This window comes from Nocardioides panacisoli (genome assembly GCF_019448235.1).
In the GTDB taxonomy this organism is placed as follows: domain Bacteria; phylum Actinomycetota; class Actinomycetes; order Propionibacteriales; family Nocardioidaceae; genus Nocardioides; species Nocardioides panacisoli_A.
This window is the reverse complement of sequence record NZ_CP080409.1, coordinates 115,343-171,363: the sequence shown is the minus strand read 5'-3', so window position 1 is coordinate 171,363 and position 56,021 is coordinate 115,343. Positions and strand designations below refer to the sequence as shown.

At 70.1% G+C, this 56,021-nt stretch carries 56 protein-coding genes and 1 other RNA gene (2 of these 57 running past the window's edge); 22 read left to right on the top strand and 35 right to left on the bottom strand.

Features of this window, described 5'->3' with window-relative positions; all coding sequences use genetic code 11:
* The 4 genes in view from KUV85_RS00860 to KUV85_RS00845 are tightly spaced (at most 23 nt apart) and all read right to left on the bottom strand, a layout consistent with a single transcriptional unit that may run on beyond the window.
* Nucleotides 1–982, bottom strand: partial view of a DEAD/DEAH box helicase gene (locus tag KUV85_RS00860; protein WP_219961337.1) — the 5' portion only. The gene continues 815 nt to the left of window position 1, outside the view; 982 of the gene's 1,797 nt are visible here — the first part of the coding sequence; its start codon is at nt 980–982; its stop codon lies off the left edge, out of view.
* Nucleotides 979–1,251: a DUF3039 domain-containing protein gene (locus KUV85_RS00855; protein WP_219961336.1), complete on the bottom strand. Its 273-nt coding sequence runs from the start codon at nt 1,249–1,251 to the stop codon at nt 979–981. Before KUV85_RS00855 ends, KUV85_RS00860 begins: the two co-directional genes overlap by 4 nt.
* A 23-nt stretch (nt 1,252–1,274) precedes the next feature.
* Nucleotides 1,275–1,922 carry a YqgE/AlgH family protein gene (locus KUV85_RS00850; protein ID WP_219961335.1) on the bottom strand — a complete coding sequence of 216 codons (648 nt, stop codon included), beginning with the start codon at nt 1,920–1,922 and terminating at the stop codon, nt 1,275–1,277.
* Between the two features lie 7 nt (nt 1,923–1,929).
* Nucleotides 1,930–2,475 (bottom strand): hypothetical protein, encoded by a 546-nt coding sequence (locus KUV85_RS00845; protein ID WP_219961334.1) that lies wholly within the window; start codon nt 2,473–2,475, stop codon nt 1,930–1,932.
* A 172-nt stretch (nt 2,476–2,647) separates the two neighbouring features.
* On the opposite strand from KUV85_RS00845, the gene KUV85_RS00840 reads away from it, so the two are divergent.
* Nucleotides 2,648–3,328, top strand: coding sequence for a TetR/AcrR family transcriptional regulator (locus KUV85_RS00840; RefSeq protein WP_219961333.1), 681 nt, complete (start codon nt 2,648–2,650; stop codon nt 3,326–3,328).
* A 12-nt stretch (nt 3,329–3,340) separates the two neighbouring features.
* On the opposite strand, the gene KUV85_RS00835 is transcribed toward KUV85_RS00840, so the two are convergent.
* The 5 genes from KUV85_RS00835 to KUV85_RS00815 form a co-directional block, all read right to left on the bottom strand.
* A complete protein-coding gene (locus KUV85_RS00835; RefSeq protein WP_219961332.1) occupies nt 3,341–4,363 on the bottom strand; it encodes a DUF3048 domain-containing protein in 1,023 nt (340 codons plus the stop codon).
* Between the two features lie 3 nt (nt 4,364–4,366).
* A complete protein-coding gene (locus KUV85_RS00830; protein ID WP_219961331.1) occupies nt 4,367–5,143 on the bottom strand; it encodes an SDR family NAD(P)-dependent oxidoreductase in 777 nt (258 codons plus the stop codon).
* Nucleotides 5,144–5,230: 87 nt separating this feature from the next.
* Nucleotides 5,231–6,499 carry a cation:proton antiporter gene (locus KUV85_RS00825; protein ID WP_219961330.1) on the bottom strand — a complete coding sequence of 423 codons (1,269 nt, stop codon included), beginning with the start codon at nt 6,497–6,499 and terminating at the stop codon, nt 5,231–5,233.
* A complete protein-coding gene (locus tag KUV85_RS00820) occupies nt 6,496–6,921 on the bottom strand; it encodes an HIT family protein (RefSeq protein ID WP_219961329.1) in 426 nt (141 codons plus the stop codon). The genes KUV85_RS00825 and KUV85_RS00820 overlap by 4 nt, the downstream gene beginning before the upstream one ends.
* Before the next feature lie 71 nt (nt 6,922–6,992).
* A complete protein-coding gene (locus tag KUV85_RS00815) occupies nt 6,993–8,156 on the bottom strand; it encodes a glycerophosphodiester phosphodiesterase (protein ID WP_219961328.1) in 1,164 nt (387 codons plus the stop codon).
* 347 nt (nt 8,157–8,503) lie between these two features.
* On the opposite strand from KUV85_RS00815, the gene KUV85_RS00810 reads away from it, so the two are divergent.
* Entirely contained in the window at nt 8,504–9,157 is a 654-nt protein-coding gene (locus tag KUV85_RS00810) for an NAD(P)H-binding protein (RefSeq protein WP_219961327.1), read from the top strand.
* Nucleotides 9,154–9,822 carry an SDR family NAD(P)-dependent oxidoreductase gene (locus KUV85_RS00805; protein WP_219961326.1) on the top strand — a complete coding sequence of 223 codons (669 nt, stop codon included), beginning with the start codon at nt 9,154–9,156 and terminating at the stop codon, nt 9,820–9,822. The genes KUV85_RS00810 and KUV85_RS00805 overlap by 4 nt, the downstream gene beginning before the upstream one ends.
* An 80-nt stretch (nt 9,823–9,902) precedes the next feature.
* Here KUV85_RS00805 and ssrA read toward each other — a convergent pair.
* The 5 genes from ssrA to ftsE all read right to left on the bottom strand — a co-directional run bounded on the left by ssrA (nt 9,903) and on the right by ftsE (nt 13,887).
* Nucleotides 9,903–10,277, bottom strand: a transfer-messenger RNA (tmRNA) gene (ssrA, locus tag KUV85_RS00800).
* 69 nt (nt 10,278–10,346) lie between these two features.
* Nucleotides 10,347–10,856, bottom strand: coding sequence for an SsrA-binding protein SmpB (gene smpB, locus KUV85_RS00795; RefSeq protein WP_219961325.1), 510 nt, complete (start codon nt 10,854–10,856; stop codon nt 10,347–10,349).
* 23 nt (nt 10,857–10,879) lie between these two features.
* The gene (locus KUV85_RS00790) at nt 10,880–12,091 is read right to left on the bottom strand and encodes a peptidoglycan DD-metalloendopeptidase family protein (protein WP_219961324.1); all 1,212 of its coding nucleotides are present in this window, start codon (nt 12,089–12,091) and stop codon (nt 10,880–10,882) included.
* A 146-nt stretch (nt 12,092–12,237) separates the two neighbouring features.
* Complete coding sequence (gene ftsX, locus KUV85_RS00785) at nt 12,238–13,173, bottom strand: permease-like cell division protein FtsX (protein ID WP_219961323.1); 936 nt, start codon at nt 13,171–13,173, stop codon at nt 12,238–12,240.
* A 30-nt stretch (nt 13,174–13,203) separates the two neighbouring features.
* Complete coding sequence (gene ftsE, locus KUV85_RS00780) at nt 13,204–13,887, bottom strand: cell division ATP-binding protein FtsE (protein WP_237690171.1); 684 nt, start codon at nt 13,885–13,887, stop codon at nt 13,204–13,206.
* An 80-nt stretch (nt 13,888–13,967) separates the two neighbouring features.
* On the opposite strand from ftsE, the gene KUV85_RS00775 reads away from it, so the two are divergent.
* Nucleotides 13,968–14,579 (top strand): hypothetical protein, encoded by a 612-nt coding sequence (locus KUV85_RS00775; RefSeq protein WP_219961321.1) that lies wholly within the window; start codon nt 13,968–13,970, stop codon nt 14,577–14,579.
* Nucleotides 14,580–14,592: 13 nt separating this feature from the next.
* Here KUV85_RS00775 and prfB read toward each other — a convergent pair whose 3' ends face one another.
* From prfB to KUV85_RS00735, 8 genes are all read right to left on the bottom strand, one after another.
* Nucleotides 14,593–15,708: a peptide chain release factor 2 gene (gene prfB, locus KUV85_RS00770; protein WP_219961320.1), complete on the bottom strand. Its 1,116-nt coding sequence runs from the start codon at nt 15,706–15,708 to the stop codon at nt 14,593–14,595.
* A gap of 61 nt (nt 15,709–15,769) precedes the next feature.
* The gene (locus KUV85_RS00765; RefSeq protein WP_219961319.1) at nt 15,770–16,213 is read right to left on the bottom strand and encodes a pilus assembly protein TadG-related protein; all 444 of its coding nucleotides are present in this window, start codon (nt 16,211–16,213) and stop codon (nt 15,770–15,772) included.
* A gap of 8 nt (nt 16,214–16,221) precedes the next feature.
* Nucleotides 16,222–16,662, bottom strand: coding sequence for a hypothetical protein (locus KUV85_RS00760; RefSeq protein WP_219961318.1), 441 nt, complete (start codon nt 16,660–16,662; stop codon nt 16,222–16,224).
* Complete coding sequence (locus KUV85_RS00755) at nt 16,659–17,057, bottom strand: TadE family protein (protein WP_219961317.1); 399 nt, start codon at nt 17,055–17,057, stop codon at nt 16,659–16,661. The genes KUV85_RS00760 and KUV85_RS00755 overlap by 4 nt, the downstream gene beginning before the upstream one ends.
* Nucleotides 17,054–17,248, bottom strand: coding sequence for a hypothetical protein (locus KUV85_RS00750; RefSeq protein ID WP_219961316.1), 195 nt, complete (start codon nt 17,246–17,248; stop codon nt 17,054–17,056). The genes KUV85_RS00755 and KUV85_RS00750 overlap by 4 nt, the downstream gene beginning before the upstream one ends.
* A 12-nt stretch (nt 17,249–17,260) precedes the next feature.
* Nucleotides 17,261–18,190, bottom strand: a complete 930-nt coding sequence (locus tag KUV85_RS00745; protein ID WP_219961315.1) for a type II secretion system F family protein — start codon at nt 18,188–18,190, stop codon at nt 17,261–17,263.
* Nucleotides 18,187–19,053 (bottom strand): type II secretion system F family protein, encoded by an 867-nt coding sequence (locus KUV85_RS00740; protein ID WP_219961314.1) that lies wholly within the window; start codon nt 19,051–19,053, stop codon nt 18,187–18,189. Before KUV85_RS00740 ends, KUV85_RS00745 begins: the two co-directional genes overlap by 4 nt.
* A gap of 3 nt (nt 19,054–19,056) precedes the next feature.
* Nucleotides 19,057–20,007 (bottom strand): CpaF family protein, encoded by a 951-nt coding sequence (locus KUV85_RS00735; RefSeq protein WP_219961313.1) that lies wholly within the window; start codon nt 20,005–20,007, stop codon nt 19,057–19,059.
* 38 nt (nt 20,008–20,045) lie between these two features.
* On the opposite strand from KUV85_RS00735, the gene KUV85_RS00730 reads away from it, so the two are divergent.
* Complete coding sequence (locus KUV85_RS00730) at nt 20,046–21,503, top strand: recombinase family protein (RefSeq protein WP_219961312.1); 1,458 nt, start codon at nt 20,046–20,048, stop codon at nt 21,501–21,503.
* A 1,258-nt stretch (nt 21,504–22,761) separates the two neighbouring features.
* Here KUV85_RS00730 and KUV85_RS00725 read toward each other — a convergent pair.
* A complete protein-coding gene (locus KUV85_RS00725) occupies nt 22,762–22,968 on the bottom strand; it encodes a hypothetical protein (RefSeq protein WP_219961311.1) in 207 nt (68 codons plus the stop codon).
* Nucleotides 22,969–24,441: 1,473 nt separating this feature from the next.
* Between KUV85_RS00725 and KUV85_RS00720 the strand changes: the two genes are divergently transcribed.
* The 3 genes from KUV85_RS00720 to KUV85_RS00710 all read left to right on the top strand — a co-directional run bounded on the left by KUV85_RS00720 (nt 24,442) and on the right by KUV85_RS00710 (nt 27,809).
* Nucleotides 24,442–25,371 carry a hypothetical protein gene (locus tag KUV85_RS00720; RefSeq protein WP_219961310.1) on the top strand — a complete coding sequence of 310 codons (930 nt, stop codon included), beginning with the start codon at nt 24,442–24,444 and terminating at the stop codon, nt 25,369–25,371.
* Nucleotides 25,372–25,483: 112 nt separating this feature from the next.
* Entirely contained in the window at nt 25,484–25,930 is a 447-nt protein-coding gene (locus tag KUV85_RS00715) for a hypothetical protein (protein ID WP_219961309.1), read from the top strand.
* A 1,666-nt stretch (nt 25,931–27,596) separates the two neighbouring features.
* On the top strand, nt 27,597–27,809 hold the full coding sequence (locus KUV85_RS00710) for a hypothetical protein (protein ID WP_219961308.1): 213 nt from the start codon (nt 27,597–27,599) through the stop codon (nt 27,807–27,809).
* Here KUV85_RS00710 and KUV85_RS17675 read toward each other — a convergent pair.
* Both KUV85_RS17675 and KUV85_RS00705 read right to left on the bottom strand, forming a co-directional pair.
* Nucleotides 27,773–28,108 (bottom strand): DUF6907 domain-containing protein, encoded by a 336-nt coding sequence (locus KUV85_RS17675; protein ID WP_425299375.1) that lies wholly within the window; start codon nt 28,106–28,108, stop codon nt 27,773–27,775. The genes KUV85_RS00710 and KUV85_RS17675 overlap by 37 nt on opposite strands.
* Before the next feature lie 32 nt (nt 28,109–28,140).
* Complete coding sequence (locus KUV85_RS00705; RefSeq protein WP_219961307.1) at nt 28,141–29,391, bottom strand: tyrosine-type recombinase/integrase; 1,251 nt, start codon at nt 29,389–29,391, stop codon at nt 28,141–28,143.
* Nucleotides 29,392–29,815: 424 nt separating this feature from the next.
* Between KUV85_RS00705 and KUV85_RS00700 the strand changes: the two genes are divergently transcribed.
* The 6 genes from KUV85_RS00700 to KUV85_RS00675 all read left to right on the top strand — a co-directional run bounded on the left by KUV85_RS00700 (nt 29,816) and on the right by KUV85_RS00675 (nt 34,825).
* A complete protein-coding gene (locus KUV85_RS00700) occupies nt 29,816–31,375 on the top strand; it encodes a recombinase family protein (protein WP_219961306.1) in 1,560 nt (519 codons plus the stop codon).
* 309 nt (nt 31,376–31,684) lie between these two features.
* Nucleotides 31,685–31,963, top strand: coding sequence for a hypothetical protein (locus KUV85_RS00695; RefSeq protein ID WP_219961305.1), 279 nt, complete (start codon nt 31,685–31,687; stop codon nt 31,961–31,963).
* Nucleotides 31,964–32,091: 128 nt separating this feature from the next.
* Entirely contained in the window at nt 32,092–33,027 is a 936-nt protein-coding gene (locus KUV85_RS00690; protein ID WP_219961304.1) for a hypothetical protein, read from the top strand.
* 368 nt (nt 33,028–33,395) lie between these two features.
* Nucleotides 33,396–33,923 (top strand): hypothetical protein, encoded by a 528-nt coding sequence (locus KUV85_RS00685; protein WP_219961303.1) that lies wholly within the window; start codon nt 33,396–33,398, stop codon nt 33,921–33,923.
* A gap of 45 nt (nt 33,924–33,968) precedes the next feature.
* Entirely contained in the window at nt 33,969–34,676 is a 708-nt protein-coding gene (locus KUV85_RS00680) for a hypothetical protein (protein ID WP_219961302.1), read from the top strand.
* Nucleotides 34,673–34,825 (top strand): hypothetical protein, encoded by a 153-nt coding sequence (locus KUV85_RS00675; RefSeq protein WP_219961301.1) that lies wholly within the window; start codon nt 34,673–34,675, stop codon nt 34,823–34,825. Before KUV85_RS00680 ends, KUV85_RS00675 begins: the two co-directional genes overlap by 4 nt.
* A 561-nt stretch (nt 34,826–35,386) precedes the next feature.
* Here KUV85_RS00675 and KUV85_RS00670 read toward each other — a convergent pair.
* The gene (locus KUV85_RS00670; protein WP_219961300.1) at nt 35,387–36,421 is read right to left on the bottom strand and encodes a DUF3883 domain-containing protein; all 1,035 of its coding nucleotides are present in this window, start codon (nt 36,419–36,421) and stop codon (nt 35,387–35,389) included.
* A 205-nt stretch (nt 36,422–36,626) separates the two neighbouring features.
* Here KUV85_RS00670 and KUV85_RS00665 point away from each other — a divergent pair, with 205 nt between their 5' ends.
* From KUV85_RS00665 to KUV85_RS00645, 5 genes are all read left to right on the top strand, one after another.
* Nucleotides 36,627–37,001 (top strand): hypothetical protein, encoded by a 375-nt coding sequence (locus tag KUV85_RS00665; RefSeq protein WP_219961299.1) that lies wholly within the window; start codon nt 36,627–36,629, stop codon nt 36,999–37,001.
* 59 nt (nt 37,002–37,060) lie between these two features.
* Nucleotides 37,061–37,279 (top strand): hypothetical protein, encoded by a 219-nt coding sequence (locus KUV85_RS00660; RefSeq protein ID WP_219961298.1) that lies wholly within the window; start codon nt 37,061–37,063, stop codon nt 37,277–37,279.
* A gap of 135 nt (nt 37,280–37,414) precedes the next feature.
* Nucleotides 37,415–38,017: a hypothetical protein gene (locus KUV85_RS00655; RefSeq protein WP_219961297.1), complete on the top strand. Its 603-nt coding sequence runs from the start codon at nt 37,415–37,417 to the stop codon at nt 38,015–38,017.
* Nucleotides 38,018–38,020: 3 nt separating this feature from the next.
* Nucleotides 38,021–39,523, top strand: a complete 1,503-nt coding sequence (locus tag KUV85_RS00650; RefSeq protein WP_219961296.1) for a hypothetical protein — start codon at nt 38,021–38,023, stop codon at nt 39,521–39,523.
* On the top strand, nt 39,520–40,143 hold the full coding sequence (locus KUV85_RS00645) for a hypothetical protein (RefSeq protein ID WP_219961295.1): 624 nt from the start codon (nt 39,520–39,522) through the stop codon (nt 40,141–40,143). Before KUV85_RS00650 ends, KUV85_RS00645 begins: the two co-directional genes overlap by 4 nt.
* An 89-nt stretch (nt 40,144–40,232) precedes the next feature.
* Here KUV85_RS00645 and KUV85_RS00640 read toward each other — a convergent pair whose 3' ends face one another.
* Both KUV85_RS00640 and KUV85_RS00635 read right to left on the bottom strand, forming a co-directional pair.
* Complete coding sequence (locus KUV85_RS00640; protein ID WP_219961294.1) at nt 40,233–40,880, bottom strand: HNH endonuclease; 648 nt, start codon at nt 40,878–40,880, stop codon at nt 40,233–40,235.
* A 13-nt stretch (nt 40,881–40,893) separates the two neighbouring features.
* Nucleotides 40,894–41,265, bottom strand: a complete 372-nt coding sequence (locus KUV85_RS00635; protein WP_219961293.1) for a hypothetical protein — start codon at nt 41,263–41,265, stop codon at nt 40,894–40,896.
* Nucleotides 41,266–41,462: 197 nt separating this feature from the next.
* On the opposite strand from KUV85_RS00635, the gene KUV85_RS00630 reads away from it, so the two are divergent.
* The gene (locus KUV85_RS00630) at nt 41,463–42,890 is read left to right on the top strand and encodes a hypothetical protein (RefSeq protein ID WP_219961292.1); all 1,428 of its coding nucleotides are present in this window, start codon (nt 41,463–41,465) and stop codon (nt 42,888–42,890) included.
* On the opposite strand, the gene KUV85_RS00625 is transcribed toward KUV85_RS00630, so the two are convergent.
* Genes KUV85_RS00625 through KUV85_RS00615 form a run of 3 tightly spaced genes read right to left on the bottom strand, consistent with a single transcriptional unit; the run spans nt 42,839 to nt 48,712 of the window.
* Nucleotides 42,839–43,588 carry a helix-turn-helix transcriptional regulator gene (locus KUV85_RS00625; protein ID WP_219961291.1) on the bottom strand — a complete coding sequence of 250 codons (750 nt, stop codon included), beginning with the start codon at nt 43,586–43,588 and terminating at the stop codon, nt 42,839–42,841. The genes KUV85_RS00630 and KUV85_RS00625 overlap by 52 nt on opposite strands.
* A 23-nt stretch (nt 43,589–43,611) precedes the next feature.
* Nucleotides 43,612–44,424 (bottom strand): hypothetical protein, encoded by an 813-nt coding sequence (locus tag KUV85_RS00620; RefSeq protein ID WP_219961290.1) that lies wholly within the window; start codon nt 44,422–44,424, stop codon nt 43,612–43,614.
* A 13-nt stretch (nt 44,425–44,437) separates the two neighbouring features.
* A complete protein-coding gene (locus tag KUV85_RS00615) occupies nt 44,438–48,712 on the bottom strand; it encodes a PKD domain-containing protein (protein ID WP_219961289.1) in 4,275 nt (1,424 codons plus the stop codon).
* Between the two features lie 147 nt (nt 48,713–48,859).
* On the opposite strand from KUV85_RS00615, the gene KUV85_RS00610 reads away from it, so the two are divergent.
* Both KUV85_RS00610 and KUV85_RS00605 read left to right on the top strand, forming a co-directional pair.
* Nucleotides 48,860–50,986, top strand: coding sequence for a hypothetical protein (locus KUV85_RS00610; protein ID WP_219961288.1), 2,127 nt, complete (start codon nt 48,860–48,862; stop codon nt 50,984–50,986).
* A 78-nt stretch (nt 50,987–51,064) separates the two neighbouring features.
* The gene (locus tag KUV85_RS00605; protein ID WP_219961287.1) at nt 51,065–52,078 is read left to right on the top strand and encodes a hypothetical protein; all 1,014 of its coding nucleotides are present in this window, start codon (nt 51,065–51,067) and stop codon (nt 52,076–52,078) included.
* On the opposite strand, the gene KUV85_RS00600 is transcribed toward KUV85_RS00605, so the two are convergent.
* The 4 genes in view from KUV85_RS00600 to KUV85_RS00585 are tightly spaced (at most 2 nt apart) and all read right to left on the bottom strand, a layout consistent with a single transcriptional unit that may run on beyond the window.
* Complete coding sequence (locus KUV85_RS00600) at nt 52,064–53,266, bottom strand: phosphotransferase (protein WP_219961286.1); 1,203 nt, start codon at nt 53,264–53,266, stop codon at nt 52,064–52,066. The genes KUV85_RS00605 and KUV85_RS00600 overlap by 15 nt on opposite strands.
* Nucleotide 53,267: 1 nt before the next feature.
* Entirely contained in the window at nt 53,268–54,569 is a 1,302-nt protein-coding gene (locus KUV85_RS00595; protein WP_219961285.1) for a ParB/Srx family N-terminal domain-containing protein, read from the bottom strand.
* 2 nt (nt 54,570–54,571) lie between these two features.
* The gene (locus KUV85_RS00590) at nt 54,572–55,459 is read right to left on the bottom strand and encodes a sulfotransferase family protein (RefSeq protein ID WP_219961284.1); all 888 of its coding nucleotides are present in this window, start codon (nt 55,457–55,459) and stop codon (nt 54,572–54,574) included.
* A protein-coding gene (locus KUV85_RS00585; RefSeq protein WP_219961283.1) for a lipopolysaccharide biosynthesis protein crosses the window boundary here: on the bottom strand, nt 55,456–56,021 show its final stretch. It continues 988 nt past the right edge of the window; the window shows 566 of its 1,554 coding nt (coding positions 989–1,554); its start codon lies off the right edge, out of view — the gene reads right to left on this strand; the stop codon is at nt 55,456–55,458. Before KUV85_RS00585 ends, KUV85_RS00590 begins: the two co-directional genes overlap by 4 nt.

Here is a 56,021-nt window from a genome sequence, read left to right as displayed (position 1 = left end):
CCGCCTTCTCGTCCGAGAGCACGACCGTCGCGGGCTCGCCGGAGATCTGGCGCAACACCTTGGCGTAGGCGCGCGCGGAGTCCTGGTCGGTCGCGATGACGAGCCCGCCGGCGTCGGGCACGTGGCGGCGTACCTCGGAGAGGCGCTTGTCCGCGGCCTGCAGCACCGACGGGATCCACGAGCCCTGCGGGTCCAGCGCGGTGCGCAGCGCCTGGGCGGCGAGGTCCTTGGTCAGGGGCTCGCCGAGACTGGCGGCGACCTCCTCCCCTGCCCGTGTGCGCCACTGCATCTCCCCGGAGTAGGCGAGGAAGAGCACCGGACGCACCACGTGGTCGGTCAGCGCGTCGGCATAGCCGTAGGTGTAGTCCGCGACCGAGCGCGGGATCCCGTCGCTGCCGGGCGCGTAGGTGACGAACGGGATCGGGTTCACGTCGGAGCGGAACGCCGTACCGGTCAGCGACAGCCGGTGCGCGGCCGGCTCGAACGCCTCGCGTACGCCGTCACCCCAGGTGAGCGCGTCACCGGCGTGGTGGATCTCGTCGAGGATCACCAGAGTCTTGAACCGCTCGGTGCGGATGCGCATGGCGAGGGGGTTGACCGCCACCCCGGCATAGGTCACCGCGACCCCGACGTAGTCGCCGGCGATCTTGCCCTTGCCGGCCGAGTAGGTCGGGTCGATCGGCAGCCCGGCCTTCTCCGCCGCGGCGGCCCACTGGTGCTTGAGGTGCTCGGTCGGCGCGACCACGACGATCCGGTCGACGATCCGGCGTCCCAGCAGTTCGGAGGCGACCGAGAGGGCGAAGGTCGTCTTGCCCGCACCCGGCGTCGCGACGGTCAGGAAGTCGCGGGGCCGCCGGTCGAGGTAGTCGCGCAGCGCAGAGGCCTGCCACGCACGCAGTGAGGAGGCCGTGCCCCAGGCCGCTCGCTCCGGCCATGCCGGACCGAGGGAGGTGAGGGGCTCGGCGTCGTGGCCGCCGCTCACTCCGCGGGCGAGTCGTCGTCGCCGGAGTCGTCAGGGAAGCCTTCCCAGATCTCCTTGCAGGTCGGGCAGACCGGGAACTTCTCCGGAGCACGGCTGGGCACCCACATCTTGCCGCAGAGGGCACGCACGGCGGTGCCGTTGACCATCGCGTCGGTGAGCTTGTCCTTCTCGACGTAGTGGGAGAACCGCTCGTGGTCCCCGTTGTCGGTGGGGACGGTGCGGCGATCCTCGAGGGTGTCGCTGCCTGCGGAGAAGCCGATGGTGCTCACGGGGTCCACTCTAGGGGGTCGGATCAGTTGAGGTCGGGGTCGGCCGGACGCGTGGCGTGCAGGGCGAGGCCGCCGGGCTGGCGACGCATCACGGCCCGCCACAGGCCGGCGGTGTCGAGGACGAAGGCGTCCTCGGGGTGGCCAGGGACGACGTACCAGCTGCCCTCGGCGATCTCGGACTCGAGCTGCCCGCCGTCCCAGCCGGCGTACCCGGCGAAGATGCGCAGGCGCTCGACGGAGCCGTTGACCAGCTCGCGGGGCGTGTCGAGGTCCAGGACGCCCAGGTCGTGGTCGACGGGACGGAAGCCGGCCGAGTCCGCGCCGTGGGTGGCGAGGGCGACCGCGATGGCGCCGTCGGTGGAGACCGGGCCGCCCTGGAAGAGCACCTCGGGCTCCTCCACGACCTCGCCCCACTCCCCCAGGACCTCCGAGACGGGGAGGGCGCTGGGCCGGTTGATGACCACCCCGAGCGCGCCCTCCTCGTTGACGTCGAGGAGGAGCACGACCGTGTCGGCGAAGTTGGGGTCCACCAGTGCGGGGGTGGCGAGCAGCAGCACGCCGGGCGCCGGCGCGACGGGCTCGGCCGGGCCCTCGGGCCACTCGGGGCCGAGCGGGTCGTCGGCGTCGCCAGCGTGGCCGGGGTCGCCAGGGTTGCCAGGGGTCCTGCTCACCCCTCCATCATGCCGCAAGTGCCTCGCGCAGCAGGTCCACGAAACGGCGGCGCCGCACGACGGGCACGACCGGCGTCACGCGGTGGAGCTCGCGGGCGCGCTCCTCGATCTCGGCACCGATGCGCACCGCGGCCGGGTCGGCGTCGGGACTGGTGGCCCGACCGAGGCCGGCACGGCCCGCGAGCACGGCGAGGAGCTGGCGCTCCTTGTTGGTGGACTTCAGCATCGCGCCCGCCATCGCGTAGTCGACGGGGTGGTCGCGGTAGTTGTCCAGGATGAGGCGCACGCCGCCGAGCTCGGTCGCGGCGGCACTCCAGCCGCGGCACACGGCGTCCTCGAGGTCGAGCGGCTCGCCCTCGAGCGCGCGGTGCACCTTGCCCGAGAGGCGGGTGTGCCACTTCAGCGACAGCGCGGCGAGCAGGTCGAGCTCGTCGCGGAAGGTCTCGTCGACGCCGTCGACGTCCATGGGGAGTTCGCCGTCACGGCGGGCCTCGGCGGCATCGATCACGGCGCGGAGCACGTCGCCGCGGTGGTGGAAGGTCTGCCAGGTCATGGTCAGCTCCTAGGTCTGGTCCGTGGCGGTGGACCGGTCGGCATACCGCCAGTACGTACTCCGAGTATGGCGAGGTGTCGACGGTGCAGCCAAGCATCCGGGGCCGTGATCCCGCCCACGTGACGACCGCCATTGAGCCACGTCACAGCCGCAGGTTCCCTAGGCTGGCCCGATGGCGAAGTCGGTCTCCAAGCTCAAGCCCCGGGTGCCCAGCGTGCCCTCGGTCCACGGCGGCGGCACGAAGCGCCGACTCGTCGACGTCGCCGAGACCCTCTTCACCGACAACGGGTACGCCGGCACCTCGCTCGACGCGATCGTGGCCGGCGCCAAGGTCACCAAGGGCGCCTTCTACCACCACTTCGGCGGCAAGGCCGCGCTCTTCGAGACCGTCTTCGAGCGGGTCGAGGCCGACGCGGCCAAGCGGATCCAGCGCTCGCTGCGCGACCCCCGTGACCCGTGGGACAAGGCCCGCACCGGGCTGCGGGCGTTCCTCGACGTGGTGCAGGAGCCGCGCTACCGGCGCATCGTGATCCAGGAGGGCCCGTCGGTGCTGGGTTATGAGCGCTACCGCGAGATGGAGGAGCGTTCGACCTACCCCAACATCGTCGAGATCGTGCGCGCCGTTCTCGAGGCCGGCTCGTGGACGCTGGACGGCCCGATGCTCGACACCTTCGCCCGGATCTTCTTCGGCGCGATGTCCTCGGCCGGCGAGTCCGTCACCACCGCCGAGGACCCGGAGGAGGCAGCCCAACGCGTCGAGGACGCGATCGGGCTGCTCCTCTCGGGCGTGCAGCTGATGGTCGAGAGCGGGGACGGCCTGGCGGCCGTCTTCCCCACCCGCGGGGGCGAGTGATCCCGGCGCCGCCTACTTCTGGAAGGTGATGTCGCCGGGCCGCAGCTTGCCCGCGGCGTCGTTGGCCGGCACGAGCTCGATCCAGGTCCGACCGGGCGGCACCGCGAGGTCGCCCTCCGACGTACTCAGGGTCACCTCGCCGTCCAGGGCGTCCTTGCTCCAGGTCGCCTGGATGGCGCGGCCGTCGTGGAAGAGCACCGCCTTGCCCTGGCCCTCGAACTTGGTCTCGGGCACGAAGCTGCCCGCGGGGTCGAGGTAGCCGGCGTCGCCGATCTGCACCTTCAGCGCCAGCACGGTGTCGGCGACGAACCGGTCGTCCTCGGCGGCGTAGGAGTTGGTGTTGCGGTACTTGCCGCCGCGGAACTGCCACTCGGTGACCCGGCTGCCGAAGCTGGCCTGGATCGAGGAGGCCGGCTTGCCCTGCGGCAGGTCGGCCGCGTCGCCCCATGCGAGGTAGTCCGGCGGGGTGTCCTCGGTGCCGTCCTCGGTCGCCTTGGCCGTCTCGGCGAGGTTCGTCATCAGGTTGTACGGCGCCGCCCGCCCGCTGTCGCGCCCGAAGCCGGGCGAGCCCTCGGAGTGGAAGGTGATGCCGGCGTTCTTGATCGCGCCGACGGTGCGGGCCGCGCCACCACTGGTGACGATCTCGGCACCGACCGGCGAGACGATGCCGATGTCGCTGGTGCGCATCGACCGCACCGGCCCGACCTCCTGGGGCACCTTGGAGTAGAAGAACGCCGCCAGCCGGGTGTAGCCACCCTCGACGAGCTCCTCGACCACGAGGTCCGCCCGCCCCAGGCCGACCTGGGGGGCGCTGCTGGCGGTGTTGTCGTACTTCACCACCAGCGGCGGGCGGTCCTTGGCGACCGAGCCGTCGGCCTCGAGACCGGTCAGCGGCCAGGTCTCGGGCTCGGCCGGCGCCGAGGACTCGGCAGGCTCGGGACTGCTCTCCTCGGGCTCCTCACCACCGCAGGCGGCGAGGGCGAAGGCCAGGGTCGCGGTGGCGACCGTCGTACGGACGAAGGCGTGGCGGCGCATCGGTCAGCTCAACCGCGAGAGGGAGGCGCCACCGTCGACGTACAGCGTCTGGCCGGTGATGTAGGAGGCCTCGTCGCTGGCCAGGAAGAGCACGGCCGCGGCGATGTCCTCGGGGAAGCCGACCCGCTTGACCGGGTTGGCCTCGGCGTTGAGTTGGCGGAACTCCTCGACGTCCATCTTCAGCCGGGCCGCGGTGGCGTCGGTCATCTCGGTGGCGATGAAGCCCGGCGCGACGGCGTTGACGTTGATGCCGAAGGGGCCGAGCTCGATGCCCAGGGTCTTGGTGAAGCCCTGCAGGCCCATCTTGGCCGAGGAGTAGTTGACCTGCCCGCGGTTGCCCAGGGCGGAGATGGAGGAGGTGTTGACGACCTTGCCGTACTTCTGCTCGGTGAAGTGCTTCTGTGCGGCCTTGGTCATCAGGAAGGCGCCCTTGAGGTGGACGTTGATGACCAGGTCCCAGTCGTCCTCGGACATCTTGAACATCAGGTTGTCGCGGGTGATGCCGGCGTTGTTGACCAGCACGTGGATGCCACCGAGCTCGCTGACGACGCGCTCGATCGCGGCGTCGACGGAGGCCCCGTCGGCGACGTCGGCGCCGACGCCGATCGCCTTCGCGTCACCGGTGACCGGCAGCTTGGCGGCGGCCTCGCTGGCGGCGGCCTCGTCGAGGTCGACGATCGCGACGGAAGCGCCCTCCTCGGCGAACTTGGTGGCAGTGCCGAACCCGATGCCGCGGGCGGCACCGGAGATGACGACGACGCGTCCGTCGAAACGACCCATGGATGATGCTCCTCTCCTGCGCCCGGTCGGCCCGGGCGGTCTGCAAGTCCAGCAGGCACCATACGACGGCATCGGGCGCCGCGGCCGTCACGGGTGTGGCGCGTCCACGCTGCGATCGGCGCGTCGGTGCACGCGGTGGCTGGCCCGAGCAGCGGTCGGCTGCGGGCCCTCCCCCGCCAGGCCGGCGGCGAGGTGGCCGGCCCACGGGGCGGCGGTCGCGCCGTGCAGGAGGACGCTGACGCCCACCGCGACGGTGGCGACCGTGGCCACGACCTCGGCGCCGGCGGTGTCCAGCTCCTGGGTGAGGAGCAGGATGAACAGGATCGTCGCCAGCCCCCGGGGCCCGAACCAGCCGATGAAGACCCGCGTCTGCCGGGTCGTGGGCGTGCCGAGCAGTGCGAGGCCGACCGGCAGCATCCGCACCACAGTCAGGCTCAGGACGACGTAGAGCAGGTGGGCGGGCGTGACCTTGCCCAGCGCGGGCGCCAGGAAGGCGGCCCCGAAGACGAAGAACGCGATCGTCGTCAGCAGCACGCCGTCGTCGGTGGTGACGTCGGCGGTGTCGCGGCACTGCGCGCAGGTCATCGCACCGAAGGACAGCCCGGCCACGAACGCGGCGATGAAGCCGTTGCCCCCGGCCAGGTGGGCCGCGGCGTACGCCGCCACCGGCACGGCGAGCGTGCCGAGCTGCCGGTAGACGCCGGAGACCTCGCGCCGCAGCGAGCCACGGTGGAGCAGGTGGCCGCCGAGGAGGCCGAACCCGACGCCGGCGGCGACGCCGTACCCGACCTGCTCGGCCGCGAGCCGCACCGCGGAGCCGGCCGAGGCGCCCTCCTCGTCGCGGACGGCGAAGGCGAGCAGCACCGTCACGACCGGCACCATGATCCCGTCGTTGAGGCCGCTCTCGACGCTGATGCCCTCGCGGAGCCGTTCGGGGAGTCGCCGGTCGGTGACCACCGCCTGCCCGAGCGCGGCGTCGGTGGGCGTGAGGAGCGCGGCCAGCAGGGCGGCCTCGACGAGGGTGAGCGAGGGCAGCACCCAGGTCGCGACCAGCCACCCCAGGCCGAGCACGAGCGGGAGCCCGATGGCCAGCAGCCGCAGCGGGAGCCATGCGTTGCGCCGTAGGGTGCGCAGGTCGACCGAGACCGCGTCGCTGAAGAGGACCAGCACGAGCGTCGCCTCGATGAGGACCGAGGTGGCCTCGCCAGCGACCGGCACGTCGACGATCCCCAACGCGGCAGTGAGTGCGCCGAGGGCGACGAAGACCATCGGCGCGGTGATCGGCAGCCGCGCGGTGCGCTGCGAGACCAGGGCGTACGCCGCCACCCCGACGGCGAGGACCAGCACGGCACTCATGCCGGGTCCCCCGGCCGGTAGGCGTCGCGGAGCCGGGCGGCGTAGGAGGCGGCCTCGCCGTCGGCGTACCTGCGCCGGGGCCAGAAGAAGCCGCGCAGCCCGTCGCCCTTGGTGCGCGGCACGACGTGCAGGTGCAGGTGCGGCACCGACTGGCTGACGGTGTTGTTGATCGCGCAGAAGCTGCCCTGTGCCCCCAACGCCTCGATCATCGCGGTCGCGAGGCCCTGCCCGGCGGCGAGGAAGCCGTCGCGCTGGCCGGCGGGGAGGTCGGGCAGCGTCTCGACGTGGTGCCGCGGGACGAGCAGGACGTGGCCCTTGAACAGCGGCCGGCGGTCGAGGAAGGCGAGCAGGTCGGGCTCGTCGAGGACGACGTCGGCCGGGGCGTCGCCCGCCGCGATCGCACAGAAGACGCACTCGGCCATGCGGCCGAGGATAGGGCAGCGCCGGACCCGTGCTGTCGGGTCCGGCACTGCGGTGGCGATCGGTGTCGGGTTCAGTCCAGCCAGTCGTCGCGTGCGGCGACGGCGAGGTCCGGGTGGTCGGAGAACACCGCGTCCACGCCGAGGTCGAGCAGGTCGGTGATCTCGGCCGCGAGGTCGCCGAACTCGTTCGGGCCGCCGTCGCTGCGGTAGTCGGCGGGCATGAACTGGTTCTCCGCACGCAGCGTGTAGACGACCACGAGCAGCCCGGCGCGGTGCGCGTCGGCGACCAGTCCGCTCGGCTCGCCCACCGTGCCGTGGGCCGTGCGGGGCAGCACCTGGCTCTTCTCCGGGGCGAGCCAGTCGGCGTACTTCGAGACGGCCCTGAGGCCGGCACGGGTGCGCATGTCGGCGTAGGTGAGGCCGGTCCCCGCGGCGACCTGGTCGTACGGCGCTCCGCTGCCCAGGAGCTGGGCGATCGGCAGCCGCGTCATGCGGTCCAGCTCGCGCAGGTTGGTGACCTCGAAGGACTGCAGCACCACCGGGTCCTTCTTCGTGCGCAGGCCGTGCGCGTGCAGCGTCGCGACCAGTGGCTCCTCCGGCGACAGCCCGAGGCGGTCGAAGTAGGTCGGGTGCTTGGTCTCGGGCGCGAGGCCGACGACGCGGCCGGTCTCGGCCTCGACGCGCTGGACGAGGTCGAGGACCTCCTCGAAGGTGGGCACCTGGAAGCGGCCGTCGTACGCCGCGCTGTCGGGACGGACTCCCGGCAGCCGCTCCACCGCACGCAGCGTCTTGAGCTCGGCCAGGGTGAAGTCCTCGGTGAACCAGCCGGTGACCGAGCGGCCGTCGATGGTCTTGGTGGTGCGGCGGTCGGCGAACTCGGGGCGGTCGGCGACGTCGGTGGTGCCTCCGATCTCGTTCTCGTGGCGTGCGACCAGCACGCCGTCCTTGGTGGGGACGAGGTCGGGCTCGATGTGGTCGGCGCCCATCTCGATGGCGAGCTCGTACGCCGCGAGCGTGTGCTCGGGCCGGTAGCCGGAGGCCCCGCGGTGGGCGATGACCAGCGGGTCGCCGTGTCCGGCGTGCGCCCGGCCGGTGGTGCTCGGGTCGGCGTGGGCCGGGGTGGTGCCGACCAGGACGGGGGTGGCGAGGAGGGCCGCGAGTGCGGTGAGCCCGGCGAGGATGCGGGCGCGGCGGGGTCGGTGGAGGGCAGGGGCGGGGGTCCGAGAAGTGGTCACCGGGCGAGCACAGCGGATCGACGTGACCTCTCGGCGACCTCGCCGTGAACTCACGTCGCCCGTGCTCCTGGCCGTCAGTGGCGCGGGATGGAGACGGTGGCGACCCGTCGTCGGCGCTTGCGGCGGCGGCGGAAGAGCACGCTGAGCCGTCGGGTCTCGCGGCGGTGGCTGGTGGCGGGTCGGGCGCCCATGGCGGTCCCCCAGGGGGTGTCGGTGCGGCCCGAGCCGCGCGGGAGCAGCGGTGTGACGTGGCACACCACGATCCCCCGATCAAACCATCACCGGCGCCGGAGCGACAGGGGCAACGGGCCGACCGGGTGCTTTCCGGCGCCTCGTAGATTGGGGGCGTGCGTATCGCGATCGTCGGCGGTCACGGAAAGATCGCCCTGCAGTTGCATCCGTTGTTGGCCGCGGCCGGGCACACCCCGGTCGCCCTGGTCCGCAGTGCCGAGTACCGCGCCGAGCTCGAGGAGCTCGGCGCCGAGGCGCGGCTGCTGGACCTCGAGCAGGAGGAGGCCCCGGCGTACGCCGCCGCCTTCGGAGGCTGCGAGGCCGTGGTGTTCACCGCCGGCGCGGGCGCGGACGGCAACAAGGACCGCAAGCAGACCGTGGACCTCGAGGGCTCGCTGAAGTCGATGGACGGCGCCCACCTGGCCGGGATCCGTCGCTTCGTGCAGGTCTCGGCGATCAACGTCGACCAGCCCGTGCCCGAGGACGCGGGCGAGGTGTGGGCGGCGTACGTCGCCGCCAAGCGTGACGCGGACATCGCCGTACGACGCAGCGACCTGGACTGGACGATCATCCGGCCCGGACGCCTCACCGACGAGCCCGGCACCGGCAGGGTGGCGCTGGGTCCCGACGTGGAGCGGGCCGAGGTGCCGCGTGCCGACGTGGCCGCGGTGCTGGCAGCGGTGCTCGAGGACGACCGGACCATCCACCACCAGTGGAACCTGGTCTCGGGCGAGGACACGATCACCGACGCGATCGCTGCCCGGGCGTGACGCGCCGGGTCCTCGTCACCGAGGCCGGGGAGTTCCTCGGGCCCGGGGTGGTGCCGCGCTTCCGTGCGGAGGGTGAGGACGTGGTCGCGCTCGAGGAGCCGCTGCGCTCGCGCGAGGAGGCGCACGCCGTGGTCGCCGAGCACGGCCCCTTCGACGTGGTGGTGGCCAACCTCGAGGTCCCGATCACCGTCGCACCCGCCGCCGAGCACGACGACGCGACCCTGCGGCAGCTCTTCGAACGACTGGTGCACCCGCTGTTCTGGTTGGTGGATGCGTGCGTGCCCGCGATGCGCGACGCCGGCGGGGGCGCGATCGTCGTCCCGACCTCGGCGACCGCACTGCGCGCGGCGGGCAACCCGATCACGGGCTACCAGACGGCCCGCGCCGCGCAGGTCGCCTTCGTGGAGGGCGTCGCCCGCGAGCTGGCCCCCGACGGGATCCGGGTCAACGGGATCGCCCCGAACTACATCGAGAACCCCTCCTACTTCCCGCCCGAGACGGTCGCCGACCCGGACTTCCGGGCTGCGGTACGCCGGGACGTGCCCGCCCGGCGGCTGGGGCGACCCGAGGAGGCCGCGGCCGCGGTGTGGTGGCTCGCCTCCCCCGAGGCGTCCTACGTCCACGGGGCGATCATCCCGACCGACGGTGGCTGGCGCCTGGGCTGAGCAGCCCCGGACCGCGCGCCTCGGCGCCCCCGGCACGACGAAGCGGCGTGACCCCGGTCGGGGCACGCCGCTTCGTTGGTTGGTGGAGCTGGCGGGAATCGAACCCGCGTCCTCGGGCACTGACCCAGGTCTTCTCCGAGCGCAGTCCGTGATCACCGTGTTGCTCGGTCCCGGCGCTCGCACGGACACGTCGCCGACGGACCACAGCCGGGAGTTAGTCCCGGATCACCCTCCCGGCGGGAGTGATCCAGCAAGTCTCCTAGTCGACGCCAGGTTCAGGGACGGAGACGGATGCCCTGACTGACGCTTCGATCACCGCAATCAGGCGGCGAGAGCGAAGGAACTGCGCTTGGAATCGGCAGTTATTGGTTCCCAGCGATCGTTTACGAGATGACGCTGGCTCCTCGGCTCGCTTCACCTGGGACAAGCGTCCCCAGTCGAAACCGATCAGCCCCTCTTGAGTTGTGAAGAACACTCTAGTGGTCCCAACGAGCCGGAGCACGTCGGTATTCCGGCACGGTGGGTCAGTCCATGCCCTTGAGGTGACGGCCCAGCTCGGCCTGCTTCTCCCGGTCGGCCTCGCGCTTGGCGATCGTCTGGCGCTTGTCCCAGGTCTGCTTGCCCTTGGCCAGGCCGAGCTCGATCTTGGCGCGTCCCTTGACGAAGTACAGCGAGAGCGGCACCACCGTGAAGCCCTTGGCGTTGACGTGGCGCTCGATCTTGTCGATCTCCAGCCGGTGCAGCAGCAGCTTGCGCTTGCGGCGGGCGGCGTGGTTCGTCCACGTGCCCTGGCTGTACTCGGGGATGTGGACGTTGTGCAGCCACGCCTCCCCGCGCTCGATGTCGACGAAGCCGTCGGCGAGCGACGCGCGACCCATCCGCAGCGACTTCACCTCGGTGCCCTGCAGCACCAGGCCGGCCTCGTAGGTGTCGGAGATGTGGAAGTCGTGGCGCGCCCTGCGGTTGGACGCGATCATCTGCCGCCCGTCCCCCGTGTCCTGGGGCGCGCGCTTCTTGCCCGACTTCTTGGCCATGCCCGGCATTCTCCCAGCCAGGCTCAGAGATAGCCCATCGGGTCGACCGGCTTGCCGTTGCGCAGCACCGTGAAGTGGAGGTGGCAGCCCGTGGACCAGCCCGTGGTCCCGACGCGACCGACGACGTCGCCGCGGGCGAACGTCGCACCGGCGCTGGCGCGGAGACCCCGCATGTGGTTGTAGACCAGCGTGATCCGGTTGCCGTTGACCCGTCCGATGTCCAGGTAGAGGCGGTAGCCGTAGACCTGGTCGTAGTAGGCGTGGACGACCTTGCCGTCCGAGCCGGCGTAAAGCGGGGAGCCACAGCTGGCGGCGAAGTCCGTGCCGTTGTGCAGGCCGCGGTAGCCGTAGATCGGGTGGGTCCGATAGCCGAACGGCGAGCTGATCGCACCGTTGCTGGGCCGGCGGAGGTAGCCGTCGGGGTTGCCGCGGAAGCGACCGTTGGCGCCACGGGCGGCGAGGATCTTGCGGCGGATCGAGCGCTCGCGCTTCTGCAGGCGCTGCAGGGCGATCCGGTCGTGGTTGCGGGCCGTCTCGGCCCACTTGCGAGCCTTGGCGGTGGAGGTCACCAGGGAGCGGACGCGCTTCTTGACCGTGGCGGCCTCGCCCACGAGGTCACGCTTGCGGCTGACGAGCCGGTCGGCCTGCCGCTTCTTCGACGCGACCGCGTTGCGCGCCTGCTTCACCTGCTGCTTGCGCTCGGTCATCGCCTCCTCGGCGGCCTCGAGGTCCTCCAGGGAGCGGAACTGGGTGTTGACGACCAGCTCGCCGGCGGTGCGCTTGATCATCAGCTCCTCGAGCGAGCCGCTGTCGAGCATCGACGTGAGCGCCTCCACGCGGGGGTCGCCGTCGGTGGCGAGGTCGGTGACCGTCGTACGGACCTCCCCGCGCTGCACGCTGACCTCCTCGCGTGCCTGCTCCAGCTCCGCGGAGACCTGCTCCAGCCGCTGCTCGGCCTGCCGGAGCTGGGCGGTCACGCGGTCGGACTTCGCACGGGCCTGGTGCAGCTGCGTCCGGACGTTGTCCAGTCGTGACCGGGAGGCCCTGAGCCGCCCCTCGGCCTTGCTGAGCTTGCCGTTGAGGCGCTGGACCTTCTTGCTCGAGCGGTGCAGGTCGTGCTCCGCGCCCTCGATCTTCTTCTCGACCTTGTTCTTCCAGCGCTCGAGGTCATCGTCGTCGTCGGCCAACGCCGCCGGCACCACGAACAGGGCACTGGCGACGACGAGGGCGAGCAACGACGGGAGATGTCGCGAACGTATGCGGGTGCGAAGGGTGTGGGTCAGCCCTTCGGCGCTGGGGAAGGAGCGCACGGGGTCAACTTTCGGTGTTCGGGACACAGCGGTCCGGGGAAGAGGAACCACTCGACGGTAACCGCCGGGCATCACACTCTGGTGTATTTCCTCGCCAACAGGAGTGTCGGGATCAGGGTCAGCGCGGGCGCGATCAGGGCGATGCCGGGCGGCCAGGTGCCGATGAGCACCTGGACGTAGTCGTCCCACCCCACCCAGGGCAGGAACCCGAGGGCTTCGGCGAGGCCGTCCATGATTGCCAGCTTGAGGAAGGCTGCGAGCGCGAGCGCGGCCAGTCCCGCCCCCACCACCGCGGCGACGAGCGCCTCCAGCAGGAAGGGCAGCGCGATGTAGAGCGTCGAGGCGCCGACCAGGCGCATGATCTCGATCTCGCGGCGCCGCGCGATCGCGGCGAGACGGATGGTGTTGGCCACCAGCAGCAGCGCGGCGACCAGCAGGACGCCGGCGCCGGCCCAGGAGCCGATCTCGAGGGAGTCGATGATCCCGAAGATCTTGCGCAGCTCGTCGCGTGGGTCCTGCACGCCGCTGACCCCGTCCAGGCCGCGGACGGCACTGGTGACGCCGTCGGCCTCCGACGGGTCCTCGAGGGTGACCCAGTACGCCGCGGGCCAGTCCTCCTCGCTGATCACCGGGTCCTCGCCCTCGAAGACCTCGGGGGGATAGCTCTCCTTGGCCTTGGCGAAGCCCTCCGCCTTGGTCTGGAACTCATACGTCGCGACCTCGGAGGACTCCTCCAGTGCCCGCTCGACCTCGGTGCGCTGGGGGTCGGTGACCTCTCCCCCGGCGCAGTTCGCGTTGCCCGAGGGGTCGTCGACGGTGCACAGGTTGACCATGATCTGGAGCTGGTCGCCCAGCACCTCCGCGGTGCGGTCCGCCTGCCGCTGCAGCAGCAGTCCGCCGCCCGCGAGGGCGAGGGACACGAACAGCGTCAGCACGACGGCGACGTTCATGGACAGGTTGCGGCGCAGGCCCTGGCGCAACTCACTGAAGACGTAACGCAACTGCATCGGTCTACCTCGGAATTCCTCTCGCGCCGCTCAGACGGCGTACCCGCCGGCGGCGTCGTCGCGCTGCACGCGGCCGTGGACCAGCTCCACGACGCGCTTGCGGTTGCGGTCCACCAGGGCGTTGTCGTGGGTCGCCATCACGATCGTCGTGCCGCGACCGTTGATCTCCTCCAGCAGGTGCATGATCTCCTGCGAGGTGCTCGGGTCCAGGTTGCCGGTGGGCTCGTCGGCGATGAGGATCATCGGGCCGTTGACGAAGGCGCGCGCGATCGCGACGCGCTGCTGCTCACCACCGGACAGCTCATCGGGCATCCGGCCGCCCTTGTCGCCCAGACCCACCAGCTCGAGCGTCTCGGGGACGGCGTGCTTGATCTCGCGCTTGGACTTGCCGATGACCTGCTGGGCGAAGGCGACGTTCTCGGAGACGGTCTTGTTGGCCAGCAGCCGGTAGTCCTGGAACACGGTGCCGATCTGGCGCCGCAGCCGCGGCACCTTCCACCCGGCCATGCGGTTGATCTCCTTGCCGGCGACGTAGATGCGGCCCTCGCTGGGGCGCACCTCGCGCAGCACCATCGCCAGGGCGGTCGACTTGCCCGAGCCGGACTGGCCGACGAGGTAGACGAACTCCCCCTTGTCGATGTCCACCGTCACCCGGTCCAGGGCGGGATGGTCACCGCCGGGGTAGAGCTTGGTGACTTTCTCGAAGCGGATCACCGGGCTGACGGTACGTGACCGAACCCAACCGACACAGGAGGCGAACGTGTGAGCCATCGCGCACCGCCTACAGTGCAGGCGTGCGTCACCCCCTCCATGCCGTCCTCGCCGCCATCGGGGCGACGGCGGTGCTCGTGGGCACCGGAGTGTGGCTGACCGACGAACCCGCCCCGGCCCCGCCGCCGGCGTACGAGCCGACGCTGCTGGAGGACGTCGACACCAGCACCATCGCGATCACCCGGGGGCCGTTCTGCGACCTGCTCGCCGAGGAGCCGGTGACCGAGGTGCTCGGCGGCGAGGTCAGCGACCGGACGGTGTGGGTCGACGGTGACGAGTTGCCCGGGGTGGGCGTGGTGCACGAGTACGGCTGCCAGCTGCGGACCGAGGACGGTCCGGAGGCGCGGGCGTGGGTGCTCGCTCCCCCGGTGACGCCGGCGCGTGGCCGGGAGCTCGCCGAGGCGGCGACCGCGGAGTCGAACTGCGAGGCGCGGGGCGACGCGCCGGCGTACGGCGCCCCGAGCGTGGCGCTGGTGTGCGAGGGCCCGAACCGGACCTTCGCCTCCTACCGGGGGCTGTTCGGCGACGCGTGGCTGTCGTGCACGCTGGCGCTGCCGAACAGCGAGCCGCGGCAGGCGCTGCTGGAGCGGGCCGGCACGTGGTGCGTGGCGGTCGCGGAGGCGGCGCGGACCTGAGCGGCCCGGGCGGTCAGTTCTGCTCGGCGTCGGCGCCGCGGCGCCAGCGGATGCCGGCCTCGAGGAAGTCGTCGATGCCGCCGTCGAACACGGCCTGGGTGTTGCCGACCTCGTGGCCGGTGCGCAGGTCCTTGACCACCTGGTAGGGGTGCAGCACGTAGTTGCGCATCTGGTCGCCCCAGCTGGCGGCGACGTCGCCCTTGAGCTCCTTGAGGTGCGCCTCCTCCTCGGCCCGCTTCATCGCGAGCAGCTTGGCCTTGAGGATGACCATGGCGCTGGCCTTGTTCTGGATCTGGCTCTTCTCGTTCTGGCAGCTGACGACCGTGCCGGTGGGGATGTGGGTCAGCCGGACCGCGGAGTCGGTGGTGTTGACGCTCTGGCCGCCGGGGCCCGAGGAGCGGTAGACGTCGACCTTGAGGTCCTCGTCGGCGATCTCGACGTCGTCGGTCTGCTCCAGCAGGGGGACGACCTCGACGGCGGCGAAGCTGGTCTGGCGGCGGCCCTGGTTGTCGAACGGGCTGATGCGCACCAGCCGGTGGGTGCCGGCCTCGACCGAGAGCGTGCCGTAGGCGTACGGCGCATGGACGGCGAAGGTGGCCGACTTCAGGCCGGCCTCCTCGGCGTAGGAGGTGTCGAAGACCTCGACCTTGTAGCCGTTCTGGTCGGACCAGCGGACATACATCCGCATCAGCATCTCGGCGAAGTCGGCGGCGTCGACGCCGCCGGCGCCGGAGCGGATGGTCACCAGGGCCTCGCGCTCGTCGTACTCGCCGTTGAGGAGGGTGCGGACCTCGAGGGTGTCCACGGCCTTGCGGAGCTTGGCGAGCTCGGAGTCGGCCTCGGCGCGGGCGTCGGCGTCGTTCTCCTCGGCGGCGAGCTCGACGAGCACGCTCAGGTCGTCGACCCGCTCCTTGAGGGCGTTGAACCGGTCGAGCTGGCCCTGCAGCATCGAGAGCCGACCTGTGACGCGCGTGGCGTTGGCCTGGTCGTCCCACAGGTCGGGGGCGGCCGCCTGCTCGCCGAGGTCGTCGATCTCGCGCTGCATCGCGGCCGGGTCGAGCACCTGCTCGACCGTGCGGATGGTCGCGGAGAGCTCGCTGATTGCGGAGTCGAAGTCGGTGGCTGCCACAAGTGCCAAGGTTACGACCTCGGTCGGCGTGCGCCGAACCCCGGCAGGCCCTGCGCCGTGCTCAGTCGACCTCGGGGCGTACGACGGCCGATCCGGTGGAGGTGACCGTGGTGTCGATCGCGCCCCCGGGCAGCTGCAACGGCAGGTCCGCGGGGGCGGTGACACGGACGACGATGCGGTCCGCGCTGACCGAGACGGTGTAGGTCAGGCCGGGGTGGTCGCGGCGTGCGCCGACCTCACGCAGGTAGGTCCGGACGGCCGCGTGCGCCTCGGCGCGACTGAGGGCGAGGTCGCCCTCGTCCAGGCCGCCGGAGTAGACCTCCTCCCCCTGCGCAGCCAGGTCGGCGCCGCGCAGCGCCGCACCGTCGGCGAGGGAGTCCAGGCTCTGCCGCTTGAGATAGGCAGCACTCGCGTCGACCACGACCACCACCAGCATGAGGATCACGAACGCGAACCCGACGATGATCACGCTGGCCTGGCCGCGGTCGGAGGACGACCGACTCATCGGCCGCCTCACGGCGCGACCTCCCGGTACTGGCCGATCGGGACGGTGTGCGTCGCGTCCAGGGCGAACCGCGGCTGCCCCATGCCGAAGAGGTCCGGCAGCAGTGGCAGGTGCACGCTGGTCGCGACCCGGACCGTGATGACCGACGTGCCGCTGTGGCACCGGCGCGGGAACGGCGTACAGCTCACCTGCACCGACAGCGGCACGTCCTGGTGTCCTTGGTCGGCCAGCGCCTGGCGGGCGGCCGCCTCCGCTCGCTGCTCCCCCACCGCGTCCGACGGCGCAAGGGCGTAGGCACGGCCCGCAGCGCGGGCCGCGGCGCTGGTGCCGAACGCACCGCTCTGCACATCGAAGACGGACACCACGACCCACAGCAGCGGGACGAGGAGCAGCACCGTCAGCCACGTCATCTCCACCACGGCAGTGCCCCGGTCGTCGCGGCGCCTCACGGCTGCTCCGCCACCGCGTGGCCCGCGACGGAGAACGACACCCCGGGCCCACCCAGGCCCAACGCCGGGACGGTGGCACGCACGCGCACCTCGACCCCCGGTCGGCCGTCCACCAGCGCCAACCGGCCAGAGACCCGCGAGGCGAACTCGCCACCGATCGCGTCGCGGATCTGTCGACGGGTGTACGCCGCGCCGTCGATCGCCGTGCGGTCGGCCGTGGCGCCGTACCTCGCTCCCTCCGAGGCCGCGGCCGCCAGGGTGCTGCGGACGTGGAGCACCAGCCCGACCTGGATGATGCCGAGCACGATCGGGAGCAGCAGCACCACGACGAGCACGAAGTCGACGACGGCGGCGCCCCTCTCGCGCCCGCGCCGCGGGCCGTGCCGGGACGTCACTGCACGGAGTTGAGCGCGGAGCGGAGCATCTGGCGCAGCTCCGTCTCGGCGATGGTCCAGATCCCGGCGACGAGCGCCACGGTCATCACGGTCACCAGCACCCAGCCGGGGACGTCTCCGCGGTCATCGCGGTCGAACCGCGCCGAGAGGGCGGTCCACCACCCCAGCAGGGTGAGCAGTATCGGGTTCATCGGGTTCCTTCCTCATGGTGTGGTCAGGGAGAGGCCCACCAGCCCGGGCCAGAAGGCGAAGATCACGGTCACCGGGAGCACGAGGAACACGACGGGGACCATCATGAAGATCTCCCGGCGCGACCCCTGCTCGATGAGCTCGCGGCGACCCGACTCCCGCACGTCGGCTGCCTGGGCGTGCAGGACGTCGGCGAGGGGCGTGCCGCGCTCGAGGGCGACGGCGAGCCCGTGGGCGAAGCGCGCCACCACCGGCACCCCGGTCGTCGCGGCCAACTCGTCGAAGGCGTCGGCCACCGGTTGCCCGGTCCGGACGGCGGCGAGCACGCGGGACAGGTCCGCCGACAGTGCGCCACCGCTGCGGCGGACGACTCGGTCGAGGGCCGCGACCGGACCCTCGCCGGCCGCCACCGCGAGTGCGAGCAGCTCGGCGAGGATCGGGAACTCGGCGAGCACGGCCCGCTCGCGCTGCTTGACCTGAGCGGTGAGTCGGTTGTCGCGCCACAACACGCCGAGCACGAACCCCACCAGGGCCAGCACGACCATGGGCACCGGATTGGTCGCCGCGGTCCAGGTGCGCAGCACGCCGTACGCCGCGGTGACGGAGAAGCCAACCAGCCCCCACTGCACCTGCTCGACACGGAAGTCGTGGACGGTGCGGTCGATGCCCGCGCGGGCGAGGCGGCGGCGTACCGACGGGGCACCGCCGAGGACCCGCTCGACCCCGTCAGCGGCCCGGCGCAGCAGCGGGCCGAAAACCGCACCGACCACGCCGGCCGACGGGGCCGCCACGGGCGCCGGCGCCACCGGCGCCAGGTCCCGAACGTAGGGCAGGACCCGGGCCTCCAGCGGAGCGCGGCGCAGCACGAGGACCCGCGCCACCACCAGGAGGAGACCGCTCCCCAGCAGTCCCCCGAGCACGCCGCCCCAGATCGCGAGACTCATGCCGGCCCGCCGTGCAGCACCCGACGCTCGGCCGGGAGGCGACCGATCCGCATCATCACGCGGTAGGCGACAACACACGCGATCGCGCCTCCGGCGAGAATCAGGGCGCCGGTCGCCGACCGGTAGCGGGTGACGACGTCGGTCTGGAAACTCATCAGCAACAACGTCAGCCACGGCGCGGCCACAGCCAGGCGTGCACCGTTGACCGCCCACGACTGCCGGGCCTCGAGCTCGGACCGGGTGCGGAGGTCCTCCCGCAGGTAGCCCGACAGGTTGCGCAGGAGTCGGCCCAGCTCGCCGCCACCCACGTCGCGCGCGACGCGGAGTCCCTCGATCACCCGGTCCCCGACGGGGTCGGCCAGCCGGACCTTGAGCCGATCGAGGCTCTCACCGAAGCGGCCGGAGAGCTGGTAGTCCAGCGCGAAGGCGGCGAAGGCGGGTTGCAGGGACTCCGGGCCACGGTCTGCGAGCGCCGCGACGGCATCAGGCAGCGACATGCCCGCCCGGACCGCGCTGGCCAGGTCGTCGACCGCTTCGGGCCACACCTCCGCGAACTCCCGGCGACGACGTCGTACACGACCGGAGACGACCGCCACGGGGAGGTACGCCGCGAGTGCTCCCACGACCATCGCGATCGGAGCGGTGCGTGAGACGACCAGCGCCACGAGGGCGGCGCCGAGACCGGCAACGAGACTCAGCAGCGCCAAGGATCGCGGGGAGACGGTGCTCATGCCGGCCTCCTCGAGGAGACGGGCCCACCGGCCCGGCCGCCCCGCCGAGGTGCGCTGGACCGACGGCCAGGCGAACGCCGAGAAGATCAGCAGCGCCCCCAACCCGAAGCCGAGCCCGACCAGTGCGCCCATCGCTCACGCCCCCTGCAACAGGCGGTGGACGTCGATGCCCGCGCGTTCGAAGTTCTCCAGCCGCGGCGGCATGCCCAGGCCGCGACGGAGGCGACCGTCGACCAGCTCGAAGATCGGCGTGGTCTCGATGATGTCGGACTCGCTGCGCCCCGGCACGGCCACGATCTCGGTCACCCGGCGCTGGCCCTTGGTGCTGACCTCCAGGTGGACCACGAGATCCACCGCGGAGGCGACCGTGGGGACGACGAAACGGGCCGAGATGTTCTCACCGGCCAGGAGCGGCAGCGTGCAGGCCTTGGTGAGGGCCTCCCGGGCGCTGTTGGCGTGGATGGTGCAGAGCCCCGGCAGACCGCTGTTCAACGCCAGGAGCAGGTCGAGGGCCTCCTCGGCACGCACCTCACCCACGATGAGTCGACTGGGGCGCATGCGGAGCGCTTCCTTGATCAGGTCGCGCAGCCGGACCTCGCCGGTGCCCTCCAGTCCCTCCTGGCGGGTCTGCATCGCCACCCAGTCCGGGTGCGCGAACTGGATCTCGAAGACCTCCTCCGCACTCACCACCCGCTCGCCCCCGGGGATCGCGGCGGCCATGCAATTGAGCAGGGTCGTCTTGCCCGCCTGGGTCCCGCCGGCGATGAGGACGTTGAGGCCCGCCCGCATCGACGCCTCCAGGAAGCGCGCCGCCTCCAGCGGCATGCTGCCCAGCTCGACCAGTTCGGAGAGCTGGTGGGCGCGGACGACGTACTTGCGGATGTTGACGGCCGTGAAGCCGTGGGTGATGCCCTGCAGCACCACGTGGAGGCGGTGGCCGCCGGGCAGCATCGCATCGACGAACGGGCGCGACAGGTCGATGCGCCGACCGGTCGTCTTCAGCATCCGTTCGACCAGCTCGGTCACCTGCGACTCGGTGAGGACGAGGTTCGTCAGCTCGTGGCGACCGTCGCGGGCGACGAACACCCGGTCGGGGTCAAGTGTTCACTAGTAGTCTCTTGCACATGAGAGCCGGGATCTATGTGCGGATCAGCAGCGACACGGACGGCACTGGGCTCGGTGTCGCTCGGCAACGCACCGACTGCGAGGCGTTGGCAGCCCGCCTAGGTTGGCATGTCCAGCACGTGTACGAGGACAACGACGTAAGCGCAACCAGCGGAAGGGAGCGACCGGCGTACGCACGAATGGTTCGTGACATCGAGCGCGGGCAGATCGAAGCCGTCATAGTCTGGGATGTTGACCGGCTCACACGCACGCCGCGAGAGCTAGAGGACGTCATCGACTGGGCCGAGCGGCAAGGCCTGAGGCTGGCGAGCGTCGGCGGTGACATTGACCTCGCGACCGAGCAAGGCAGGATGCTCGCAAGAATGAAGGGCACGGTGGCCCGATACGAGGTCGAGCAATCCTCACGCAGACTCAGAGCCAAGCATGCCGAGCTGGCCTCAGCCGGACGGCATGTCGGTCCCAGGCCATTCGGCTGGGATTTCGTGGACACCGACGGGCAGAAGAACCTACGGGTGAACCAAGCCGAAGCCGCAGTCATCCGCGAGTGCGTGAGGCGCCTCCTCGCGGGCGAGGGGCTATGGAAGATCCGCAACGACCTGAACGACCGAGGAATAACCACCGCGACCGGTGGGCCGTGGCAGACACAGACGTTGCGACGGATGCTCCTGAGATGGCGCAACTGTGGCGTGCGATCCCATCGCGGCCGGGAGGTCGGACCGGGCCAATGGGCGCAGATCATCGACCGAGAGACGCACGAGAGGGTCATAGCGACCCTGACCGATCCGGCACGCCGGGCGAACAACCGCGGGACAGCGATCCGCTATCTCCTGACGGGCATCGCGCTGTGTGGCGAGTGCGACCGGCCCGTTGTAGGAACCAACGAGTTCACATACAAGGTGAAGGGATACAAGCGGAAGAACGCGACCGAAGCGCCCACGAAACTCCGTGTTTACCCGCACTCATACAAGTGCCCTCACGCCGGTTGCATGAAGGTGCAGCGTCGCATGTCCGACGTTGACGAGGTTGTCGAGAGTGTCGTAATCGACCTCCTAGAGCGGAACGGCGTCAAGATGTTGGGTGGCGACCCGGCCGCAGCTGAGGAGGCGCGCACCCGAATCAAGGAGCTGAGGGCCAAGCTCGACCTAGCCGCCGATCAGTTCAGCAACGACCTCATCGACGGCGAGCAGTTGACGCGGATCACCGCTAGAGTCCGCCCCGAGCTGGAGGCCGAGAGGGCACGCCTACACAGGTCAGAGCCGGACGACGATCTGTCAGAGTTCACCGGCGACACGGCCCGGCAGGCATGGAAGCGCGCCGACGTTGAGAGAAAACGCCGCGTGCTCCGCGCGCTTTCTGACCGCCTCAAGATGAAGATTGCTATCGATCGGATAGGCCCCGGCAATGGCGCGGAGTTCAACCCCGAGTCTGTGCCGATCACGTTCGGAGACGAGTCGTGACGGCCCATAGGTCCCCGCAACCCGATCCGGCAGTCACGTTTTCCCTCACCGTCTACTGCGACCACAAGATCTATTGCGACGACCACAAGACGTACTGCGACCACGCAGCGAAACAGCGTGCCCCATACACCGTCATTACGTTTCGCTACGGCACCACGGCCACCGGGGAGCTCAGATGGTGGTCATCCCCTGGTCGTGGCCGATACGAACTCACCGATCCCGGCCGCAAGCTGTTTATCAGTCGGGACGACCCGCGCCAACGCGGGTTTCACCCAATCCACACGCTGCCGAGCATTGAGCGTCACGCCGGGGCGCTGCCCGACGTACCTCACCCCGACACGTACCGAGTGGGATACGTCCTTGAGTGCGACCGCCTGGACGGATTCCTAGACGACGGGCAACTACTACAGCGCCGAGCGCGGCGGCACTCGGACCTGCTTCTAGGGCCAAGGACACCGGAACACCTTCCCCATGAGGGCAGGTGCGGACTTGGACGTCAGACACTTCTCGCGGAGGAAGCTCTAATCCCGATCCTTGACATGGCGCGGGCCGCGAACGTGCCGAGCCTCCCCCTGCTACGGATTCACGAAGAGTACAAACGGCGACGCGCAGCTGAGCGCAGTTGAGAGAGCGCGGCCACGAGCAACGACCCGCGCAGCCGCAGCCCAGCAGCAGCTGGCCGAGCAGCCGTGCCCAGGAGCGTCCTCGACGCGCTCGACCCGCGCAGCAGCGCGCCCAAGAGTCACCTCATCGTGCCCAGCAGCGAACTCAGCGTCGGAAACGCCCCAACTCAGTGTTGGGGCGGCGTGAGGAGAATGCGGTACTCCTGGCGTCGTCCTGGGCGTGCTCGGGTCGCGCGCTCAATGAGTCCATGACGCTGCAACTCGGCGACTTTCCGACGTACAAACTCAGTGTCGCTCCGGTACTTCTTGCAAGGAGCGCACCGGCAGTTGCCGCCCGAGCCGCAGGTGTCGGGTACCGCGCCGCGCATCGTCTCAATGAGTGGGTCCCACCCTGCCCAGTAGAGCGCCGCCGGCTTGCCGTCTCGCGGTGTGTCGAGCGCGGTGTGCGCCATCTTGACGAGGATCAAGAGCGCGTGAACGCTGAGGTGCTTGCCTGGGTCGCTGGCTCGCTGGTCCCAAACTGCGCGCACAAGGTTAGCGCCCATCGGTCGCCCCTGCCGATAGACTCCTGGTGTCGTTGCCACACGACTTTGAGCGCCGCTCGGAGGATCGCGCCGGGCGGCGTTCGCTCGCCCTCACTGACTAGCTCCACGCAAGATGCTGGCGATCTCGTCGCGCTGGTCGTCAGTGAGCGGCGGAGCACTGTCGACAACCCGGCGTACGTAAGCCTTCAGTCGAGCCGCGCGAAGGTTGCGCTTGGCCTCGATGAGTTCGGGATCGTCAGGCTTGCGGGATCGGGAAAGTGAGGCAACGCGGGCGTGTTCACGAGCAATCGTGGACATTGGTCGGAGCTCCTAAGGCATGACGAAGCCTTGTGTCCGATTCCCGCTGAGAGGAACGAACGAAACTCACGACGACCAATCCGGCGCCGGTACCGGGCGCACCACCCCAATCACTGGGCAGCCCGCGCGCTGAGCATATGAGGCGGGGTCGCTCCACTCGACACAGGGGGTCGGCGTGTCGTTGGTCGGGATTCTCGCTCCTGAGTGGGTTGGGGCGTTGCCCAACGCTGGGTTGGGGCGTTGCCCAACGCTGGGTTGGGGCGTTGCCCAACGCTGAGTTGGGGCGTTGCCCAACGCTGAGTTGGGGCCGAGGACCACACTTCAGGAGGAACAGAGGAACAACCTGAGGATCGCGGCGCGCGCTCGCTTCGCATCACGCTCGCTCGCTCGCTTCGCTCAACTCATCATCATTTCGTGCAAGCTCGCACGCAACCTTGCGTTGCACTCCTTCCCGCACGCACGCATGCATCGTTACGTGACGTACCGCGCGAGGGTCGAAGCGAGCGAATCTGCGCGGAACGTACGTGCCTGCGAATGATGATGATGCAACTAGAAGCAGCACACACCCGAGCAGCGCACCCAGGAGCGCCCCGCGCGACGTGCCCGGACAGCGTGCGCAGCAGCCGCAGCAGCAACGGCGCGACGGGCCGAGCAGCCGCCCGAACGGCGTGCTCGACCTGCCCGGGCAGCGCGCCCAGGAGTCATCAGCGCTCGACACCGGGCAGCGTTGCCCAAGAGCACCCGCGCTGAGCGCACCGGAGCAGCTGGCCGGGCAGTGCACCCCGATCCGCGTGCCCAGCAGCGTGCATGCCGTGCACGCCCTCGCGGCCGAGGAGCATGCTCTCAGGAGTGAACCGGCGCGGCTGGCCGGGCAGCGCACACGGGCAGGGTGTCGAGCAGCTGGCCGACCGTGCTGCACCCGGTCGAGCAGCTGACCCGGCCGCGTTCGCAGTGCTCACCCTCGACGCGGAGCAACGCCACCGGTGCGGGCAGGGTGCACGGCGGCCGAACGGTCACACCCGGGAACACCCGCCGTGCCCACCGTCGAGCAGCTGACCCGGCCGCGTTCGCCGTCGAGCAGCTGGCCCAGCAGCACGCCCAGGAGTCTCCCCAAAAGGAGTCACGCCGGAGAACGTCCAGGGAGTGACGGGCCGAGCAGTGCCACCAAGCGACGTGCTCGACGTCCTCCGCCCTCGGCACCTAGCAACGCCACCCGCGCGGGCAGGGTGCACGGCGGCCGAACGGTCACCGCCGGGAACGCCCGCCTTGCCCACCGTCGATCAGCTGCCCCGAGCTGCTTGATCGACGTGCCCGTCTCCCGCGCCGAAGCAGCTGGCCGAGCGGGTCGAGCAGCTGGCTGAGCAACACGCCAAGGAGCGTGCCAAGAGGGTCCCGAGCAGCGTGTCCAATGGCGCGCTTCCTCGCCAAGCAGCTGATCACACATAGGGTCCACAGGTAGGAGGTGGGCATCAGGTGATGGAAGAGGCTCGGGCGCGTCACGACGCCGAGGCGTGGTTCAGCGGCAGGGATACCGACGTACTGATCTACCGGCTGAACCGCCGGCCCCTAACCAGTGACCCGCAGCTCTTCAGGCGCCCCCCGCTGCTGGAACACGTGGAACAGGTGCTCGCTGGCGGTCACACCGCTCTTACGGGCCGACAGTTCCAACGCAAGTGGGCAACGGGTGACCGCGAGCGCGGCGACGACTTCATGACCGGACTCCTCGGTTGGGACAGGCAAGGTCCGGAGGAACCGGAGCACACCTACGACGAGACCAACGACCATTGGCAAACCGAACGTAGGCGGCGCAAGACCTCAGCGGTGGCTCCATTCGCGGTCCTGGTTGACGGGCACTACTTGGGGGTGATGCGCCACTCCAGCTTCACGCCTCAGAACGTCGCCAGCGCTATGGAGTCGCTGCTCAACTTCGGCGAGTCCACGAGGAGGATTCCGACCACCGAGTGGGCAGTGGAGCCAGTCGGCGATGAATCCCAGTTTCTTGACTGGCTCGGATCGCTGGATCGCCTAACGGAGGTGAGGTTCGTTTTCCGGCAGCCGAACCCGGATGCTGAGGAACTTTTCGCGCGGCTGGATCAGCGGATCACTTCCATGGGGGCTGACCAGATCGAGCAGCGGATCACGGCGAAAGGGGAAGAGGCCAGCTTGGACGTCGAGGCGGTGGCGAATGACGACACCAACCGAGCCTTCCTAGCTGCGGCCATGGCGGCCTTCGGTTATGTCCTCGGTAGGGGCTACCGTCACGGTAAGAGGGCGACCTTCAACCAGAAGGAAGCAATCGCCCGGGAGCGAGTGGACCCGCTCAGCAGCGATTGGCAGCAGGCGAGAGATGCCGTGCTAGGTGCACTCAGAAGAGCGGCGGGGAGGCGACAAGACCGTGGGTAGTCTGCGACGCCGTGCAGGTTTCTGGGCAGCGGTAGGGCGTCAAGACCTCCGCGTCCTCGTCACTCCGGAGATTGGTGGCGGCATCGTCCTAGGAGTAGGCGGCTCTCTCTGGATGATCCACAACGCGGACCTGGCTGCGCGAGCGAACCTGGTTGACTCGTATCTCCCCCTCGCTGGCGCGCTTCTCGGCATCGTCTTTGCTGCCCTGGCCCTAGTCGTTGGGCTGTTCACAACCGACTATCTGCGGCTGCTAGATGAGGACGGGAGCGGCGACGGCGTGGTGGGCTTCCTGAGCCCCTTCATGATCGCCATTGGCCTGCAGGTCACCGTCTTGATTGGCGGGGTCTCGTACGGTGCTGCAGCATCGCAAGTGCCAAGCACGGGTGAGGCGTGGTGGTTCGGCGTGGAGACGACGCTCTTCCTCGTCGCCGCACTGGACGTTGTGGCGCTCGCTAGGTCCGTCGTCATGCACGGCGTCGCAAGGTCCCGAATGAGTCATGCCCAAGTCGGCGACCTCGATAGTCGCCGCGATCAGCGACGACGCTCGGCGGGGGAATGATGCATCGGTCAGCAGCTGGGCCACGATGTAGCGCCCCACGACCTACCCAAGCGACCCAGCTGAACCGTCCCCTAGGAGCGCGTGGCCGGGTACGTGCGCAGCGCTGACCCAGCAGCGCGCCCAAGCGGCTTCATCGCCAGCCGGAGCGCGCGCCCAGCGCGTCCCGATCCCTGGCCCCCATGGGTGTGACCGGTCGGCCGTTGCGCACGCTCTCCCGGTTCGTTGCTCGGCGACCTGCCCCGCGGGGGTGGCGTTGCTCGGCGGCGAAAGCGAGCACGGCGAGCACGCCCGGGTCAGCTGCTCGACACCCTGCCCGTATGCGCTGCCCGGCCAGCCGCGCCGGTTCACTCCTGAGAGCATGCTCCTCGGCCGCGAGGGCGTGCACGGCATGCACGCTGCTGGGCACGCGGATCGGGGTGCACTGCCCGGCCAGCTGCTCCGGTGCGCTCGGGCACGCTCCTGGGCGTGCTGCTGGGCCAGCTGCTCGACCGGGTGCAGCACGGTCGGCCGGATGCTCGGCAGCCTGTCCGTGTGCGCTGCTCGATCAGCTGCTCGACGGTGGGCACGGTCGGGTGTTCCCGGGTGTGACCGGTCGCCGCTGTGCACCCTGCCCGCACGGGTGGCGTTGCTCGGCGGCGAGGGCGAGCACGTCGCCAGGGCGCGCTGCTCGGCGGCGCAAGCGAGCACGGCGAGCACGCCCGGGTAGCGGCGTCCCGCCCCGACGCCAATCAGCACGCCCAGGAGCATGCCCGGGCGGCGTGCCCAGGCGCGTGGCCGGGGAGTGAACGGCGCGGCTGGCCGGGCAGCGCATACGGGCAAGGTGTCGAGCAGCTGGCCGACCGTGCTGCACCCGGTCGAGCAGCTGACATGGGTGCACTGCTCGGTCCCTCGCACCCGGTGCTGCTGCCCGCTGCCCGGCCAGCCTCGGCGGCGAGGTCAGCCCGGCGCGGCCTAGCTGCCCGGCCCCTCGCCCGACCATCCTCGTAGGGGTGCCGACCAAGAAGCCGCGATGTTTACCCATCGGATTCGCTGCGAACGCGCGTCAATCGTCCGCTCGGCCAAGCACGTTGCCATCTGCGGCCAGAGCTGTCGGTGAATCGGAGGCGGAGCGTTGCTCGGTCCGCGTGTAACTCGTCCTGGAGCGACTCCGGGAAGTCGGTGAACGCAATCCACTCCTCGCCGGGTTGCAGACTTGCCTGTCCGGTGTCATCTCGCGTGTCGCCGTTGCGCGCTAGTACCTCGACATGGATTCCCCACGCTGGAAGATTGCTGGAGTTGCGCACATAGACCTGGCCGGAGTACCAGATCGCTATGAGCACGGCCTGACGTTTCCGCGCATCCAAGGAGGTCCGGTACAGCGCGGCTGCGGCAAGTAGGGTCGCACCCGCCGTTCCGATAGCCGCGATCCACTCTGGCAGATGATCCATTCGATCGAGGCTATGCCTTCAAGCAGGGTGGGTCGGGTGGGCGCCCGCGTGTTCCCCGCCGGGTCCCGTTGTCACCCGAGGGGAACGCACCTATGCGCGCGGGCATCACGCTCAGACGACACGTCGAGCGGATGATAGTTCCCCCGAGGAACCCGCCCGATACTCCTGGACATAGGCGCGATACCTCCGCGCATTACCCCGAGTAACAGGCAGGTCCCCCGATGGAACTATCCGACCTAATGACGCGCATCCGCGCAGCCGGAGCGGCCACCCGCGATGCTGAGCAGCGGCTCATTTGGGCCCGCAACGCCCGCAACGACCTCGTGGCGTACGCCGTCGATGTTGCGGGGATGACCACCGCCGAGGTTGCGCCCTACGCCGGAGTGTCCCAGCCGCAGGTGTGCCGGATTCTCGCTCACGTCTCAGCACGCGACGACGACAGCGACGCCTGAGGCAGTCGCTCTGCAACCTCGAGAATCGCGGAGCCGAGCCGCCGCAGTTCCTCAGGTGACGGGTCGGGCAGCTCGACCATGTTTCCGTCTCTCCTGAACGTGACCTCAGGAGCGGCTAGCGTGACCGGCCCAGCCGCCCCGGCCGCGTACTCCCACTGCGTCAGCTCGACCCGCAGCCCACCAACGTCGGCCAAGGTGGCAGTGTGCTCGCGGCCGAGCCCGTCGCCCAGGTGCGCATCCTCGTAGTAATGCCCACGCGGCCGCTTGCACCATCGCGGGCACGCGACCTCAGCCGTCACTGTTGACCAGCCCGGCACCGGCCCCCGGCGCTTCACAGTTCACCACCCGACATGACCGGCAGCGAGACGCCCCCGACAGCCGCGACGAGCGCGCCCTCTGGCACCGCCGCGTAACGCTGAGTGGTCGCCGGATTGGCATGCCCCAAGAGTTCCTGGACCGCCCGCAGATCACGGCTCGCGGTGTAGGCCTGAGTGGCGAACCGATGCCGCAGCATGTGCGGAGTCGTGCCGCGCGGAAGTACGGCGTCAATCAGGTGACCTACCGCGTCCGGCGTCAGGTGCTCGGACGGATCAACGGCCGGGAACAGCCAACCGCCCGGTTCAGGGTCACGCGGCCAACCCGTGGCCGGAAAGCCCTCACGCCGACGCCGCAGCTCGGCGCGCAGCATGTGGGCAAGCTCGGGGTGCAGCGGGACCATGCGCTCATGACCTCCCTTGCCCTTTACCCGCAGCGTCTCGGAACCGATGTCACTGGCATGTACCCCAGCGACCTCGGCACGACGCAGTCCGGCGAACAATGCCAGCGCGAGGGCGAGACGGGTGCGGTCGTCAGCGTGAGCGAACGCCAGCGCCACGGCCTCATCGGACGCCGGGCGGGGGACGCTCCGAGGCACCGTCACCGGTGACAGGTCGGTAGCAGGTGACTTCTCTACCCGCCCGTTCTGCTCAGCCCACCGGTAGAACAGCCTCAGGGATGTGCGACCGCCACGCTTGGTCTCCGGTGCCCAGTCGTCACGCGCCATGAACAGCGCTAGATCATCGGGAGTGACCGCCCACGGGTCAGCGTACGTCTCCGCCAAACGGCGCAGCCAGAACCGCCGAATGCGCAGCGTGCCCGACGAGCACGCCCCAGCCCGCAACCACGTGCACCACGCCTCGACAGGTTCAGCCCACGCACCCGGAACCGGCAGCAGTGCAGGCCCAGACGGCCGAGGCGGAACCGACGACACCCCCGCCATAGGTGAGCGCTGACACAACCCGGCAACCATGCCCCAGGTGTAGAAGTTCCGCAGCGAGCCCGTCACCTTCCGCCGCGTCTTCACCGCCCAGTTGTGACCGTCAAGCCACGCCGTCAACGCCGCCGGAGTCACCGCCCACGGCTCGGCCGCCGAAGTCTCCGCCATGTCACGCGCAAGCCAGCTCACATGCAGCACATACCCGGCCGCCGTGCTCTCCCGCCTACCCGTCGCGGCAAGATGCTCAGCCCACGCGGCGACCTCATCCGCCCACGACACCGGCAACCGCCCCGGCGCGAGCAGCTCAGCAACAGTCGGCAGACTCATCGGCCACCCCCGAACGAGGCCAATCCGGCCTGAGAGGACGACCGCGCCGGAGCGCGATCAGGGTGCCCGGCGTCTAGGCGACGCTCCATTTCAGCGCTCACGCTGGCAAGGCCGACCTCAGCGCAGCCGAGCGCGTCGTCGTCATCGTCCGCCTGAACGAGAGCGACGTACTGAGCATGCAGTTCGGCATAGACGCTCATTAGGTTGCCGTTGCTGAGGTCCGCCGATTCCCTCGACCAGATCGCGGCTCTATCCTCGTCTGAACTTCTGCTAGTTGTCATGGCGAGGAAACTAGTAGCGGATCTATTCAGGCTGGTTGATCCAGACCTCCTCGGGGAGTTGGTGTGTCTGACGACCTTCGTCTGAGCAGCGCTCCCGGCCCTGGCCCATTCCGGCCGTACCCGCTCAACCGAGGAGGATCCCAATGCCTGCTGCAGCCGCGACCGTCAACCTGGTCGATCTCTACCTCCGCCTGTCGATCTCAGCCGACGGAGCGGACTCGCTCGACCGACAGGAAACCGACCTCCGCAAGTGGGCGGCTAATGAGGGCTTGGAGGTCCGCAAGGTTTGGCGGGACGACGGACGATCTGGCTACCGACGCGGGGTCAAGCGTGAAGGCTTCGATGCGGCGCTGAAGGCGATCGTCGACGGCGAGGCGAAGACGCTCGCGGTCTGGAAACTGGATCGGCTGTCCCGACAAGGAGCCGGACAGGTTGGGGTGTTCCTCGACGACGTCGAGCGGGCCGGAGGTCGACTCGTCTTCCTGAAGGACGGCCTCGACACCCGGACCGGCAACGCGGCGCGCATGCCGATCATGGTGCTGAGCGAGATCGCACGGTCGGAGTCTGTGAATACGTCTCTACGCGTGAAGAGCCGAAAGGACCGCAATCGGGCTGACGGCCGCTATCTCGGCGGGCCTCCGCCCTACGGCTACGAGGTCGACGAGGAGCGACACTTCCGGCCGAAGGAGCCGGAGTATTCCGTGATGCGTGATGTCGTCTCACGCATCGTTGGTGGGGAGACCCTTCTCGCGATCGTTCGCGACCTAAACGAGCGCAGAGTCCCGACACGGCGCGGCGGGGCATGGCGTGTGAACACGCTCTCGTGGGCGCTGCGGTCGCCGACCCTGGTCGGGCTGACACCGGAGAAGCAACGCGGCGAGGACGGCACGTGGAAGTCGCAGACTCGGGCCTGGCGCAACCAGAACGGCGACACGGTCTCACTCATGGCTCCCGGCTGCGAGGCGATCGCGACCGAGGGCGAACAAGCGCGGATGCTCACAATCATGGATGAACGTCTCCGGCGCTACGGACGTGGGAAAGTGCCGGTCCGTCAGCCCCGAAGCCTCCTTGGTGGGCTCGTGCGTTGCGCGTCCTGTGGCCGCACGATGAACACCTTCGGCGGGTCATACCGGTGCCGTCGCTGGATGGCCGGCGGGCAGGAGGGCGACTGCCCGCGCCCGGTGAGCGTGAAGGAGGAAGTCCTAGAGGAGGCGGTCGTACGCGCCTGGGTGGCGCGGCTTGCGGCCCTCGACGACGACCCGGACTCGACACTCCTGCACGCGGTCGCCGACCGCTGGCTGAAGCGGTACGACCCAGCACCGCTCCAGGAGCGCGCCTCTCTCGCGGGCCGCGTCGAGGAGGCGGAGGCACGACTCTCGCGCGCCGATGATGACCACTACGTGAAGGGCACCCTCGACGAGGGGCGACACTCACGAATCACGGCCGCGCTGGCTGACACGCTGGCGGATCTCCGGGGGCGTCTCTCGGCGCTGCCTGCTCCGGAGGCGGACCTCGGCGGTCTGCTCGACCCCGAACTCTCCCGCCCCGCCTTCGACGAGTCGAGCGTGCACGAGAAGCGGGAACTCCTGCGCCTCGCTCTGGTCCGGGTGACCGTCACGCCCGCCCCGAAGCGCGGCGCTCGCTTCGACCCGGTCACGCGCCTGTCGTTCGGCTGGATCGGCGACGAGGGCGACGACGGCTGACGCGGTCCGTGTTGCCGCTGCGGAGGCCCCGGAAGTCGACCGACTTCCGGGGCCTTCCCGCGTTTTGCGTGAGCAGTTGGCACACCTGAGGCCCATTCCTACCTCGGCACGGGGAAGAGCCCGCGCCGACGACTCGCGCTCAGCGGAGTCGCGGCTGGCGGTCGCCCGCGCCACGGCGTGGAGTCTTACGCCCTTGCAGGGTCGGGAGGCTCCCCGCCTTTCGTTTGCCTCTAGATCGCTACGCCCAGAAAGGAGGTCTCGCTCATGCCGGAGTCATGGACTCAGCCGTGCGCGGAGTGCGGAGACCTGATGCACTTGACCACACGACGCGGGCGACCCCGCCTGACCTGCTCGGGCCGGTGCCGCGCTCGCCGCAACCGCCGCCGCGCGCGCTCCGAGCGCGACGTCCTGCGCGAGTTCGAGCGGCTGCTCAGCACCGAAGGCACCGAGGAGCAGTGGCGCACCTACGCCGACCTGCTCCGCTCTGTGCCCGGCTTCCGAGAGACCCACGACCTCGCGCTGCGCCGCGCACTCGCGGGCGAGCGCCGGGAGGAGACGTCCCCGACTGGCTCGAACCAGTCCCAATGACGCAGGTGACCCCTCCCTCTATTACCCCTCAAGTCGTCGTCTCTCGAAGAAGTAATAGAGACACCCACCACTAGCACCACTGGGACACCTTCCGACCAGTCCGCTGGACCGCCCCGAGAGGACCGACCATGCTCAGCCCCGACACGCTCGACGCCCTCGCGGCGCTCGACCTGCCGCGCGGCGGTCCCAGGCCCCGCGCGCTGCGACTCGACTCCGACGGCGTCACCCTGACCGCGACGCTCCCGGCACCCGCCACGCTCGCCGCGACCCCGGAGCTCTTCCCGGACGGCGAGAGCGCGGGGATCTGCCGCGTCGGCCGCTCCGGAGGGCTCACGACCACGAGCGGCGAGCCGCTGTCCTGGTCGCTGCACGACCTCGCCGCGCGACTCGTGGCACGGCTCGCGGACCTTCCGGACCGTGACGACGCCGGAGCGGTGTACCGCGACCTGCGGCTCGTCGCCCGCGAGTCCCCCCGACTCGCGACCGCCTACGCGGTCGACACCGCCCGCGCCTGGTGGCGGACACTCCCCGCCCGCTCGCAGCGACGCGAGCGGCGCTACCCGAAGGGCGAGACCGCTCGGAAGACCGAGCGCCGGGAGCGCTACAGGCACCAGGAGGAGGCATCGTCTCGCTACTACCTCGACGGGTGGCGCACCGGCTGGGACGGCGACGAGGAAGCACCCGCTCCAGGCTCGCGAGCCTTCGCCGCGACGCTCCTGGCTGACGCGGTCGCGATGTTGTCCGAACTCGCCGACGCCGAGGAGACCGTCGACGACGACGGCGAGATCCCCGCGCGAGCCCCTGGGCCCCGCCGTTTCTACGGCGTGGGCGACGAAGTGCTCGGCGCACGACGCAAGACCGAGGACGGCCGCGCCTACTGGACCGTCCCAGAGATGGAGGACGACGTGACGCTCTACACCGACGAAGAGATCCGCGAGGCCCAGGAGGTCCGCGAGATCGTCACCCGCCTGCGCGAGCAGCGCGACCGACTCGGACTCTCCCCCCGAGCGACCGGCACCGACGGCGACGTCGTCGACCTGGCCCAGCACCGCCGCCACACCTGAGCGGCCGACCGGCTCCGCGCCGGTCCCCTTCTCCTCCCCGGAGCCGTCTAGGACCGACTGACACAAGAGTCAGCGGTCCGAGTGCGGCCTCAGTGGTTGCCGCGCGCCCGGGTCAGCGGCTCCGGGGAGGTCTCCCCCTCACGCGGTCGAGCGCTCCCGCTCCCGCGCCTCTACTCCGTCCTGGCGGTCGCGGCGTGCCTTCGCCGCTGCTCACGGCACTCCTTCCGCGTGCCGCGACCCCAGGACGGGTCACCTCTTCCGCTCCCGTCGACCAGGTCGGCGAGCGGTCACGTCGCGCGACAAGGGCGCGACCTATGGATACGCGAGGAGGTCTCGCGGTCCTGACACCCTGAAGGAGTTGGGCTCTCATGAGCACGACCAACACCCGCCCCCAGCCCACCGGCTCACGCCCGCGCGCCGGTGGCGGCGACCGGCCACCTGGCCGCCCCGCCCGAAGGTCTCGACCCCGTCGAGGCCCTCACGCGAGCAGCGCGCAGCGGGCGCGCTCGACCACGCGCCGCACGACCCCGGTCCGCGCCGACGAGATCACCCCGCGCACGTCGTCCGACCACCTGGACGCCTACGCCCGCCTGTTCCGCTCCGCACTGGAGCAGGCACTCGACCGGCTCCCTGCCGATGGTGGCGGGCTGATGCTTGCCCGCTCACGCGCAGCGCTGCGGACCTACGACCTGACACGCGGGCTCCTGCTGGAGGAGTCGGAGCGGGTCCGCCTCGACGTCACGCGGACCGTCGCCGACGAGCGGGGCATCGAGCGCCTGCGCGGCGCTCCCCTGTCGAGCGAGATCACACCCGACGACCCCCAGGCCCGTCGCGTCTTCCGGCGCGGCGTCCCAGTCGAGGGTGCGCGAGTTCGTCTCGGCGGGCGCAAGCGCTGACGGCGCAACGACACACGGTCACCAACACCTAGAGGAGACACACACATGCTGGAGATGAAGGTCCGCAACCACGGCGGAACGATCGAGAACCTGCCCGACCGCGCGATCCTGCGGCACAAGCGGATGCCCGCTGCGGTACGTCGGGCACTGGAGGCCCTGAAGGCGGCATCGGCCGAGGTCGGCGCGGCGGCAGCGGTACACGCTCGCGCGGAGGCTTCCGCGATGGAGTCCACACTCCGGGTGCCGGGCGAGCGGCAGCGCTGGCTCGTCGAGGTCGGCCAGAAGGTCCGCGCCGAAGCGACGGCGCTGAACACGGCTCACCGGGCTCGCACGGTCGCCGCTCAGGGTCTCGTCGGCGCGCTCGTTGCGCACGAGACGCGAGTCGACGAGATCGCCGCCCGCCTGGCACTGGAGGCCCACGCCCGCCGCGTGGACGCCGCCGTCGCCTCGGTCGAGGCCGAGGCGGCGTATTACCCGGCCCAGGACGGCCTCGTCCTGCCCGACCACCCACTGAGGCCCGATCACCTGGTCACGACCCCGCTGGGCGACCCGCTGGAGCGACTCGACTGGGTCAACACGTACGCGCTCGCCGAGATCGCCGGAGACCGCTGCGGCCTGGTCGAGGTCGAGGCCGCTGAGGGCGGCGTCCGGCTCCTCACGACGACCGCGCGTGCAGCGATGCTCGTCGAAGGCTCCGGCACCGTCCACGGCACCCGCTGGCAGCACGTCGAGAACGAGGAGGGCACCCGATGAGGTCACGCGAGGAGATCGAGCGCATGGTCCACGAGGAGCAGGCGAACAGCACCGACCCGGCCGAGGCTGCCGAGGCGCGTCGACGCCTGGCCCAGGGCGAGGACGACGACGCCCTCTTCCGCGCCGCGCGCGAGCGACGGGGCCACTGATGGGACTCCTGCGCCCACGTCCGGGACTCGAACCCGTCCATCCCGCGGCATTCGAGCCTGCGGCCCGGGAGGCACCCACCCCCGGCGAACGAGCCGCCCGGCGTGCTCGGGCCGCGCACGATCGAGCGGCACGCGCCCGGGCACAGGGCCGCGTGCCCCTGGCGGAGCGCATGAACTCGACTCCGCCCGACGAAGAGGAGGTGTAAACGATGGTCGGTCCCTGGGACCACGTCGAAGACACACACGACGCCCGATCGGCTCGACGGCTCGGACACGACGAGCGAGACGCCGACTGGGTGCTCGGCCCACTGAAGCGCGGCGACATCCGATCCGCCCACTCAGACCGTCCCCATTCGCGAGCTTCACTGCTCAACCGCGGTCAAGATGAACCGCGTAACGCAGGTCGGTCCGAGGAGGACTGACGCGGCAGACACTCGCAACGCCGACGGATTCAGGTCGAGGAGTCCTCGAATGGGGGCCGGGTCTGACCATCCGGCCCCCGTTGAGGTGCTTCACGACCGAACTGGACGCCCTGCTCGATGATACGAGGCAGGCCGGAGACTAGGCGGGATCTGTGCCCGGCACGGGTGGCAGGTTGTATGCGAACTTCCGGGCCGCGAGATCATCGTCGAGCGGCGACCAATCGGACCAGACTCTCATCTGTCCGCCACTGGTCGTGACAGTTCCATCGGGGTTTCTCTCCCACTGAATCTGGTCCACCACGATGAGGTCCGTTGGCGTGAATGTCTGGCCGTGCACGACTTCGTTGATGGTCAGCTCAACAGTGTCGATACGCATCGAACTACCCTTAACTTCACAGTGCCGTTCGATCCCGTGAAGCTGCAGCCAGATATCGTAGGGTTTACCCAGCTCTTTGATGCGAGTCGCCCCCAACGCTGTGTAGTGGTCGATCGCAGCGTTGACGGCGTGAGTCTCGATTGCCTTCCTCAGCACGGGGTCTTGGGCTCGCGTCACACGACCCTTCGGCGCGCGACCACCCGGACGTTGGGTGTCCTCCACAAGCTCATCGTCGACCTGAGACCTGTCTGAGGGCCGTGCGACCTTGAGCCCCGGCAATAGGTTGAGGACTTCTTTCGGAAACTTCGTCAAATACCCCTGCTGAGCTCGGAGCTGATTCCCTCCGTACTCATACCAAGGAAAGTAGACCGACCCGTCTACTTTCTCCTGCAATTCAGCCTTGAGCTGCATTAGATCCGCGCGCGCGCCTTGAATCATCGACTTGTTGACAGAGCTTCCGAGATCGTTGACACCCCCTAGGCGGACCTTCCATCCCTTTCCGCTATGGACGGTCTGATTGGCGCGCCCTGACGCTCCACGGGGTTCCCAGTGGAACCTTCTCAGAGTTTCGGCTGGTCCCTGCGCGATGGACCAACCAACGATGCTTCCCGCTCTCGCCCCCACGGTCGAGAAGTGGAAAATGACGTCGCCAGGCTTTACGAGGGAGGGCAGTTCGTACGACCAGTGACCACCGACGAGCTGCGGCGCGAGCAGCTGATTACCCGGGTCGTCACCCGTGAAGATCTCCATCCAGTAGCGCTGCTCAGGATCGTTCTCCCACCACACGTTAAGTGCCATAGGACCATTCTCACGCGTAGTTGGTGAACCCTCCAGCACCGCGGTGACTTCCCGGTCATTGGATCACCCCCTGGGGGAACCCTCCCCCTCCCCCCTTCTTCCTCTCTTCCGGGAGGCATGGCTCGGCAGGCAGGGCACGTATCGCCTCTTGCGTACGCCAACGGCATGTACAGCGCTCACCGAACAACAATGAAAGGAGGCCCCCGTGGCCGACGAAGAGAACAGATACGAGGGGCTCCCAGAGTCTTGGAGCGACTCCGCTCGCGAGACCTACGTCCAAGTCGAGGAGGCGGTGAGCGACGACGCGGCGACACGGGCCGCGCTATACGAGGCGTGCGCTCTACTGGCGCGGGCCGACGCGTTGGCGGAGGCAATCGGCGAGGAGGGCTTCGTCGTCAACGGCTCGCGATCTCGCGTTGTCAATCCGCTGATCCCGGAGGAACGGCACGCACGGACAGCGGCGATGGGGCTCCTAAAGAGCCTCGGACGCGCGCCAGGTCAGTCGGGCGCGTCGGCGGCTGGCGCGGCTCTGGTATCGAAGCGCTGGCAGGGCCGGACTCCTGGGCGGCGGTCCTCGTGAGGCGGCGTCGGGAGCCTGCTGTGGCGTCTCGCGCGACCGCTGATCCCTTCCCTAGCGTGGTGGTTTCGGAGGAGATCCTAGAGCGCGCTCGTCGCGAGGAGGCGGTCGAGCCGTTCGCTGGGGTCGACCTCCTGGAGGACTACCTACGCGACATTCACGGTCTGGAGCCTGACCAACGAGAGGACGGCGTGCTCTTCCGCGCGTACTACGACGCGACGGGGGGCCGGGCCCTGTCGTTCCTGGCGGACGGTCTTCTGGCGGAGCGTTCGCCGTTCTGAGCGCGGTCTCAGCCCTTGAGAGGAGCGTCCTCTCGTGGGCTGGAGCGCATCCACGGTCTTGCCTTCGCTTGACGGTCGCTTCCGGTAGCGTCCCGCCAAACGAGTGTCTCGGGATCCGTTAGCGGGGGTTATGGCATGGCCGGAGAAGACAACCAGGACACCGGCCGGGATGGTCTTCACGAGGCCAAACGCTGGCTAGATCGAACGACCCGAGTTCACGAGAGTTGGACTCATCGGGACAAGCCGCTTTCGGAGCTGCTGGAGTTCAAATGGCCGCACGCAAAAGAGACGTTCTCGTTTGACCTTGGCGGGAAGTTCCGTGGGACGGGCCTTCAAGACCAGACGTTCCTCACCGAGGTCAAGAAGTACAAGAACGAGAGTAACCTCCCGACTCACTTTCGCGACTTCCTTGCGAAGTGTTACGTCGCGATTCTCGCGCACCCAGCGCGGTGCGATCACTTCCTCTGGTTCGCCTGGTCGCCTTTCCAAGCGAAGTCGTGGGACACCCATACGTCGACAGAGAGTGTCAAGAAGGCGCTCCTGCATCAGGGAAACAGGCACCGGATCTTCGGCACCGATGACGAGGCAGAGGCTGCAGCTCAGATCGACGCCGAGGCCCTCGTCAAGGTTTCAGAGAGAGTTTGGCTCCTGACCTTCACGGACAAGCAGCAAGATCTCGTTCTCACCCGCGAGCACTACATCGAGGTTGTGAAGATGATTACGGCAGAGGCGGTGTAAGTGGTGCGAACTGAGTTCGCCACAGCAATGGCCGAAGCCCGTCAGCAGGACACCTCCGACGCGCGAATCGAGCGCATCAAGAGGGCGGTGACGGCCGAGTTCCGCGCTGCCGATCCAGCAGTCTCCGTCAAGTTCACCGACTACTTCAATCATGTCGTCGTACCGGACATGGTTCTTCGCTGGCCGGAAGAATCACGGGAACGACTCTTGTTCCTCCGTCCTTCAGCGGCTGAGGCGTGGTTAGAAGATGACATTGCCTCCCTGTCCTCTCACCGTCCGGTGATCTTCACACTGGAGGATCTGACAGCGGAGGAGGAACTGAACCGCGAGGAGCGGCCACCCGCTTCGAGCGAGCGCCTTCAGGCTTCTGCGGCATCCGCGGACACCTGGATCGCAGATCCCTCAGCGATCGGTGGTGTAGCCACAGCCCGCAAGGACTCTGCGGTTATAGGTCTCCTGGGGCAGGCTCTCGTACGCGGCGGCAAGGGCGTCTCGACCGGGCAAGCGGTGGAGCGACTGACAACGGCGACCGAGACGGCGTTCGAGAACGCCGAGGCGCTGAATGCTGGGTCGATGACCGAGAGCGTCGCTTCCCTCGAAGGAAGCCTCGACTCGCAACAGGCGGGCCGATTCACACGAATCTTGCGCGCCGTATGGGAGGGGAACGGCGGGGCCGGTTCGGCGTTCCCGACTACATCGTCGACCGGCCCGCTGACCGATGACGATCTCTTCTACCTAATGACGACGCTGGAGGACGCTTCGGCCGACTTCTGGCGACGGGTCGGAAAGAACGTCACTACAGCTCAATTGGGGCGGCTGCGCATTGAGGACCCGTCCGCAAGCCTTCAGACTTTCGTAACTGCAAACCTAGAGTTCCTCACCTCAAAGGGAATCCGCGCGACTGGGCAACAGGTCCGTCTGTCGGAATCCGAGGAGTTCCCGCGCTGGGTTGTCGACAGAGGATGCCTCGCGATTCGCGGCGCAGAGTGGATCGCTCACTTTGCGGCAAGACGCGCAGAGGAGTTGCCACCGCCCGAGGTCCGACAAGGATTCTCCCTTGACACGCTTAAGAAGCGCGCCGCAACATCCAATACGGCCGTGACCCGCGTCGACTTCGGGAAGGGCGATCGAGGCGTTTCGTACGAGAGTAAGGAGCGACTGAACGTCTTACGCGACAAGGATCTGACGCAGTTGGCCCAGGACGTTCCCGGGCTGTCGGTTGAGCGTGCTGCCCTGGCCATTCCGGGCGGAGGAATCGCCACGCTCGACATTCCCGCTCGGACGGCCCTGGGCCCGACTAGTTCCGTCCTGCCGATTGGGAATCTGGCCCGCGCCGCGCTGCCTTTCCTGGTTGATCTCACTGACGACGAAGCCGAAGCGGTGGGAAACCTGCTCATCGCTGACGGAGCGCAGGGTGACTTGTTCGAAGACATACACGAGGCAGATACCTCTGATAGTTCTGCCGCGGTCGAGGAAGCGGGCCAGCACACGGGAGACGAGGAATGATTCTTGCCGCCGGGGCAAACGCAACCTCGTTTGCGGCTGATTGGGGGCCGCTCCTGGTCACCGCCGTTCTGGCCGTCCTAACGGGCTGGTACGCGATCCTGACGAAGCGGCTAGCCGACTCCTCGGAGCGCTCAGCGGGGAGTGCGAAGAAGGCGGCAGAGGCAAGTCAGGCCGCTGCGCAGGTGGCGAAGTCGTCTATGTACGTCGGCTTCCGCCTCACTCCGTTCTTCTCTCGCGGGGAGCCGGTGGACTCGCTCGAGGCGAGGACCGTAATCGCTGGGACCGAACTCGAGTCCGACGGGGCCACCGTCTTCGTTCACGGGCTGCGAATCGATCGTCTGCACGTGCCGATCGGCCCTCATGCCGGTAAATGGATCGACGTTGGCGAAGACCTAACGGCGACGATCGCCATGTTCGCCAAGGGCCAGAACGATCTGCCCGTGCGACTGCATCGAGGCGAGAAGGTGTTCTGCCACCGCTCGAAGCCGATCGCTAGCGATCCGGAGAGGCTCGTCGAGATGGAGGCAACTGTTACGTACTCCCTCGACGGCGACGCTCAATACGCAACGCCTCGACGCGTCCATTGGAGAGGCAACCCGGGCGTCGACTACGACAACTAGTCGTATGCGCCCAGCAGATAGCTGGGAACTCAGCGGCATGGGGTCAGTCAGTGTTACTCGGCATCGATCGCTGACTTGTACCGTCACCCCTAGGCCCTGACCGGTGGGAAGCGGTGCCCAAAGATTTCGCGATTGTGGTAGTCGATCGAGCCCTGCGAGATCTGGTGTCCAGGAACCTGCCGCAGCGCTGCAAAGTCGAGTCTGATCGCGCCGTAGTCGCAGAGAGCGTGGTGATTAGGGCAGAGAACGATGATGTTCTCCGCCGTGTCTGGGCCGTTGTGGGCTCCCCCGAGAGGAATGATGTGGTGACCCTCAGAGTAGGTGCGCCCGTCACCGAGCCTGAGGGCCTCGCCGCAGATCTGGCACCTGTCTCGGTGAAGCAACTTGACCTGCCGCGCCAGACGGGTGTCTCGCAAGATCCGGTACGTGAGCTGGGCGGCGCGCTGGGGTTGCACGGCTCCACCGTCGAGGTCGGCGGCGGCCGGAGTCTCCTCGACCTGATCTCGAAGCCCCCAGACTCCGGCGCCCAGGCCCTGAACGGAGAAGAAGAGATCAGTCCCGTGCTTGAACCCCTGCGAGTCAGACGAGTGATCCTGGATCATCCGCCGAACTGTCGCCTCGGTGACGTTGGTCCGCTGCACCCCGCGCCGCTGTGCGGCCTCGTCGTAAATCTGCGCGAGAGTAGCGCTGCCGCCAAGAGTGCGCAGCGCGTCCGAGATGTCTTCTAGCCAGGTCACAGTAGACAGAGTCTCATCGCCTCGGGATCATCCGGACCGCTTTGTCAGGTCGTCCGACTGTGCAACTCTTCTCGATCTCCGGGTCGTCGAGCAACGGCTGGAGCGGTCCGAAGCCCGAGACCCGCGCGACCAGCTCCGCGACCACCGCCGCGGCATCGGCCACGGGTGCGACGACGCCGGTCAGGCTGCGCTCGTCGTGCTCGCGTACGACGCCCTCGGCCAGTCGGCGTACGGCGTCGACCTCGCGTTGTGGGTCCAGTCCCTCGGCACGGACCAGCCGTCGCAGCGACTCGTCCAGCTCCGACACCACGTCCTCGGGCGTCGGTGCAGCCGCAAGGGCGGCGTCTGGTTGCGGGGTCGCCGAGGGCGAGGAGAGCAGGGCCACCGTGAAGTCCCGAGATCGACATCAAGTTGCCCCTGCAACCTAAGTGAGCGCGCGCCGGACCGCCACCCCGAAGAATTCACCTGTGGACGGTGACCGAATCCGGCGAAACGGTGGCGGTGGGTCCCCACACTCCCCACAATGGGGGATTACCGCGGACGGGTCGCGGTCGAGACTTGGCGTTGGAGGTTCCAACGATCGTGCGACGCATTCAGCCACCGACGCCCCGTGCCCTGCGGCCCAAGCTCTTCTCGGCCGTCGCAGTCAGCACGGCCGCCTTCCTGCTCGCCACCTCCAGCCAGGGTCCCGGCGTGACGCTCGCCGACCAGGCGCCTCCGGCCGCCCCGGCGGCCCCCACCATCGTCGACGACGCCGCGCCGGAGGAGGTCGGGACTCCACCGCGCGGCGTCGTCGCGCCAGACCTCACACTGCCCGCCGTCGGCCTGCTCGACCGGTCCGCCGACGGCACCGCCGACGCGCCCTCCGTGGCGATCGCGGCCTACCTCCACGCCGCCGCGGTCATCGACGCCGCCGCCCCCGGCTGCCACCTCGACTGGACGCTGCTCGCCGGCCTCGGCGACGCCCTCACCGACCACGGCCGCCTCTCCGGCGACCACCGGCTCGACGACCGGCACCGCGTCCGGCCCGCCATCGTCGGCGACCGCCTCCGCGACGACGCCGGCCAGCGGGTCCCCGACAGCGACGCTGGCAAGCTCGACGGCGACGACCGGCACGACCGCGCCGTCGGACCGATGCTGCTGAGCCCGTCCGCCTGGCGCACCATCGGCGTCGACGGCGACGCCGACGAGCTGCGCGACCCCCAGGACCTCGACGACGCCGCCCTCGCCACCGCCGTCCTGCTGTGCAGCACCGGTGCCGACCTCACCGACCTCCGCGAACGCCGCGACACCCTCCTCGAGACCTACGGCGACGAGGCGTTCGTGATGCGCGTCCTCGCCCTCACGACGCAGTACGCCGCCACCCCGGCCAGCAGCGTCGTCCCCGTCCGGATCGACGCACCGGTGCCGGTGCCGCCGCCGACCACCATCGTCCGCGCCCGCCCCGTCGGGCCGACCGCGCCGGCGACGGGCCGGGGCGGTGACACCGACCCGAGCGACGGCGCCACCACCCGCCCGGTCAAGAAGCCCTCGACCAGCGACTCCGGCGGCAAGGACGACCGGGACGACACCCGCCCCCACGGCGGGAAGAAGGGCGCCAAGGGCGAGGACACCGGCAAGGGCCCGGACGGCACGAAGCCCCCCAAGCCACCGAAGGGCGACGGCGGGACCGGCCAGCCGACCCCGGGACCCGGTGAGGCCGACGGGGACGGCGAGGCGCCGACCTGCACGCCCCCGACCGACCCCGACGAGGAGCTCGACCCCGCCGAGGAGACCGCCGAGGACCCCGACGGCACCGACCCGACCGACCCCGACCCGACCGGGCTTCCCGCGACCGAGGAGGGCGTCGAGCCCGACCCGACCGAGGGCACCGAGGCTCCCGCCGACGGCGAGGAGTCACCCGAGGACGGCTCCGACGACGAGGTCGAGGGCGTCGAGGAGACCGACGAGGACGAGGATCACTCCTGCTCCGAGGCCGCCGACGGCCCCGGGGCGAGCCCCTCGTCGTGACCCAGGCTCGTCGCGTGCTGCAGGACGGCGACCGCGGCCAGCTGTGAGGACACGTCCAGCTTGCGCAGGATCGCCTTCACCTGGCTGCGCACCGTCCCGATCGTGACGCCACCGGTCTCCGCGATCTCGGTGACCGTCCGTCCGGCCCGCAGCTCCTGGAGCACCTCCAGCTCGCGCGGCGTGAGCGTGGTCAACCGGTCCATCAGGGCTCGCCGCGAGGCGGAGGACTCCATCCACTCCTCGATCAGCGCGTCCCGGTCGGCCTGCGACATCACGGACTCACCGCGGCACAGCCGCGACAGCGCGGCCGCCAGGGTCTCCAGGCTGGTCGTCAGCGACATCACCGCCGACGCACCCGACGCCAGACCGCCTCCCCACTCCGGGCCGGGCGGCGTACCGGTCAGCAGCAGCCACCGGTGCTCGCGGAGCTCGGCGAGCGTGCGCATCGCCGAGACCAGCTGCACCGGCTCGGGCAGCTCCTGCAGCAGCACGGCGGCGTGGGGGGAGAAGGCACGCAGCCGCATCCCGAGCTCGCGGATCTCCGCGGTGCTCCCCGGGAGCGGCACGCCCATCACCTGGAACCCCCGCCGCGACAGGGCGACACGCAGCGAGTCGCCGGTGAGATTGAACTCGGCGACCACCGCGACCCTCCCGAGCGGTCGGCGGCCCTGTCGGCCCAGCGCCGACACCCTCCCCACCCTGGTCCCCTCCCTGTGCAGGCTCACGACAGGTCTCGGTAGAAGACGCCGTCGATCGTGCCGTTGAACTGGTCGGTCGACTTCTCCGGGATCGTGCCGTCGCTGCCGACCTTCGCGCCGATGGTGAGTGCCTCGTCGTGGCTGAACTCCACGACACCGGTCCGGCGACTCACCGAGGCGGTGCTGACCTCCTCCCCCGCCTCCAGGTCCTCCACGCGCAGGCTCACCACGTCACCGCGGCGGCTGCACTCCACCAGGAACCAGTGCTCGGTCGGCACCGGCTCCTCGAGCTTGACCAGCGCCTCGCCGCCGGTGCCCGCGATCCGGCACGACGGGACTCCGCCGTCGAGTTGCACCTTGTACTGCGCGTCGCCGGAGAAGAGGCCACGTTGCAGCAGGTTGTTGCCGTCGTCGTTGCCGCTCCCCTCCGACTCCGTGTCGAGGTTGAAGCGCGCACCGAAGGAGAAGTCCCCGTCACCGGGCTGCAGGACGTCCTCGTCCCCCATCGGTGTCACCACCAGGGCCGCCGCCGGCGCGCTCGCGGCACCGGTGTGGACCGGCATCTCCGCCGCGCCACCCGGGGCACCGGAGCCCAGTCGGACCCGTCCCCCGTTGTCGGTCGTCACGGTGATCCGGACGCGGGCCGAGCCGCGGTTCTCCGCGCGGGACAGCACGGTCCCCACCTCGGCCACCACGTCGTCGAACTCCAACGCGAGCAGCCCCGGCTCGGCCACGGCGAACCGCGCCTCCGACGCGACGCCCTGGGCGGTCCCGCCCACCGCGCACCCTCCCAGCAGGAGGGCGGGGAGCGTCAGACCGAGGAGTCGTGGATTCATGCGTGCCCGGTCCTCACCCAGCTCCGATGACGGCGGTCAGGGCGACCACACGACGTACCGAGGGATCCGACGTCGCGACCCCACCCGACTGCGCACCACCCGCAACCGGACCCGTGTCAGCAGTCATCGACGTGATCCGACCACCACCAGCACCATCCGAACCCCCACGCACCTCATAGGAACCCGGCGCCGACCACGCCACCGCATGCGACGCCTTCGCCGCCCACGAACTCACCACCCAGTCACCCGGACCCGTCGACACATCCGGCACCGCATGCGCCGTCCCGTCCGCAGTCAAGATGTCCGCACCCGAATCACTCACCGACGCAGCACCACCCGACCCCCGATGCGCCGTCACCGTCAGGTCAGCCTTCGCATACCCATCCAGGCTCACCACCACCAGCGACCCCGCATCCGACGCCGTCGCCGCACGCGTCCACAACCGACCCTGCACATTGCTGCCCGCGACACTCTCCAACGGCGTCCACCCCGCCGGATCCGCCACCGACACCCCCTCGGTGTTCACCGCCATCGACAACAACAACCGGTCACCGGCCTGCACCCCACCCGGCACGAACACCGTGTGGTCCGCCGCATTCGTGTTGCTCGAATCGCTCCCCACGAACGACACCGCAGCCACCGGACCCTCCTCCGGATCCGCCTGCTCCGTGGCCGAACCCACCGCACCATCGTCATCAGTGACCGTCAGCTCCACCGTCCGCGGCCCCGCATCCGCATACGTGTGCGACACCGACGCACCCGACCCCGACTCCCCATCACCGAAGTCCCACGCATACGACGCCACACTCCCGTCCGCATCCGAGGAACCCGAACCATCGAACGAACACGTCAACCCCAGACACGACACCGAGAACGACGCCACCGGCGCCTGGTTCGGCGTGCCGCCGCCCCCGCCGCCGGCGGGGCTGACGACGGCGGTCAGGGCGACCACACGGCGTACCGAGGGATCCGAGGTCGCGACCCCACCCGACTGCGCACCACCAGCAACCGGACCCGTGTCAGCAGTCATCGACGTGATCCGACCACCACCAGCACCATCAGTCCCCGCACGCACCTCATAGGAACCCGGCGCCGACCACGCCACCGCATGCGACGCCTTCGCCGCCCACGAACTCACCACCCAGTCACCCGGACCCGTCGACACGTCCGGCACCGCATGCGCCGTCCCGTCCGCAGTCAAGATCTCCGCACCCGAATCACTCACCGACGCAGCACCACCCGAACCCCGATGCGCCGTCACCGTCAGGTCAGCCTTCGCAAACCCATCCAGGCTCACCACCACCAGCGACCCCGCATCCGACGCCGTCGCCGCACGCGTCCACAACCGACCCTGCACATTGCTGCCCGCGACACTCTCCAACGGCGTCCACCCCGCCGGATCCGCCACCGACACCCCCTCGGTGTTCACCGCCATCGACAACAACAACCGGTCACCGGCCTGCACCCCACCCGGCACGAACACCGTGTGGTCCGCCGCATTCGTGTTGCTCGAATCGCTCCCCACGAACGACACCGCAGCCACCGGACCCTCCTCCGGATCCGCCTGCTCCGTGGCCGAACCCACCGCACCATCGTCATCAGTGACCGTCAGCTCCACAGTCCGCGGCCCCGCATCCGCATACGTGTGCGACACCGACGCACCCGACCCCGACTCCCCATCACCGAAGTCCCACGCATACGACGCCACACTCCCGTCCGCATCCGAGGAACCCGAACCATCGAACGAACACGTCAACCCCAGACACGACACCGAGAACGACGCCACCGGCGCCTGGTTCGGGGCCGAGTTCTGGCCGTCCTCGTCCTGGGCCAGGAAGTAGTCGCGCGCGCCCCACTCGACGCCGTCGGCGCCGGGCCCGGAGACGGTCGTGGCCGTGCCGGCGACCGGGGCACCGGAGGCACCCTGGTGCTGCCAGTCGATGCGGCGCAGGTCCCCCGACGAGGTCGCCCAGAACAGCTGCGAGGCGGTGCCGAAGAGACCGCGCACCTCGGAGTAGTCGATCTCGCCGGTGCTGCTCGCCGCCACCAGGCGCTTCGCGCCCACCACGCCGCTCTCGGAGGTGAAGTAGCGGTAGTGGAGGAAGTCCGATCCGGCGAGGGTGTAGTAGATGCGGCCCGAGTCGTAGTACAGGCCGGTGAGGCTCCCGATGTCGGAGCGCCAGTCGGTCAGCGCCACGATCTGGTCGGCCCCGTCGACCGGCTGCGGGGCGCCGTACGCGTTGCCGTCGAAGGTACGCCGCGTGAAGATGCCGTCGCTCGTGGCCGTGTAGAGCCACCCGTTGAGCATGAACGCACCACGGACCTGGTTCCAGTCGATCCCGCCCCCGGGCACGGCCTGCGCCTCACCCACGGTGGTCTCGGTCATCGGCCGCCGCTCGATCGCCCCGTCCTCCGGCTCCACGGGGGGCACGTCGGTGCGCACGATCTCGATCGCGTTGATGAGCGGGTTCTCCACGAGGTGGAAGAGGTCGATGTCGACGTTGCCGTCGCTGGTCACCGCGAAGGACCGCATGGTGCCGACGTCGTCACCCACGCTGGCCACCAGGTCGAGGTCGTTGAGCACCCGCGTGCCGTCGATGTCGACGTGGAAGCGGCGCTCCCCCACCTGGTCGGTGCAGTCACAGCGGTTGGCGAAGTACAACCGCACCTCCAGCGGCGTCCCGGACGGGACCGAGAAGTCCCACTGCTGCTCCGGGGCCGAGGAGGGGTCCCACCGCTCGGTCGAGAAGACCTCCGACGGCGTGCTCGAGGGCACCGTGCCGTCGACGGTCGGGACCGGGCCCCAGCTCGCGATCTGCTGTCCGCCGTTGAGGTGCGGGGAGGGAGTCCCGGCCGTGTCCGCCTGCCAGACCGGACCGATGGGGGCGGCGATCTCGGGGCCACCCGCGTTCACGCGGTAGAGGATGCTCGGGTCGGGGACACTTCCCGTCCTCCCCACCGCGTAGAGGTCGTTGGGCAGCCCAGGCGTGGACACGGCCGGGACGTCGGGGCCGTCGGATCCGAGCAGCGCGATGCGACTGCGCAACTGGAAGTTGCCGATCCGATCGGTGTCAGAGGCGACCCACAGGCCGGCCGCGGTGCGCAGGAAGTCGAAGACCCCCACGCCCTTGGTGCGGCCCGGGTTCCAGGAGTACGGGAGGCCGTTGACCGGGTCGAGGGCGGCGATGCCCTCGCGACCCACGGCGCCCTGGCCCGGGTTGTCGCCACGGAAGGGGTTGTTCTGCCAGCGGAAGTGACCGCCCACGTAGACGGCGGTGTCGGTCACCTCGACGCCGTAGGTCGTGTCGCCGCCGGTGTAGTCCACCCAGGACGGCTGCACGTCGGTGCCGACGGCATCGGTCTCGAAGCGGGCGCTGGTGTCGCACGGTCCGTTGCTGCCGCCGTACGCCCCCGTGGTGGTGACCACGAAGAAGCGGCCGTCGGGCGAGAAGTCGACGTCGCGCATGTAGGTGTCGAAGGAGCGCGAGCAGGTGGCGGTGTAGAAGTTGGTCCGGAACGAGGCCGGTGCGGCGGACGGACCGCTGGTGTCCAGTGCGAGGAGCTGGTGGTTCACGACGCCGTCGAGGGTGTCGAAGTTGCCCACGGCCACGAGCCGGTCACGGTCGGGCGAGTGGTCGAACTTCAGGACCTGGGTGTTGCCGTCGTTGTGGTTGCCGTCCAGCACCAGGCCCATGTACGGCACGTGGTCGCCCGACCCCGGGTCGACGGTGGCCAGCGCCCGCTGCGCGGTGCCGCCGACGTGGGTGAAGGCGCCGCCGATCCAGAGCCGGCCGTCCACGAGCGCGGTGTCACGGATCTGACCGGTGATGTTGCCGGCGTCGAAGCTGGAGACGACGGAGCCGTCGGAGATCCGGACCCGCGCCAGGTTCTTGCGCGCGACGCCGCCGATGGAGCTGAAGTTGCCGGCCACGTAGACCGTCGCCCCGTCACCGGCGGAGAGGACCTTGTGCACCACGCCGTTGGGGTTGGGCACGAAGCTGTTGCTGATCTGTCCCGAGTCGGCGTCGAAGGCGAGCAGGTTGGCTCGTGACAGGGTCGACTGGCTGTTGTTGTTGCGGGCCGTGCTGAAGGTGCCGCCCAGGAACATGGTGTCGCCGACCTGGGTCACGGAGTACACCCGGCCGTCCAGGACGTGCGGGGTGCCGTTGACGGCCGAATCGCTGACGAGTTGGCCACCGGGTGAGTCCTCGGCGGAGGCCGGCGGTGAGGCGGCCAGCACAGCGACGGCCAGGAGCAGGGAGAGCAGCGAGACGACGGTCTTGGACATGGTCGGGATTCCTTGCGTGAACGAGGTCGGCCGCCGCGGCCGATCTCTCGCACGATAGGACCGCTCGCGGGCGCCGAACGGGCTCCGACCGGCAAGATCACCGATATCGGTGACGGCCTCCCGACGGGTGCAGGATTGGCTGGCTCCATGCCGATGACCAGGTCCCCGTTCTGGCAGTCGGCTGCGCCCCTGGCACTGCTCACCGTGGGGCTTCCGGTCTGGTGGGTGCTGGGGATCCAGGCGTTCCTCCCGCTGGCCCTCGCCGCCGGCATGGCGTGGTACCTGATGCGCCGTGACACGCGGGTCCACGTGCCGCCTGCGGCCGCCTGGTGGCTGCTCTTCCTGGTCTGGGTGGTGCTGGGCTGCGCCCTGCTGTGGTCCGACGCACCGGGTGCCGTCGACGGCGGCGGCGGCCCCGGGCGACCCATCGTCTACGGCTACCGCCTCGCCTGGTACCTCGCCTGCACGATCGTGCTGCTGTGGGTGGGCAACAGCTCGCGGGCGCGCCTCCCTGACCGCACCGTCCACGGCCTGATCGGCGTGCTGTTCGTGGTCGCGGCCGCCGGGGGCCTCCTCGGCCTCGCGGTCCCCCAGCTGGAATTCCGCTCCGCCCTCGAGTCCGTCCTCCCCGGCGGCCTGCGTGCCAACTCCTTCGTGAGCTCCCTGGTCCACGTCGAGGTCGCCGACGTGCAGTACGTCCTGGGACACCCCTCACCGCGCCCGAAGGCGCCCTTCGCCTTCACCAACACCTGGGGCAGCGTGCTGGCGCTGTCGGTCGTCTTCCTCGTGGTCCGTGCGATCAGGTCGGGCGCCCGGACCCGGCTCGCCGTGGCCGGGGTGATCGCGGTGGCACTCGTGCCGGTCGTCCACTCGCTCAACCGCGGCCTGTGGGTCTGCCTCGGCCTGGGCGCCCTCGGCGCGGTCGTGCTGGCCGTACGCCGCATGCGCGCCGACCGTGCCGTCCTGCTGGTCGCCGGCGCCGCCGTCGCGGTGGTGATGGTGGCGCTGAGCCCGCTGAGCAACGTCGTCTCCGAGCGACTGGACAACCAGCACAGCAACGATCGGCGGGGACAGCTGCTCGAGGCGACCGTGTCCGCGGTGTCGGAGGGTTCCCCCGTCGCCGGCTTCGGCACGACGCGCGACGTCGAGGGCAGCTTCGCCTCCATCGCCGGTGGCGCGACCCCCGACTGCCCGGCCTGCGGCGTACCCCCGCTCGGCACGCAGGGCCACCTGTGGCTGGTGCTGTTCTCCCAGGGGTGGCTGGGCCTGGCCTTCTTCCTGACCTTCCTCATGTCGTGGCTGTGGCGGTCCTGGCGATGTCGCACCCTGAACGAGACCGTGGCGACCTTCGTGCTGGTCTTCTTCGCGATCCAACTCTTCGTCTACGACACCCTCGGCCTGCCGCTGATGCTGGTGATGGTGGCGATCGGGCTGGTCTGGCGCGAGCAGCGCGAGGCGGCCACGACGCCACGGACGACGGCACAGCTGCTCGCCCGCGGACGGCAGGTCGTGCCCGTCGCGGTGACACTGGCCGTCGTCGGCGCCACGCTGGGCTGGTTCCTCACGCCCGGCGGCGACGACGTCGACCACGTGAGCGAGGCGCGCATCGCGCTCACCCCCGTGCCCGTCTACCTGGCCGCCGGTCTCGGCACCGCCGAGGAGGCGGGCCCGATCGCCGGCGCGCGGGACATCACCATCGACACCGAGGCCGCGCTCGTGCTCTCCGAGCGGACCCTGCAACCGGTCGCGGTCCAGCAGGCGGCGAACGGGGGCCCCGACACCGACGACCTCCGCGAGGCACTGCAGGTCACGGCCGTGCCCAACACCGACCTGCTGGTGGTGCGGTTCCGGGCCGCGGACCCCGCGGTCGCCCAGCAGGGCGCCGAGGAGGTCGCCGACTCCTACCTCGCCTCGCGGCAGGCCTACCTGGAGCGACGACGCCAGTCGCTGGTCTCCGAGCTGCGGGGGGTCCTCAAGGAGCTGCCGACCGGTGACCCGGCCGCGATCCGGGTCTCGGAGCAGCTCAACGTCGCGATCAACCGCCTGCTCGCCGACAAGCAGTCCGTGGGCCGGTTGGTGCGGGTCGTGCCCGCCTCCGCGGAGTCCCCCGACCGGGCCGTCACGACGGTGTCGGGCCTGGGTCTCGGCCTGCTGGTGGGCGTCGCGCTGGCCCTCGCGGCGCGACTCCGACCGGTACGAGAGGAGGTGACCACCGCACGCCGGCCACGTCCCCGTTGGGGACGACCGGTCCTCACGCATCCCCAATATTGGTGAGAAACGACGGTCCCCGGGCACGTCGGTGGTTACTGTGCGCCCTGATCACAGTCACCCGACAGTCTCGGAGGATTCGCCATGCCGGGTCGCCGCCTGCTCATCGTCGCCCTGCTGGCGACCCTGCTCCTCTCCTCCACCAGCGTCGCGGGCACCGCGTCACCGCCGGCGGCATCCACTGCCAGCGCGGCCGGCCAAGCCGCCCAGGGCGCGGCCGCCCTCCAGGCTTCCGGCGGACGGCTCACCAACGACTGCCGCGTCAGCCGACGCGGCGTCCCGCGCTGCGGTGGCTACCTCGGCATGGCCTACGGCGGCAACGCCGACCCGAGCCGGCTCGAGCGTCGCGTCGGCCGCCTCGGCGTACGCCGCACCTTCTTCCGCCACGACCAGATCGGTGCCGCGGTGCGGACCGCCCGGGCCGACGCCGCGGCGGGTCGCCTGCCCTGGGTGAGCTTCAAGTTCCCGCACAAGTGGTGGCGGATGGCGCGCGGTGACGGCGACGCCTGGGCACGCAAGGTCGCCCGCTCGCTGAAGCGGGTCGACGGGCCGGTCTGGGTGGCCTTCCACCACGAGCCCGAGGGCGACGGGTTCCTGCGCAAGTGGCGCAAGACCCAGGAGCGGCTCGCACCGATCGTGCGACGGAAGGCGGGCAACGTCGCCTTCACGGTGATCCTGACGGGTTGGCACCAGTTCTACGGCAAGTCGTCACGCTCGCTGAAGCGGATCTGGCCGCGCGGCACCAAGATCGACGTCGCCGGCTTCGACATCTACAACGCCCACGGCCTGGTGAAGCGGGGCAAGCGACTCGGACCGACCGACATGGACGGCGACTACTTCGCGAAGATCAGCCGGTGGGCCAAGCGCAAGGGCGTGCGCTGGGGGCTGGCCGAGACCGGCTACACCGACTACGCCGCGCGACGGACCCCGCAGTGGATCGATCGCACCCATCGCCGGTTGGTCAAGCGCGGCGGAGTGGCGATGTCCTACTTCAACTCCAAGCTCAACAGCGTCGCCCCGTGGCACCTGGAGATGCCGGTGAAGGAAGAGGCCTTCACCGACGCGCTGGAGGGCACGGCCCGGCTACCGGTCTCCTGACCACTCCTGCCACGCGGTGAGGAAGCTGGCTGCGCGGTCGGCGATGGCCGTGCCGCCGGGTCCCTCGGCGAGCGGGAGGTAGCGGGCGTTGATCGCCGCCAGGTAGGCGCCCACGACCGTGTCCGCCTCCCCCTCCCGCAGGTCCAGGTGACCACGCGCCCGGGCGGCGCCGCGCGCGACGGCGGCCGGCGTCTCGCCGTCGGCGACCGTGTGGACGTTGACGGCGTAGTGGACCACGTCGAGTCCGGACGGGACGCCGACCTCGAAGCGCTCCCAGTCCCACAGGCTCAGGCCGCGCCGGTGGCGCGCCATGTTCCACGGCGTCCAGTCGCCGTGCCAGGCACTGACGGGCAGCGCCGTCGTCGCGGTGGAGGCGAGTCGATCCGCACACTCCAGGGCGCTGCGCCGCTCGCGGCGACGCGTGACCGACGCCAGCCGCTCGACCACGTCGTGCCACCACGGCAGGTCGCCGAGGCGTCGGGAGGGCGCGGCGAAACGGCGGTCGAAGGTGCGCATCCACGACGTCGGGATCCGACGACGGTCCCAGTCCACGATGGCCCCCGGTGTCGGCACCGAGGTCATCACCAGGACCGGTGCGCCGCGCCACGTCGAGTGGTGCAGCACCCGTGGCACCTCGATGCCCGAGCCGGCCAGCGCCCGCACCTGCTGCAGCGCGGCCGCCTCGGCGGTGACGCTCTCGCGGGCGACCGGCCCCAGGCCGACCTTGACGAAGCCCACGCGACGGCCGCGGAGGTCGAAGGCCTCCAGCACCGGCTTGCGGTTCACCCGGTCGGTGCCGATGCCCAGGGCGAAGACGAGCGGCAGCCCGAGCGACTCCTCGAGGTGATCCTGGAGGGAGTCGTCCGAGGGTCCACGCACCTGCACGCGGTCGGCCAGCGCGCGTACGCCGCCCACGCGCAGGAACCGGGACGCGGCCAGTCGGGTCGCGACCTCCCCCGCGCCGGTGGCGGCACTCGCCCGTCCCATCGCACCCGCCGCCGCGGCGGCCGGGGCGACCGGGATCGCCATCCGCGGCGAGCGGGCGCTGGGCGCCAGCGCGAACTCCGCGCGGACGTCACTCCCCCGCGCGTGCCCGTGCACCAGCCGCACCTCGGCGTGCGGCCACAGGGCCGCGACGGTGTCGAGCAGCGGGGCCGGCGGCCCGTCGCGGAGCACGACGGGCCGCATCTCACGCATCCCGGACACAGGCGAAGAGGTGGCGGCCGTAGTTGCCGGAGTACGGCGGCCGGTCGTCACGGTCGGGACCGAGGTCGATGACCTTGTCGAAGCTGGTCTCGCGCTCGAGGAAGGACTGCACGGCCGCGGTGTCCCACCCGGCGAGCGAGCGACTGAACCACCGCTCGTGCTCCTGGCCGGTGTCGATGAAGAGCACCGAACCGGTGACCTTGTCCAGCAGCCGCAGCAGGCTCGGTGCATCCACCACGCCGCGCCCCAGCACGAAGTGGTGCAGCAGGCTGAAGCAGGACACGACGTCCCAGGTGCGGTCGGTGCCACGGAGGAAGTCGACGGCGTCGGCGGTGATGATCTGGCGGGGGTCCAGCCCGTAGATCGCCGACCCCAGGGTCGGCGCGAGACGGTCCCGCTCGATGCCCTCGGCCTCGTGCCCGAGGTCCCCCATCGCCGCGACGAACCAGCCGTAGCAGCTGGCGACGTCGAGGTAGGTCGAGGAGTCGCTGCCGGCCAGGAATCCGGCGATCGACTCCAGGCGGTCCTCACAGCCCCGCACGGTCGGCCACTGCTCCAGCTCCGGCGCGTCGATCGGCTGGTAGAGCTCGCGCTCCCCACCGATCCAGGTCATCTCCTGCAGCAACGACTGCAGCGGCGTGCGGACACCCATGCGGTTGACCTGGACCGGGATCGTCTCCTCACCTGCGAGCCCGAGCGCCGCGACCCGGTGGTGGCCGTCGACGACCTGGTAGCAGTCGGAGTCGAGCACCGGGCTCACCCGGATCGGCATCCCCCGCGGGCTCTGCCGCGGCTTCCGGGGCCCCTCGACCTCCTCGCCCTTCGCGCGGGCGATGAAGTCCCGGGCCACCTCCACGATGCCGGCGTCGTCCGTCGCGGAGAAGTACTCCCCCGTCAGGGCGATGCACCGCCGCGCGAGGGTGGCGTACTCGGAGGCGAGGATCTCGGTGTCGTCCAGGTCGCGCTGCAGCGCGCGGGCGAGCAGGTCGGCGTGGGGACCGTCCATCACCCGTCGCGAGGACCACATCAGGTCATCGGTCGCGGCCGCGAAGGCCTGCGCGGAGCGCTGGCCCTGGCCGCCGAGCAGCAGCTTGTCCACCGGCACCCGGGTCAGCTCCCCCCGCCACGCCAGTCGACCGCTCAGTCCGCTGCGCACCGACTCCGGCATCGGGGCGTTGCGCGCCCCGGTGTAGCCGGCCGCGGCCACGCGGTGCACCCCCGAGGACCACCGCCGCTTCCATCGGTCGAGCTGGGGCCGGGGTCGACCGGTCAGTTGTGATGCCATGCTCATTTCTCCCTCCAGGCGGGTGGACGTCCGAGAAGTTCGGTCAGCGGTCCCTCGCGGGTCTCGAACCAGGTCGAGAGCTCGCGGGTCAGTCGGTCGGGCAGCGGCGTACCGGGCTCGGCATTCCATGCCCGGACCGGTCCGGGGTGCCAGGGCGTCAGCCCGAGCCAGTCCTGGAGCGCCGCGAACTCCCCGGCCGGGTCGGCGAAGAAGCGCTCGGCCTCGATCAGGTGGATGCGGTCGCGACCGACGGCCTCGACGAAGCGCGCCAGCTGCGGGCCGTAGTCACTGCGGCCCCGGTAGGAGTGGTGGCGGTGCTCGTAGCTGCAGTGGTGCGGGTCGGTCAGGAGCCGCTCGGCCTCGCCACGGGTCCGCTCCTCCTCCAGCGCCAGCGCGGACTCGAACGGCTCGGACTCGAACCCCCGCGAGAACTCGTGGCGGTACGCCGAGTGGGCGCGCGCGACGGGGTCGCGCAGCATCACCACCACTCGGGCGTCGGGGAGGTCGCGGGCGATCCGCTCGGCCGCGAGCGGGTGGAACAGGTAGTAGCCGCTGCACTCGAAGGACCGGGGCGCTGCGCCGCTGGTCACCCGACGCGCGACCCAGCGCAGCGGGAAGTGGGCGCGGTACCACCGCGGGCCGCGGTGGTAGTGGTCGTCGAAGTAGCCCGTGCCCTTGGACAGGGTGGGGCGCACCAGCTCCGGGTGCTCCTCCAGCAGGCGGAACAGCGTCGTGGTGCCCGAGCGCTGGGCGCCCACCACGATGACCGAGGGCGCGAGGCGCCACCGCGCCGTGAGCATCCCCCAGCCCAGTGCGGTCGCACGCACCGCCCGCACCAGCGGGTCCGGGAGCCTCCGGCGGGCGCGCTGCACCCAGCGTCGTGGGTTCATCGACGGCCTCCTCGACGTCGGGCCAGGGCCGCCCACAGGTGGTCCAGCTCGAGCTCGGCACGGAAGCGGCGCAGCGCGGCCAGGTACGCCGCGCCGGCGACCACCACGGCGACCACGACGCCGAGCAGGCTGCCCGAGGACAGCTGGCTGATCACGACCAACGGGGCACCGAGGCAGAGGATCGGCAGGGTGCCGGCGAGCAGCAGCTGGCGGCCGACCGAGCGCACCCCGAGGCCCCGATTGACCTGGTGGTAGGCCAACCCGCAGCGCAGCAGGACGGCGGCTGCCCAGGCGACGGCGGCGCCGACCAGGCCCCACCGCGGGATGAGCAGCACGCACAGCGTGATGTCGGTGACGAGCGCTGCGACGGCGTTGGTGGCGCTCGCGCGGCTCCGGCCCGACATCAGCAGCAGCGTGTCGACGGGGCCGGTGGCGACGGCGACCATCATCGCGGCCGCCATGATCAGCACGGTGGCGAGCGCTCCGTCGACGCCGGCGATGTCATCGCCGAAGATCGCCAGGTAGGTGCCGGCCAGCGCGGCCACCGACACGTGCAGGGGCC

Coding starts and splice junctions, on each gene's coding strand:
- KUV85_RS00845 (WP_219961334.1), bottom strand. CDS start 2,475: ATGACCTGGCAGACCTTCCACCACCGCGGCGACGTGCTCCGCGCCGTG.
- KUV85_RS00840 (WP_219961333.1), top strand. CDS start 2,648: ATGGCGAAGTCGGTCTCCAAGCTCAAGCCCCGGGTGCCCAGCGTGCCC.
- KUV85_RS00835 (WP_219961332.1), bottom strand. CDS start 4,363: ATGCGCCGCCACGCCTTCGTCCGTACGACGGTCGCCACCGCGACCCTG.
- KUV85_RS00830 (WP_219961331.1), bottom strand. CDS start 5,143: ATGGGTCGTTTCGACGGACGCGTCGTCGTCATCTCCGGTGCCGCCCGC.
- KUV85_RS00825 (WP_219961330.1), bottom strand. CDS start 6,499: ATGAGTGCCGTGCTGGTCCTCGCCGTCGGGGTGGCGGCGTACGCCCTG.
- KUV85_RS00820 (WP_219961329.1), bottom strand. CDS start 6,921: ATGGCCGAGTGCGTCTTCTGTGCGATCGCGGCGGGCGACGCCCCGGCC.
- smpB (WP_219961325.1), bottom strand. CDS start 10,856: ATGGCCAAGAAGTCGGGCAAGAAGCGCGCGCCCCAGGACACGGGGGAC.
- ftsX (WP_219961323.1), bottom strand. CDS start 13,173: ATGCAGTTGCGTTACGTCTTCAGTGAGTTGCGCCAGGGCCTGCGCCGC.
- KUV85_RS00765 (WP_219961319.1), bottom strand. CDS start 16,213: ATGAGTCGGTCGTCCTCCGACCGCGGCCAGGCCAGCGTGATCATCGTC.
- KUV85_RS00750 (WP_219961316.1), bottom strand. CDS start 17,248: ATGAACCCGATACTGCTCACCCTGCTGGGGTGGTGGACCGCCCTCTCG.
- KUV85_RS00745 (WP_219961315.1), bottom strand. CDS start 18,190: ATGAGTCTCGCGATCTGGGGCGGCGTGCTCGGGGGACTGCTGGGGAGC.
- KUV85_RS00740 (WP_219961314.1), bottom strand. CDS start 19,053: ATGGGCGCACTGGTCGGGCTCGGCTTCGGGTTGGGGGCGCTGCTGATC.
- KUV85_RS00730 (WP_219961312.1), top strand. CDS start 20,046: ATGAGAGCCGGGATCTATGTGCGGATCAGCAGCGACACGGACGGCACT.
- KUV85_RS00725 (WP_219961311.1), bottom strand. CDS start 22,968: ATGTCCACGATTGCTCGTGAACACGCCCGCGTTGCCTCACTTTCCCGA.
- KUV85_RS00715 (WP_219961309.1), top strand. CDS start 25,484: ATGATCCACAACGCGGACCTGGCTGCGCGAGCGAACCTGGTTGACTCG.
- KUV85_RS00710 (WP_219961308.1), top strand. CDS start 27,597: ATGACGCGCATCCGCGCAGCCGGAGCGGCCACCCGCGATGCTGAGCAG.
- KUV85_RS00705 (WP_219961307.1), bottom strand. CDS start 29,391: ATGAGTCTGCCGACTGTTGCTGAGCTGCTCGCGCCGGGGCGGTTGCCG.
- KUV85_RS00700 (WP_219961306.1), top strand. CDS start 29,816: ATGCCTGCTGCAGCCGCGACCGTCAACCTGGTCGATCTCTACCTCCGC.
- KUV85_RS00695 (WP_219961305.1), top strand. CDS start 31,685: ATGCACTTGACCACACGACGCGGGCGACCCCGCCTGACCTGCTCGGGC.
- KUV85_RS00690 (WP_219961304.1), top strand. CDS start 32,092: ATGCTCAGCCCCGACACGCTCGACGCCCTCGCGGCGCTCGACCTGCCG.
- KUV85_RS00685 (WP_219961303.1), top strand. CDS start 33,396: ATGAGCACGACCAACACCCGCCCCCAGCCCACCGGCTCACGCCCGCGC.
- KUV85_RS00680 (WP_219961302.1), top strand. CDS start 33,969: ATGCTGGAGATGAAGGTCCGCAACCACGGCGGAACGATCGAGAACCTG.
- KUV85_RS00675 (WP_219961301.1), top strand. CDS start 34,673: ATGAGGTCACGCGAGGAGATCGAGCGCATGGTCCACGAGGAGCAGGCG.
- KUV85_RS00670 (WP_219961300.1), bottom strand. CDS start 36,421: ATGGCACTTAACGTGTGGTGGGAGAACGATCCTGAGCAGCGCTACTGG.
- KUV85_RS00655 (WP_219961297.1), top strand. CDS start 37,415: ATGGCCGGAGAAGACAACCAGGACACCGGCCGGGATGGTCTTCACGAG.
- KUV85_RS00645 (WP_219961295.1), top strand. CDS start 39,520: ATGATTCTTGCCGCCGGGGCAAACGCAACCTCGTTTGCGGCTGATTGG.
- KUV85_RS00620 (WP_219961290.1), bottom strand. CDS start 44,424: ATGAATCCACGACTCCTCGGTCTGACGCTCCCCGCCCTCCTGCTGGGA.
- KUV85_RS00615 (WP_219961289.1), bottom strand. CDS start 48,712: ATGTCCAAGACCGTCGTCTCGCTGCTCTCCCTGCTCCTGGCCGTCGCT.
- KUV85_RS00610 (WP_219961288.1), top strand. CDS start 48,860: ATGCCGATGACCAGGTCCCCGTTCTGGCAGTCGGCTGCGCCCCTGGCA.
- KUV85_RS00605 (WP_219961287.1), top strand. CDS start 51,065: ATGCCGGGTCGCCGCCTGCTCATCGTCGCCCTGCTGGCGACCCTGCTC.
- KUV85_RS00600 (WP_219961286.1), bottom strand. CDS start 53,266: ATGCGGCCCGTCGTGCTCCGCGACGGGCCGCCGGCCCCGCTGCTCGAC.
- KUV85_RS00595 (WP_219961285.1), bottom strand. CDS start 54,569: ATGGCATCACAACTGACCGGTCGACCCCGGCCCCAGCTCGACCGATGG.
- KUV85_RS00590 (WP_219961284.1), bottom strand. CDS start 55,459: ATGAACCCACGACGCTGGGTGCAGCGCGCCCGCCGGAGGCTCCCGGAC.